This window comes from Bacillus sp. EU63 (assembly GCF_038592915.1).
GTDB lineage: Bacteria > Bacillota > Bacilli > Bacillales > Bacillaceae > Bacillus > Bacillus velezensis.
In genome coordinates, this window is the sequence record NZ_CP151944.1 from 2294231 (window position 1) to 2351901 (window position 57671).

The window sequence follows — 57671 nt, forward strand, 5'->3', positions numbered from 1 at the left end:
GCTGACAAGGTCCGGGTCCGCGATGTCTTCTATATACACAATCGCAAGATCGGTCTTAGAGCGCTCGCCGACTTTCGTAATTTTGACGCGGAGCCTTTCGTCCCTGATTCGTCTTCTGATCAATGCTGTATTAATGACGATATTTTCGATAAAACCGTCTCTTGCCCCGCGGACGACCTTTTCCGTATCCGGTTCTTCAGGTGTGCGTCCGGGGTAACTTCTGACGTCGACGACGAAAGCGAAGCCCGCGCCTTCAACGATAACGGCGACAAGTCCGGAAAGCACTTGATCCGTTGCTTCGTCGAGCGTTTTGACTTTTTGGACCTGCTGATTGACAAGCCTGTTTTCAACAACGTCAATCGCTTCATCCGCATTTTCGTCATAATTATTGACGTCGACGAGCTGTTCCATTAAATGAATGATAAACAAAGTATCGGTTAATCCGTTGACAAAGTAAATCTGGACTTCCCGGTCTAATACTCGAACTTTGCGGACGCCGACATCATAGCTCGTTCCCATACCGACGCGGTCTTTAAAAAATTGTTCATTTTTTCTAGGATCCCGGTACACCTTGATCATGTTTTCCGGTTTTTCCGGCATGGCTTTCGCTCCTTTCTAAAATGAATTCGACCGCCTTCATCGTGATCGGCGAGCCTTTGGATATGTCATCTTTTCTTCCCATCTTACCTATGTCGCCGATGCCCACAATGAGGGGAACGTCCAATTTATCCAGACAATACACCGTATCTCCGTTCATTCTGTGCTCGTCCATTTCTCTCATTCCGGTTTTATCGACGCCATACTCCGTCACTTCTCCATCACGGTCAATGGAGACATCGACTTTCGTCCATTCAGCCTGATGGGTCTTAGAAGCGACCGCAATCACCCCCAGCACTTCAATGTCCTGATGTGAGGCGACATATTTCAGCGCCGTTTCGCCCGGCCCTTCCCCTTGCAGGCCTGAATCGTCAAACATGACAAACACCGGGTCATTCGGCGCGGCTTTAATCAGCTGAACAAGTTCGGGGCCGCTTCTGGTTGACGGATTGCCCTTTGATTGGGAAATACACCGTCCGCCTGCTTTTTCCGCGGCATATTCAATTGTTTTGGCGGCGTATACGTCCCCGTCTGTCACAAGAATGACCTTCCGTTTCGTCATCAGGCATTATCCTTTCGGTTTAAAAATAATGGCTACAAGAAATGCGAATAAAATCGCTGAAGATATACCGGCGGAAGTAAGTTCAAAAATCCCCATGGCGATCCCGATAAATCCATGCTCGTGAGCTTGATGCATGGCGCCGTGCAATAAGCTGTGACCGAAGCTGACGATGGGAACCGTCGCGCCCGCACCTGCAAATTCGATAAATTTGTCATATATTCCGAACCCATCCAACAAGGCGCCGATGACGACAAAAGTTGTCATCACATGGGCGGGTGTCAGTTTAAAAATGTCAAGCAGCAGCTGACCGATAATGCATATGATTCCCCCGCAAACAAAAGCCAACAGATATTCCATTTATGATGCACCTCCCGCCCGCTCAAATACCACACCGTGCGCGATGGTCGGAATGGTTTCTTTCTGCTGGATCATTGTCGGACTTAAAAGCGCTCCTGTCGCGACAACGAGCACCCTGTTCAGAGCCCCTGATTTTAATTGATTAAAAATATGTGTGTACGTAACAAGCGCGGAGCAGGCGCAGCCGCTTCCGCCCGCAAACACCTGCTGGTCCGGCGTATAGATGAGAAGACCGCAGTCATCGTGTTTCGTTCCGACGGGATAGCCTTCTTCTTTGAGCAAATCTTTCACGATCGGCGAGCCGACGCCTGAAAGGTCTCCCGTTAAAATCAGATCATAATCATCCGCCGTGCGGTTTAAGTCCTGCAGGTGCTGTTTGATTGTGTCGGCGGCAGCTGGCGCCATGGCGGATCCCATATCGAACGGATCTGTTATTCCGAGGTCGCTTACTTTTCCCACTGTTGCGCTTGTAATCTTGATATCAGAAGGGTTTTGGCTGATGATGACCGCCCCGCCCCCCGTGACCGTCGAAGTGGCGGTATCCGGTTTTTGCCCGCCATATTCCGTCGGATTGCGAAATTGCCGTTCTGCGGTCGCGTTATGGCTGCTCGTGGCTGCGATCGCCCGGTTCGCAAAACCGCCGTCAATGAGCGCGGATGCGACGGCAATCGTTTCCATTGATGTCGAACAGGCGCCGAACAGACAGAGGAACGGGATTTTCAGATGTCTGGCGACGTAGTTGGCGGTCACATTTTGATTTAAAAGATCCCCCGCGAGTAACAAATCAATATCGCTCTTTTTCAAATTCTGTTTTTGCAAAGCTGAGTTGATGGCATCTTCCATTAACTGACGTTCCGCCATTTCCCAGTTTTTCTGATTGCAATGCATTTCATCGTATGTCTTATCAAACAGCGAACCGAGCGGGCCGTCTTTTTCTTTCGGTCCGGCTGCCGTCCCCGCCGCATTTACAAATAACGGGTTTTCAAACACCCAGGTTTGCTTTCCGGTTAATTTCATTTTTTCTCCTCCTACGAAAACAGTTTTTCACAAGCAAACCGTATCAGGCCTACGATATAGGCTGCCACGACGCCGAATACAATGACGTTTCCCGCCAATTTAAACATGTTTGTCGCTACTCCGAGCACGAGTCCTTCACTTCTGTGTTCCAGAGCCGCGCTTGTCATACTGTTTGCAAAACCCGTCACCGGCACGGCTGAACCCGCTCCGGCAAACTGCCCGAGTCTGTCATAAATGCCGAATCCGGTCAAAAGAGCGGAAATTAAAATAAGAGTGGCGGCCGTCGGGTTGCCCGCTGTTTTTTCATTAAAATTAAAAAAGTGGATGTAAAAGTCTTGAAGAGCCTGCCCGATCAGACAGATCAAACCGCCGATCAGAAAGGCTTTGACGCAATTCCAAACATATGGCGGTTTCGGCTGATAGTCTTTCACTTTTGTTTTGTAATTTTCTTTTAAGTTTGTCACGTCGGTTCCTCCTTATGAATGATGGATAAAATACAGCCAATGAAATAAAGAGCCGGCTATTTTGCCGAACACAATGGCCATCAGCAATATGATGATTTTGCTGCCGAAGCCGATCCGTTTGGCAAGAATGGGAAGCACATTCAGCACTTCTGTAAGCGCGGCGGCCAGCATGCCGACAAACATGCCGGCCAAAAGCCCGACCGGAACGGCCAGCCATTCAGATAAAAAAAAATGATTCATATTTAAGGTTTCCCAGCCGCCGAACACAGCTCCTGAAATAACAGCTCCTTCGTAGACCTGTACAAAGCGCATTGTTTTTGTCAGCTGCATAAGGCGGGGGATGATTCCCATAACGGTTAAAAAAGCCACAAAGCCCGCTCCCACGGTCAGCCCTCCGCCAAGCCCGACAAACATAACGAAAAGAATGCTAACGATCATGCAGATCTTTCATCGTCTCTTCATTTTCGTGCATTGCGACATAATGATCGAGATCAAGCTGATAATTAAACATCTCGACTTCCAGCGGGCTTGGCTCTTCATTCAGGCGTTTTTTGAAGATGTGATTAAAAAAGACGATCATACCGAGACCGAGGCCGATGCTGTATGGAATCTGAAGCAGATACGGATATTCATTCCGTTCGCCCGTTATGATTTCATATAAGGCGATATGAACTTCTCTCATACTGACATCTTCATGAAAATTCATAATGGCAAGACATGAACCGATAAAAAGCAGGAGCCAGACACCGACGAATAAAACGGCTGACAGCTGCTTTTTCTGGTAATGGATTTCCACTATCGTTTCAGCGCCGCCGACGGTCTGTACATCAAGAGCGGGAAAAGCGGTATGAATGGTTTTCAGCACTTTTATGATGTCCAGCACGACGATATTTTTGTCTTTTTTCGTGACCTTATACAGCGGCAGTGCCGACAGTTTTTTTTTCAGCTTTTGCTGTCCCGCGATCTGCGCGGCGTCGCCGATTGTGATGATATCTCCGGTATGAGCCTTCACGCGGTGGCGAAGTCTGAGAAATATTCGTCTTTCCATCTTGCATCACCATCTTTCGGGTGGTTATATATGTAGTATGCGGTTCACTTTTGTTCTCATTCATCAGCGGCAAAAGACCATAAATTACCACCGATGCACAAATAAAAAAAGCCGGCCCGTAAAAGGTCAGCTTTCCGTATGATCCATCTGCACTTTAATCTGCTTTAATATTTTTTTCTCCAGCCTCGATACCTGGACTTGGGAAATCCCGAGCCGTTCGGCTACTTCCGACTGTGTCTGATCTTTATAATATCTCAGATAGACAATGAGTTTTTCCCGTTCTTCCAAATCACTGATCGCTTCCTTGAGGGCGATTTTGTCAAACCACTTCTCTTCTGAATGATCGGCGATCTGATCAAGCAGGGTGATCGGGTCTCCGTCATTTTCATACACGGTCTCATGAATGGATGAAGGCGCCCGCACCGCTTCCTGCGCAAGCACCACATCCTCCGCATCAATTTCTAAATGGTCCGCGATTTCCTGGACGGTCGGCACTCTTCCGTATGTTTTTGACAGTTCATCTTTCGCCCGGCGTATTTTATTGCCGAGCTCTTTTAAAGATCTTGAAACTTTGACGGTTCCGTCATCGCGGATGAAGCGCTGGATTTCTCCGATAATCATCGGCACGGCATAAGTTGAAAAACGGACATCATAGGACAAATCGAATTTATCAACGGATTTTAACAATCCGATACAGCCGATCTGAAACAGATCGTCCGGCTCATAGCCTCTGTTTAAGAACCTTTGAACGACGGACCACACAAGACGCATGTTTTTTTCTATGAGGAGGTCTCTTGCCTGCTGGTCGCCCTCTTGGCTCTTTTTGATTAATTCTTTGACTTCATGGTCCTTGAGCTGCGCGTTTTTGCTGTTTTTCTTAACCTCCACATCCATAACAAATCTCCTTAATTACAAAGCGCTTTGCTTTTTGATAGGTGTTTTGTTAAGCGTATCGTCGTTCCCATCTCCGGCGAGGAATCAATCGTGACATCATCCATGAAGTTTTCCATAATGGTAAAGCCCATTCCGGAGCGTTCAAGCTCGGGTTTTGTCGTAAATAGCGGCTGGCGCGCTTCCTCAAGATCCGTGATCCCGAGGCCTTCGTCACGTATGGTCAGATAGACGACATGATCCTCCAGCGTAACGGAGATGTACACCTTTCCGTCGCAGTTTTCTTCATAGCCGTGGATGATCGCGTTTGTTACCGCTTCTGATACGACGGTCTTGATTTCCGTCAGCTCATCCATCGTCGGGTCGAGCTGTGCGATAAAAGAAGCAACCGTTACGCGCGCAAACGATTCGTTCTGACTGAGGGCTGAAAATTCAAGATGCATCTCGTTTTTCATGATGCCACCCCCAACGTTAAAAGCGCTTTTTGTTCCGATTGTTCGAACCTGATGATTTTAAACAGGCCGGACATGTCAAACAGACGTCTCACCGCGGGCGAAATCGCGCACACGACCATTTCTCCGCCGAGCTGTTTAATTTGTTTATAACGCCCTAAAATCACGCCGAGGCCGGAGCTGTCCATGAAGGTAAGATCTTCAAGGTTCAGCACAATGTGACGGATGCCGTCAGCCTCCAGCGATTCAGTAACCCTTTGTTTTAATGATTCTGCCGTATGATGGTCGAGTTCACCTGTTAATCGAATACAAAGCACGGATTCTTTGACATGAAAGTCAATTCCAAGGCTCATGCTCATTCCTCCTTGATATGATCGGATAATGAGTGTTTCGATTTTTGGGAAAGCAATTCCTTCACTATGACAAAACTAGTGCCCGTTCGCCACGATTATTTAAATTTTGTCCAATCTCCCATCGTCCGCTTCAGAAAAGTGAGAAAACCCGCTTTTTCCATGTCGTCTTTTGCCGTGACCGGGCTTTCAACGAGCACCTTTCCGTCTTTTTTCAGAACGAGGCTGCCGAGCACCTCTCCTTTTTTAACCGGAGCCGTTACATTGCCGTTGATTTTCACTTCTTTTTTTACTTTGTCCATGTTCTCTCCCTTTTTGGCCAGAAGAGAGATCGGCTCAGATGTGGTCAGCTTGATCAGTTTCTGTTTTCCTTTTTTCACTTTTACCGTTCCGACGATTTGATTCCGTTTGTACAGCGGGTGTGTTTTGAACTGGCTGAAGGCGTAATCAAGCATTTTGGTCACTTGGGCATTTCTTTCTTTCGGGGTGCTGGCTCCGAAAACGACAGCGATGACCCTCATATTTCCTTTTTTAGCGGTAGCGGTTAAACAATACTTCGCTTCGCCTGTAAAGCCCGTCTTCACGCCGTCTACACCCGGGTAAAATTTGATCAGCCGGTTTGTATTGACGAGCCAGAACTTTTTGTCTGTATTTTCTCTTAAATAATCCTCATACGTTCCCGTAAATTGAGTGATTTTATCGTACTTTAATAATTCCTTCGCCATTTTCGCCATGTCATAAGCAGAGCTGTAATGGTCTTTTTCAGGCAGTCCCGTCGGGTTTTTGAAGGAGGTATCTTTCAATCCCAATTCTTTTGCTTTTTTGTTCATCCGGCTGACGAAATCCTCTTCTGAACCGGCGATATACTCCGCCATTGCGACAGATGCGTCATTTCCGGAAGCTATCGCAATTCCTTTGAGCATTTCTTTTACCGTCATTTCTTCTCCGGGTTCAAGGAAAATCTGTGATCCGCCCATAGACGCGGCGTGTTCACTCGTCCTGACTTTATCGCTCATCTTTATTTTCCCTTTGTCAAGCGCTTCCATGATTAAAAGCATGGTCATGATTTTTGTCATGCTTGCCGGCGCCAGACGCTCCCGGCTGTTCTTGTTATAAAGAATGCTTCCCGTATCGCGTTCAATCAGCACGGCGCTTTTGGCTTCATGGGCGAGCTCCGATGTATGTTTTCCGTCCGGCTTTGCAAAAGCGGACGGTGCTGATGCCGTTAATAAAATGCCAATCAACAAAGTGGATATAAGACGTTTCATCTCCAAAGCCCTCCATTTCATAATCCTTTTTATTTTTTCCAAATCCGGTGGTTTTATACGCCTCATCTGGAAAATGTTTCGTGTTGAGGGCACAAAAAAACAGCTGCTTCCGAAGAAACAGCTGACTTATGCTGACTTATTTTTGAGATCGTGCGACTACGGCTTTTACAAGCTTCAAAAAGCCGCCTTTTACTTTTTCCGTCATTTCCATTACTTCTTCATGGGATAACGGCTGGTCAAGAATACCTGCCGCCGCGTTGGAAATGCATGAGATGCCGAGCACGCGCATCCCCGCGTGGTTGGCGACGATGACTTCCGGCACGGTCGACATGCCGACAGCGTCAGACCCCATCGTTCTTAAAAACCGAACCTCAGCAGGCGTTTCGTAAGACGGCCCCGTAACAGCTGTATACACACCTTTTTGAACTGGAATGCCCAGCTCATCGGCCGTTTTTTCAGCCAAGCTTGACAGCTCTTTGTCATAGGCTTCTGACATGTCCGGGAATCTCGCTCCGAATTCAGCTTCGTTCGGCCCGATTAACGGGTTGGTGCCTGTAAAGTTGATATGGTCTGTAATAATCATCAGATCGCCGGCGCGGAATTCAGTGTTGATACCGCCGGCTGCGTTCGTCACGACGAGAGATTCAACGCCGAGCGCTTTCATCACGCGGACGGGAAATGTGACCTGATCCATTGAGTAGCCTTCATAGTAATGAAAGCGGCCCTGCATCGCGATGACCTGCACGCCTTCAAGCGTTCCCATCACAAGCTGGCCGGCATGGCCTTCTACCGTTGAGACCGGAAAATCAGGGATCGTTTCATATGTAAGCTTGACAGCTCCTTCAATTTCATCGGCCAATACGCCGAGCCCTGACCCTAAAATCAGACCGATCTTTGGTGTTTCTTTCACGTGTTCTTTAATAAATGCAGCAGCACGTTCGATCTTTTGTTTCAAAAAAAGTCCCCCTACTGTAATCTTGATAAAAAGCTTTTTCCGTATTCCGGCTTTTCCGTTTTGAAATTATCCGCAATGGTTGCGCCGATATCGGCAAATGTATCCGCAAGCGGCAGCTGTTCAGTGTGTTTGTGCTTTTTGCTGTAAACAAGAAGCGGCACATACTCCCGCGTGTGATCCGTGCCGTGATGGACAGGATCATTGCCGTGATCCGCAGTGATGATAAGCAGATCGTCTTCTTTCATTTTTTCAAACACTTCCGGAAGCCTCGCGTCGAATTCCTCGAGCGCTTTTCCGTACCCTTCCGGATCGCGGCGGTGTCCGTACAGCGCGTCAAAATCAACGAGGTTGGCAAAGCTCAGGCCCGTAAACTCTTCACCGAGCGTTTCAATCACTTTGTCCATGCCGTCCATATTAGATACCGTGCGGCGGGAAGATGTAATGCCTTCTCCGTCATAAATATCAGAAATTTTGCCGATGGAAATGACGTCTAATCCGCTGTCTTTCATTCCGTTCATTACCGTGCGGCCGAACGGTTTGAGCGCATAATCATGACGGTTCGGCGTGCGTTTGAAGCTGCCCGGTTCTCCGACGAACGGTCTTGCGATAATCCGGCCGACCATGTACTTCGGATCAAGCGTCAGTTCTCTTGCCGTTTCACAGATGCTGTACAGCTCGTCAAGCGGAACGACATCTTCGTGAGCCGCAATCTGCAGCACGGAATCTGCTGATGTATAAACGATCAGCGCACCCGTTTCCATATGTTCTTTTCCGAGCTCGTCCAGAATCGCCGTGCCTGAAGCCGGCTTATTTCCGATGATTTTCCGTCCTGAACGCCGCTCAAGTTCCTGAAGAAGTTCATCCGGAAATCCTTCCGGGAACACTTTAAACGGTTTTTCAATGTAGAGGCCCATAATCTCCCAGTGCCCCGTCATCGTATCTTTCCCGTTTGACGCCTCCTGCATTTTTCCGTAGTACGCAAGAGGGTGCTCCGTTTTTTCCACGCCCTTAATGTCTCCGATCAGTCCGAGACCGAGCTGCGCCATATGGGGCATATGTAAGCCGTTCATGTGCTCTGCGATGTGTCCGAGCGTATTTGCGCCTATATCATTAAAATCGGCGGCGTCCGGCGCTTCACCGATTCCGACAGAATCCATTACGATCAAAAATACCCGGTTATATTTGTATTCAGACATCATAAAAGCCTCCTTTTCTTCCATTTGTCCATTGTAGCTTACAGAGGTCAGACAACTCAAGTATAAACCGTTTACATTCTCGTTGACAATGCCGATTCAAATAATTAGAACCTTCTCTGTATTCCGCCAATCCGGCAAAAAAAAGCCGCGGCCCCTCTGGCAGCGGCTCCTAAGCGCGCGGATGATACTGTTTGTACACGTCCTTCAGCCTTGTTTTCGTCACATGCGTATAAATTTGCGTCGTGGAAATATCGGCATGTCCGAGCATCTCCTGCACGGCGCGCAGATCCGCCCCGTTTTCGAGCAGGTGCGTTGCAAAGGAGTGCCGGAGCGTGTGCGGTGTCAGCTCTTTTTTAATCCCCGCTTCAAGGGCGATTTTTTTCAGGTTTTTCCAGAATCCCTGACGGCTGATCTGCCTGCCGTGATGATTCAGAAAAAGCGCTTCGGTTACGTTTTTCTTTAATAATTTCCCTCTGGCTTTTTCAATGTACGCTTCTATCGCATGAGAAGCGGCTTCACCAATCGGCACAATCCGCTCTTTCCGCCCTTTTCCGAAGCAGCGGACAAATCCCATCGTCAAATGGACGTCGGATAATTTCAGCTCGATCATCTCGCTGACCCTGATGCCGGTCGCGTACAGCAGTTCAAGCATGGCTTTATCCCTGAGACCGAACGGGCTGTCAAGCTTAGGCGTGTCCAATAACCGCTCAACTTCGTGAAGCGCCAATACTTTCGGAAGCGTCCGCTCTGTTTTTTGTGTTTCAATATGTACCGAAGGATCTTTATCCGCGGCTTTTTCCCTTAACAGAAATTGATGAAAAGACCGGATTGACGCCAAATGCCTGGCAGACGTCTTGCCGGATTTCCCGGAGTCCTTTATATGCTTTAAATATTGAATAATATGAAGACGGGTCACATCATTCCATGAAGTGATCTGAAGGCTTTCAGTTAAGAAGAGAGAATAACTTTTCAGATCACGCTCATAGGACATCATCGTATTTTGGGACAGCCCTCTTTCAACCCTCACGTAATGGATGAAATCCTTAATTTGATCCTTCACTCTCGATCTACTCCCCGTTTTGGTAAAAAAAGATCAATCGGCCGAACCAGCCGTCTTTCTCCTCATGTTCCGTTTTGGCCACTTTGACGGCGGAGCCTTCCGGTTTATCGTACCGATGATAGTTTTCATACTCTGAATTCACCCATATCATAGCATAATAGAACAGCGCGGTAAAACCTGTGAACAGTATAAACACTTTGATCGTATCCGCGGCTGTTTTTAAGAATCTGCCCATCTTTCTATCGACCCTTTCTTTGGCGGCTGTTAGTACACCTTATGCCAATTTCAAAGGCTTTTATACATAAAAACAGCAAAAAACCCTTTCCTGGCAGAAAAGGTTCGTAGGCTTTTACTCTGTTTCATCCCCGCGGCAGCGGTGGCAGATTCCGTGAAAAGTCAATCTATGATCTTTAATTTTAAATTTCCAATCACGTTCAATCACTTCTTCAACGTCTTCAAGCAGATCTTCTTCAATTTCATCGACGGCTCCGCACTCCATGCACACCAAATGGTGATGAAAGTGAGCCGCGCCTTCTTTGCGAAGGTCGTAGCGGGATACGCCGTCCCCGAAGTTAATTTTATCAACGACTTTTAATTCTGTTAATAATTCTAATGTACGGTATACTGTAGCGAGACCAATTTCAGGAGATTTCTCTTTTACGAGGAGGTATACATCTTCTGCGCTTAAATGGTCTTCTTCGTTTTCAAGCAGCACTCTTACCGTTGCTTCCCGCTGTGGCGTAAGCTTGTAGCTTGACGAGTGCAGCTGCTTTTTAATTCGATCAATACGGTTTTCCATGTCTTTCCCTCCTACGCCGCATTCCATGACTCATTATAACAAAATACGCGCAGAGTTCCAACTATAATTATTATAAACTGATAAATAAAAGTATTATTTTGTGATAATCATTCTAAAATATGCGTGATGACAGCTTTTCCATAAACAGCGGAGACACGTACGCCTCGAGCAGCGAGGCGATGGCCGAGAAGAAAACGATGAGAATCAGCACGAAGGCATAGCGTCCGAACCATTGGATCGGCGCGTCATGAAGGCTGCGTTTGACAAACAGCTGCCGGATCAATTTCAGGGAAAAAGCGATGGAGCATGTCCCCATGATAAGGTATGCCGGAATGAGAACGATGTTTTGCGGCAGAACCGAAATAAATGACAGGAAAAACCCGTTCATCCCCATTTGATTCACTAAAAAACCGACCGTGAAGCCGACGACGATTCCTTTTAAGAACACCATAATGAAAATAACCGGAAGACCGATCACGGAAATACCGAGAATCCACATCAGCCCCAAATATTTTACATCATGAAAGACGGCCTGCCAAAACATTTCTGAAGCGCCGGCATGTTTTCCGTCAGACAGCTGTCCGAAAAACTTGCTTAAATAGTAATACAGATCTTCTTTCTGCGTGATGGTCATGCTGTTGACGATGATCGCCCCGAAAATGACCCCCATCAAAAACAAGACAAACACAAATATATAAAGTGACAGATGATCCTTTACATGGCGAAAAAACAGTTCTTTGTACGATTGTTTTCTCATACCGCTTTCCTCCCGCTAATCTATTGACTTGATTTAGTAGATTGTATGAAAGAAAAGAGAAAACATGACAGAGAAATCATAGAAAGGCGCGAGATTCGGGCATAAAAAAAGAACCCCCGTCATCACTCCGGTGATCATAGGGGTTCCTTTTTTTATGCTTTATTCTTTCAAGCCTGTCTTTTTTGGTTTTCGTCACTCTTTCATGGGTGCTGAAAGACGGCGCCGTCCCCCTTGACAGGACTGCGTCACGCATCCCGTTTCTTTTGAGATGCTCCCGCATTTTTTTCGTTTTGCTCTTCGCCATGTGCCAATCGCTCCTTTTTCCCTTTTCTTTATCATAACAAAAAAATCCCGATGTGTTCATGAATACGGCTCATGTTTCGACCGGTAAGCGCGCAGAGACGTTTTGGCAGATGAATAGCTCCCCATTGCGGCGTATCCGTAAAAAAAACCCATAAAAATCCCCGCATACACGTGTTCATGATGACCGAAAACGATAGACACAACATTTCCGGCAGCAAGGGCAATCGTGGGAACGAATATGCCCGGAACCCGGCAGAACACTTTGATCAGCTGTGTAACGCATAAGACGACCGGCACGCCGATCACAGCATCCCAAATATTTGTATGGATCAGCGGAAAATAATCCACATTGCCACCTCTTTTTTCCGTCTTTTGCTATCTGTTAGCCTGCCTAAGAATTCCGCTTCCTATTCATGAAAAAAACAGCACCGGCACATGTCCGGTACTGTAAGAGTTGTTTATTTTCCTGCCGCGGCCCGTTCTACGGCTGCTGATACGGCCTGATGCACGTCCGCATCCAAAGGCTGAGGCACGAGATCGCCGTGTTTTGTGCAAGAGGCGATGGCTTCTGCGGCCGCCACAAGCATTTCATGGTCGATTTTCTTGCTTTTGGCGTTCAGCGCGCCGCGGAAAATCCCCGGGAAGCCGAGAACATTATTGACTGAACGGCCGTCAGCTGCATAAGCGGCTCCGGCTTGTAATGCCTCTTCCGGTTCAATCTCCGGCTTCGGATTAGATAAAGCCAGAATGACGTGTCCTTTTCTGACATCCTCTTTTTTAATGAGACCCGGAACTCCTGTGGTGCTGATCACAATGTCACACGTGTCCATTAATTCTTTGATGCTTCCAAGCGGCTGACCTCCGTACTGAGCGAGGCGGTTCATTGCGTCTTCTGACTTGTCCGTTCCGCAGACCGCTTTGACTCCGTATGCCATAAACATGCGGCAGATGGCGACGCCTGCCGCGCCGAGACCGATCTGACCGACCTTCGCTTCTTTTAAATCAAGACCGGCGCTTTTACAAGCGGAAATGGCGGCGGCGAGCGTGACGACCGCCGTGCCGTGCTGGTCATCGTGCATAACCGGAATGTCCAGTTCTTCTTTCAGGCGGTCTTCAATGTCAAAGCAGTGGGGCGAACCGATATCTTCAAGCAGAATTCCGCTGAACCCCGGAGAAATATGTTTTACCGTGCGAATGATTTCTTCCGGATCAGAGGTATCGAGCAAAATCGGAATTCCGCTGATACCCGCCAGCTGGTCAAAAAGCGCGGCTTTCCCTTCCATTACGGGCATTCCGGCGACAGAGCCGATATTGCCGAGGCCGAGAATCGCCGTGCCGTCGGTGACAATGGCGACAGAATTGCTGATTGTCGTATAGATGGACGCTTTTTCAGGCTCGTTTTCAATCAGTCTGCACACATCGGCGACACCCGGCGTATAAACACGGCCAAGCTCAGCCAATGTCCGGATCGGTATTTTGCTTTTCATCTGAATTTTGCCGCCTTCATGAGCAGAGAGCACTTCATCTGAGACTGTATGAAGACGGATGCCTTCACCGAGAGCTTCAATGGCTTGAATGATTTCCTGCAGCTGCTCTTCATTTTCAGCCTGCACCGTAATGTTGCGCATTGTGTAGTTCGGGCCGACTTTAACGGTTTCAACTTCCCCGATATCTCCGCCCATCACTCCGATGGCGGTTGCCACTTTTCCGAGATTTCCGGGAACAGTCGGCGTTTCAATCATTAACGTCCGAATCATATGCTTTGTAATCATGAAATGAACCTCCTAACCCAATTTTTGAGATTGTAAGGATTTTTCTTTCGTGTACCAAATGAATTTCCCCGTGTATCCGTACAATATTGCCAGTCCGATAGATACAAAACTGAGCCACATGAACGGCAGATAAGAAAATGTGGATACGCCGAGAATGCCGGCCATATAGATGCCGTTATCAGACCACGGCACCATCCCTGAAGTAAGCGTGCCGCCCACCTCTGCGTTCCGGGATAAAACTCTTCTGTCAAGTTTCAGTTTATCATAACTGTTCTCCATGATTTTCGGCGTCAGAATCAATGACACGTACATCGCACAGCCGAAAATGTTTCCTAAAAGGGCGACGATCAATGTCGAAAGCGTTACATTTCCCGGTGTGGTCAGCTTTTTCTCAAAAGTTGAGACAATCACTTTTAATACGCCGAGCTTCTCAAGAATTCCTCCAAAACCAAGACCGAACAGGATAACGACTAACGTATCCAGCATACCGGTAATGCCTCCGCGGTTTAACAGGCCGTTTAAAAATTCGACGTCCGTTTTAATAGAAAAACCATTATAAGCAGTCGCGATGGCACTGGCAAAATTCATTCCCTGAAAGACGGAAGCCCAGATTGCGCCAAGCAAAGCACCGATGATAATAACGGGCATAGACGGCTTTTTCAAAATCAGAAGGACAACGACGACAACAGCCGGAATGAGCATCCATATATGAATGTCAAACGTTTTCTGCAATGAAGATTTTAAAAATTCCACTTTGTCGAGATCAATATTTTTTCCGCCGTATATAAATCCCGTTACGGTAAATAGAATGGCCGTAATAATATAGGACGGAATTGACAGATACATCATCGCTCTGACGTGTGACAGCACATCCACCTTAGAAAGCGTGGAGGCAAGCACTGTACTGTCAGACAGCGGTGAAAGCTTGTCTCCGAAGTAAGCGCCGGACAAAACGGCTCCCGCTACGATCGGAAGCGGTATACCCATTCCCTCTCCGATAGCAATCATGGCGATCCCCGCGGTTCCCACGGTTCCCCACGACGTTCCGGTCGCAACGGACATAACGGAACAAATAACCAGTGTAGCCAGAAGGAAAACATGAGGATTAATAAACTCTAAACCATAATAAATTAACGTCGGCACAACGCCGCCGGCAATCCATGTCCCGATGAGTGCACCGACCGAAACGAGAATCAATACCGCTTCAAGACCGTTTGATATCCCGGTGACAATCGAATCCTGCAAGTCTTTATATGAATATCCCAGCCTGACTCCGAGAATAATAGCGAAAAACCAGGATATTAATAGAGCTAGCTGGATCGGCAGGTCTAAAAACACTGTGAACGATAAGACAAGTGCTAAAAACCCGAATAATAAGATAATTATTTCCAATAAATTTGGCAATCTGGCCTCTTTCACAAGAAAATCCCCCTAGAAGAAAAAAGCTAAAACGCTTTCATCAAATGATATAACAAATTATACTATACTGCCTCATCCCTTTGTATGGCAACCGCCTATTCACTAAAAAACGTGAAAAGGCGGCTGTTGTTGCTTTAAAATTTATTTTTCTAATAGATCTTTTCCGGCAATTCCCGGTTTTGTCATTTCATACGGATTCAAAATGATATCCAATTCTTCTTCTGTCAGTACATCATTTTGAAGGCAAAGATCTCTTACAGATTGCCCCGTCATGATTGCTTCACGGGCAATTCGCGCAGCCGCTTCATACCCGAGGTGCGGATTGACCGCTGTAATGACGCCGACGCTTTTTTCCACGTATTGCTTCAGACGTTTTTCGTTGGCTTCAATTCCCGCCAGACAATGATCGGTGAATGAACGGAACCCGTTATTCATGATGCTGATGGATTGAAGCAGGTTAAATACGAGTACCGGCTCCATTACGTTAAGCTCCAGCTGGCCCGCTTCTGAAGCGAGGCAGATCGTATTGTCATTCCCGATGACCTGAAAGGCGATTTGGTTGATCAGCTCTGCCATTACAGGGTTGACTTTCCCAGGCATAATGGATGATCCCGGCTGACGGGCGGGCAGTGAAATTTCCGCAAGTCCCGCGCGCGGACCTGAAGCCATTAAGCGCAGATCGTTGGCGATTTTAGACATGTTCATCATGCATACTTTCAATGCGGCTGAAACTTCCGTATACGCATCAGTGTTTTGTGTGGCGTCAACCAAATGGCCGGCGCCGACAAGCGGCAGTCCGCTGATGTCAGCCAGGTGCTTTACAACCTGTTCTATGTAGCGCGGATCGGCGTTAAGTCCCGTACCTACGGCCGTTGCCCCCATGTTGACTTCATACAGATGCTGGCGGGATTGTTTAATTCGCTTTATGTCACGCTCGAGCACGCGGCTGTATGCTTCAAATTCCTGTCCGAGACGGATCGGCACAGCGTCCTGAAGGTGTGTGCGCCCCATTTTAATGACAGAATCAAATTGTTTCGCTTTATCCTTAAAGACACTCAGCATATGCGCCATCGTATCAAGGAGCTTATCCAAAAGTTTTAAGGTGGAAATATGGATTGCCGTCGGGAACACGTCGTTCGTCGATTGTGACATGTTGACGTGTGTGTTCGGGCTGAGGTGAATGTATTCACCTTTTTTATGCCCCATGATTTCAAGCGCTCTGTTGCCGATTACTTCGTTGGCATTCATGTTCATGGACGTTCCGGCTCCCCCTTGGATCGGATCGACGATGAATTGGTCATGCCATTTCCCCTCGAGAATTTCATCTGCGGCCTGGACAATCGCATTTCCGATTCCTTCATACAGCCGTTTTACATCCATATTGGCAAGCGCCGCCGCTTTTTTGACGATGGCGAGCGCATTAATCATTTCTTCGTGGATGCGGTATCCGGTAATCGGAAAGTTTTCTTTCGCGCGCAGCGTTTGTATTCCGTAATACACATCAGCTTCAATTTGTTTTTCTCCGAGGAAATCTTTTTCCTGACGATATTCTTTTTGCGCGTTTGTCATGCTAAAACCCTACTTTCTCTTTGTGGTAGTCATGTTTTTACAGTACAACGTCGTCTGCGATCGGTGTCTCCATAATGTTTTTGACTTCAGCCAAGTTGTGAGACTGGCCGAGCGCCCACATTAATTTCGGCACGATGGCTTCCGTGTTCATATTTCTGGAGCGGATAATGAGATCTTGATTGACTCTTCGGCCGACTTCATAGACGCTCATGTCCTCTCCTTCTTCAAGACATTGTGTCGTAATGACGACGACAATGCCGCTTTCAATCATTTCATTGACTTTGGCGAGAATGTCTCTTCCTTCAAACGGCACGCCGCCGCTGCCGTAGCTTTCAATGACGATCCCTTTGTACATGCCCTTTAATGCGTCAAACATTTCCGGTTTCAGCCCCGGGTGGAGCTTGAGCAGGCACACGTCCGTGCAAAGTGAGGTATTGACCGTAAAGGCATCGTCTTTTGGCATGTGCACTTGTTTGTTGTATTCAATTCCGTTTTCGGTAATAAACGCGATATACGGATAGTTAATGCTCTCAAATGCATCATAGCTTTTCGTTCTTAATTTAATGGCGCGTGTGCCTTGAATGACTCTGCCGTCAAATACGACGTATACGCCGCCCACCCCTTCACATGCGAAGCGGATCGCGTCCGTGATATTTTTTTTGGCATCGGTTTTTTGAAATGTAATCGGGATTTGCGAACCCGTAATGACGATCGGTTTATCAGCATGCTGAAGCATATAAGACAGTGCCGCTGATGTATAAGCCATTGTGTCTGTACCGTGCGTAATGACGAACCCGTCATATGCGTCATATTTTTCTTTGACAGCATTTGCGATTTCGGCCCAGTATTCAGGCTGCATATTTGTGCTGTCGATGTTCATTAACGAATGGGTTTCCATCGTGTAATCGTTATCAAGTTTTGATACGTAGGTTAACAATTCGTCTGCTTTCACCCCGGGTGCAAGCCCGTTTTCTCCTTCGACTGAGGCGATTGTTCCTCCGGTTGTTAACAGCAATAATTTTTTCATACCCTGCACCTCTTCATCCATTTCTCAAGATGTGTTAAGCATTCGCTTTTCGCATACTTTTAATCAAATTATAGACAGACGATTGAAATTAATCAAGTGATTATTATTCAATTCGCGTACACTTTTGCATATCGATATGATATAATTTGCTCAAGTGAAAAGGAGCGGTTTTGAATATGAATTTAGATCGTTTAACTGAACTGAGAAAAAAGAAAAATTGGTCTCTTCAATATACGGCTGACCGTCTCGGCATCGCCAAAAGCACGTACGCCGGGTATGAATCAGGATACCGGCGTCCGTCATTCGAGGCGCTGGGCACGCTTGCCGATCTGTTTGACACGACGTGCGACGATTTACTGGGGCGCACTGAAAAAAAGGCGGAGCCGTTTACCCAGACCATCGAATTAACAAACGCCGCACAAGGCCGCGGCACACTGACCGTTGACGGACAGCCGCTGAATCAGGATGAAATCATCGAATTGATTGCGTTTGTCCGCACGAAAAAGAAGGTGCAGGAGGAGCTCCGCTAAAATCCGGCTTTTACGGCTTGATTCTGCCGTACGTCCCTCCGCCCCCGGCCTCAAGGACGAGCTGCCCGGTGCGCGCTTTATGAATGACAGCCGCTATTTTAGGCTGGACGACACGCGCCAATTCCTCTTCTTGCGCCTGATGAAGAATCGCCATCTCCGTCCCGAAAGCCCGCTTCAGTTTGTCTAACGTTTTCGGCCCGACCCCCGGAATGAACTGCAGCGGGATTTGATGAATATACGGCGGCCGCGGCACGCGGCTTTTTTTCGGTCCGCTCAGTTCCTCCAGCCGTTCACTGACCCCTTTTGTCATTGTTTTCCCCCCGCACTCCGGACAGGCGGAAGCTCCTTTTTCCACTGGGCCGCCGCAGCGGTCGCAAGCCGTCCGGTAATACTTCCCGAGCTTCGGGTTCAGCCCGTAATTCGCCGTGATTTTTCTTCCGTCCTTCCCTTTTAAAGCCAGCGAAAATTCCGTGAAATTCGCTTCTTTAAGAAGCATTTCATTATATTCTCTGCCGATTTTTCCTAAGGAATGCGCATCAGAATTTGTTAAAAATGTATACGGATCAAGTTCCGTTACCCGCGAAGCCATGTCGGTGTCACAGCTTAACCCGAGTTCCGCCGCGTCAATGAGCGCCGGGTCGAAAACTTCTGTCAAAGAAGATATGACCCCTTTTCCGTACAGGCTTTTATGCGGGGTGAACATATGGGCGGGAATAAACAGCCCGCCCAATTCCTTTGTTTTCCTTTGAAGATTCAAACCGGTTTCATAAATACGCTGGGAACTGAGATGGATATTTTTAAGCCTTTTTGCGAGCCACTCAGAAAACATCTTCATTTCGGCAAGAGACGGCATAAAGACGAGAACGTGAATCGGCCCGCGGCATGTGTGATCATAGATTTCAAGCTCACTGCCCAATAGAAGCGTCGTATTCCGATACCGGATGCCGCCTTCTTTCAGCTCACGGTATCTGCCTTCATCAATTCCGCGCTCGATTTCTTCTATGACTTCCGGGGAATGGCAGTCGATGATGCCCAATAGTTCAATTCCCTTCCCCTCACTGGCCTCTTCTAAAATCCGATGCAGCGTCAACGTTTTGGCCCCGGTGATTTTGACCGGTTTTCCCGTATAGGTGCGGCCGATATGAATATGCAGATCGGCATAGATGGTTTTCATCATTTTTCCTTCAGCGCTTCTTTCAGCTGGAGATACTGAATCGCGTACGCCGTTTTTGCGTCATACACCCTGCGGGATTCAATCAGCTTCACGGCCTCTTCAAGCGTGACCTGCATGACTTCGACAAATTCATCCTCATCCAGTTCGCGCTTTTCTTCCAGCGGCGAAAGCCCTTCCGCAAGAAAGAGATGCACGATTTCATCAGCAAACCCGGGTGATGTATAAAAAGCGGTGATTTTCGTCAAGGTTTCCGCCGTATATCCCGTTTCTTCCTCGAGCTCTCTTAACGCCGTATGTTCCGGCTCTTCTCCCTTTTCAAGCTTCCCGGCCGGAATTTCAACGATTGTCCGTTCCAGCGGCTTTCTGAACTGGTTCACCAAAATGATTTTTCCTTCCTCGGTCACCGCAAGTACGGCCACCGCTCCCGGATGTTTGACGATTTCCCGCTTGCTTGTTTTTCCGTTCGGGAGCTCTACATCCTCTAAGTAAAGATCTATGACTTTCCCGTCATACAGCTTTTTTTTCGCAAGTGTTTTTTCTTCTAAATGTTTCATCATGTCATCTCCCGTTCTGTCTCTCTATTATGCCTCATATATTTTATCATACATGCATGAGAGGGAGGTGCTTTTCGATTGAAGGTGTACCGGAAGGATAAGAGTATCGTATTGGTCGGAAAGGCGTGGGAAGTGCGGGCTAAACTGAAAGAATACGGACGGACATTCCGCTATGTCGGAGATTGGATCACCGGGCCTTAACAGTTGAAAACTTCGCGCCTTTATATTACGGTCAATAAAAGACTATAAAAAGGAGCGAAACGATGAGAAAACGCACACTGGGACATTCTGATTTAGAAATAAGCGAAATCGGGCTCGGCTGTATGTCGCTGGGTACGGATAAAGCTAAAGCGCTGTCTATTTTGGATGAAGCGATCGAGCTTGGAATCAATTATTTAGATACCGCTGATCTTTATGATTTCGGCAGAAATGAGGAAATTGTCGGGGAGGCCGTCAAAAACCGCAGGCACGACATCATTTTAGCCACGAAAGCCGGAAACCGCTGGAATGATGATAAAGACGGCTGGCATTGGGACGCTTCCAAAGGATACATAAAAGAAGCGGTCAAAAACAGCCTGCGCCGGCTGAAAACGGACTATATCGACCTTTATCAGCTGCATGGCGGCACGATGGAAGACCATATTGACGAAACGATCGAAGCATTTGAGGACTTAAAACAGGAAGGTGTCATCCGGTATTACGGCATTTCCTCGATTCGTCCGAATGTTATTAAAGAATATGTAAAAAAATCAACTATCACCAGCGTTATGATGCAATACAGCCTGCTGGACCGGCGCCCCGAGGAGTGGCTTCCCCTTTTAGAGGAGAACGGAATCAGCGTAGTCGCAAGAGGGCCTGTCGCTAAAGGGCTTCTTACGGAAAAACCGCTTGATCAAGCGGCTGCAAGCGTAAAAGAGAACGGCTATTTAACATATTCTTTTGCAGAACTGGCGGAAACCAAAAAAGCGATCAGCGCTGCCGCACCTGACTTAAGCATGACGGAGCTTTCTCTTCAATACTTGCTGTCACAGCCGGCCGTCGCTTCTGTCATCACCGGAGCCAGCTCACTTGAGCAGCTGAGAGAAAACTGTTCGGCTGCAGAGGCCCGGCGTTTAAGCAGCCAGGAAATCAAAGCCCTGCAATATCATACAAAACGGGACGTATACGAAGCCCATCGTTCTTAAACAATAAAACCGGCACCTTTTCAGATGCCGGTTTATTTATATTTGTGCCAATCGAGACTGCTTTCATTCAGCAGCTCTTCAAAGCTTTTATGTTTTTCTTTTTCTTTTCGTTTTCTGATTTGTTCCGCCTTTTGCTGCGCCTGCTTTTTCTCGTCTTCTTCCTTCAGCTCACTTTTCATTTGCAAAAGCCTGGCCTTCAGATCTTCCTCCAGATCGTCTTTTAAGCTGTGTTTTTCTTTAGGCAGCTGCTTTTTCATCATTACGCCCCCCGTATCTGAATATGGTGAAGCAAGTGTACCACGGAGCGCCGGAGGCCCGCAACGTTCACGGTCCCAAAAAGCCGGAGGAAGGATTTTTCATATTAAAGGAGGGTGCCTGTGTGAAAAAATGGCTGGCGGTGTTCGGTTCGGCTTGCGCAGTCTTTTTGGCTGCCGGATTCGCTTTTACGAATCTGATTATGTTTATGAAGAAAAAGACGGATGAAGATATCATGAAAAAAGAAACGGCGGACGGGTATGATAGATTTGATTCCTTTCAGGCCATGGAAAAAGAAGAGGCCGTCATCCTGTCACGCCACGGGTATGAGATCAAAGGCTTTTACGTCGCCCCGCATCATACGGCAAACACCATGATTATTTGTCACGGCGTTACCGTAAATTCGTTCAATTCATTGAAATACATGGATTTATTTTTAGATTTAGGCTGGAATGTGCTCGTATATGACCACCGCGGGCACGGAAAAAGCGGCGGCAGAACGACGAGCTACGGCTATTTTGAAAAAGATGATTTGGAAGAAGCCGTGAATTGGGTGAGACACAAAACCGGAGACGGCGGTCAAATCGGCATCCACGGGGAATCGATGGGAGCGGTGACGGCCTTATTATACGCGGGCGGGCATCAGGATGAAAACGGCGCTGATTTTTATATTGCGGACTGTCCGTTCGCAAGCTTTCGCGATCAGCTCGCCTACAGGCTGAAGCGGGAGTTCCGGCTGCCTCCGTGGCCGCTTCTGCCTTTGGCTGATTTCTTTTTGCGGATGAGAGAAGGATACCGTATCCGTGATGTATCTCCTCTATCGGTTATCAGCCGCATCCGGCAGCCCGTGCTGTTTATTCACAGTAAGGAAGATGATTATATACCTCCCGCTTCTTCCGAATTGCTGCACCGCAGAAAACGCGGCCCTAAGATGCTCTATCTGGCCGAATCGGGCGGGCATGCCATGTCGTACACCAAAAATCCGGAGAGCTACCGCAAAGCCGTTCAAACCTTTTTAGATACCATGACGCAAACGTAAAAAAGCGAAAGAACGTATGCTGGTTCTTTCGCTTTCCCGTCATAAAACGTCGGTAATCCCGTCCATATTTTCTCCGATCCAGTCAATGGCGAGGTCGATTGTCGTAAACTCCTGCGCTTTGAAGGTCATCTCATCCTGAAGCAGCCAGACATCCTTCTGAACGGATTCAGCGCCTCCGATGGACCAGTGCAGCAGACTGTACGGGTGGTTGTTGTTCAGAAAGGATACCCACGTTTTATGCTGTGCCGTCTGTTTAATGGCTTTCAGCTTTTGATTCACTTTCCGTTTCTCCCTGCTTTACTAATATGCTCATTCTCGGGCTCAGCATCTCTGCCGGGCTTTTTAAGACGAGCGTTTTTGCCTTTTCATTGTAATCGATTGTCATTTCCTCGTCAAAAAACACTTTTTGTGAGGTCTGGATGTAAAGCGGAAGTCCGTTGGTTTCAATGGCTTCGCATTGTCCCGTTAATTCGTCCGCCAGCCAGATGGCCGGCACGCCGCTCACCGCGCACCCGCAGCCTTCTGCGTCATAGCGGAGCTGCGCTTTTTTCCCCGGGTTGGCGTCCATCGCCTGCTGAAGTGTGTGTTTCGCCGCATCCGTCACATGTATTTGCATAGATGATCCTCCGTTTTTCATTTTCGCCATTGTAGCATACCGAGCCGCTGTATGCATTGTTTCTGCTTTCTTTACAGCAGCCCGCTCTCCCAGTCCTTTGCCTCTTGTTCAGCCGCCTTGATCCAGTCATTTTTCCCTTCACTATACTTTGCCATATCGTATGGGTATGTCTCAGCGAGGTGCCGTTTCAGTTCCATGTATTGAGCCGCTTTTTCAGGCTTTGCAGTGAGGTAATCCCGGAACAGCAGATGACGCTTCACGTCCGGATGGCCTGTTTCGTATATGTGAACGTGGTGCGTGCGCTTGCTGCCGCCTTTTTGAAAGAAACGCCGGCCCTCTATCCCGTTTTCCCCTTTCGCCTCATAGCCGAGTGCTTCCAGCTGCGGACTGAATCGGTCGGCATCCAAAATATCTTTGACCTCCGCCAGTATATCGATGACGGGTTTGGCGGCCATCTGCGGGATGGAGGTGCTGCCGATGTGGCTGACAGAATGAAGTGCTGGGCCGAAGATTCGGATCAAGTCCGCCTTCTCTCTTTCAAACATTTCTTTCCATTCCGGCTTGTACGGAACAACTTCCGCTTTCCTCTTCGGATAAAGATGAAAAAACGAGAGGGTCAGCCCTTCCGGCGTCTCAATCTGTCCGGCTTCCGTGAACCCGGTTTTTAAATAGAGAGAGACTGCCGGAACGTTTTGGCTGGCGGTAGCCGCCTCTATTTTTTGAGCGTCCCGGTTCTCGTCTATCACAAATTGAAGAAGCGCCCGTCCGATTCCTTTCCGAAAGGCGGACGGGTGCACCGTCAGCCTGCATATGACAAGGTCATATCCCTTTTTTTCATACGAAATGACGCCTGCAAGCTGATCTTTTTCCTTGAAACCGGCAAACGTCTCCCGTGACCGCTGTATATCATCGGGTGTTTCATGCAGGGCGGGAATGCCGAAAAAGCCGATCAGCTCGGCTTCTTTTTGATAAGAGCAGCGCTGAACCGCCGCAATTTCCCGCGCGGTCTGTTCTTGTGTATGCTGTAAAAATGTAATCAATCTTCCGCCCCTTTTGACGCAAACATCCGCTGTGACTCCGTCTTCGTAATGCGGACCGCGTACGCTTCATACCAGGCGCTTTTTCCTTTTTGTTTTGCCGCCTGATGGTCCGTATGGTCTTTCCACCTTTTAATCGCTTCCAGGCTGTCCCAGTAGGAAACCGTGATGCCGCAGCCGTTTTCCTCCCGAACGCTTTCCGCGCCTAAAAAGCCCGGCTGTCCGCCTGCCAAATTCATCATGCGCTCTGCCGTATGTTCATATTCCTCATCATATTTTCCCTTTATTGATGAAAAAATGACCGCATAATAGGGCGGTTTGGGCGTGTCAGCTAAAAAACCCATATTCATCCCCCTCTACATATATTTCACAAACAGAATCCGGTCTTCTCCCGGACCGTCATAATTCGCAAAAACAGGGATTCCGTTTACGGTTTTGGTTCCTTTTTCAACTTCAAAGCCTAATTTTGTATGATAAGCGATTGATACTTTATTGACAGGCGCCGTCACGCAATTGACTTTTGTGCAGCCCCTTTTCTTCACCGTCTCCATAAATCGGTCGTAGAGCTGTTTTCCAATTTGCATTTTTCTGAAATCCGGATGCACACCGGAAAAATGAATGTAGGCTGTCTCAGGGTCTGTTTGTGACTGAAAACCGATTAAAAAACCGGTCATTCCCTCCGGCCCGTACGTGATAAAGCTTGTGTCCTGAAAATGTTCAAAAAACAAGCGCGGCAGTTTGTCTTTCATCTGCCTGCCGCCCCACCATTCATTCAAAACAGACGTAACCATTTCATAGTCTTCAGAGGTAATTGTTCGAATATCCATTATCGATTGACTCTCCTTTTCGTCCGGCAAAATGAATGTCAGCTCTTCTCATTGGAATATAAAAAATTATATGTGGGTTGTTTGCAATTGTAAATGATTTCTTTTCAAGCAAACGAATCAGCATGCCTTCCAGCCGGGGAATGATTTACCAGTATAAACGTGATCATTGTTCGGGTACAATGAAAAACAGAACAAACGTTCCCGGAGGTTTTTTTATGGCTGATATTCTTCTTGTTGATATGCAATCGTTTTATGCGTCTGTGGAAAAAGCGGAAGCGCCTCATCTCAAAAGCCGGCCCGTGATTGTCTCGGGAGATCCCGAAAGACGCAGCGGCGTCGTGCTTGCGGCTTGTCCGCTCGCCAAACGATACGGCGTAAAAAATGCCGAACGGCTGTGGGAAGCGCAGGCCAAATGTCCCGACGCCGTTATTGTCCGTCCGCGGATGCAGCGGTATATTGATGTATCCGTCATGATTACCGAACTGTTTGAACGGTATACCGATCTTGTAGAACCCTACTCCATCGATGAGCAGTTTCTCGACGTGACCGGAAGCAGGCGGCTGTTCGGTGATCCTTTTACAATTGCCAAAAGCATTCAGCAAGCGATTATGCGTGAATTCGGAATTTATGCCCGTGTCGGCATCGGGCCGAATAAGGCGCTCGCGAAAATGGCTTGCGACCATTTTGCCAAAAAAAACGCATCCGGCATCCACAGATTGGATATGTCAAATATCAGGCAGGATCTGTGGCCGCTGCCGGTCGGAAAATTATTCGGCATCGGAAAACGGATGGAGCATCATTTAAGACGGATGGGCATCAGCACAATCGGCGGGCTTGCCGGGCACCCAGCCGAACTGCTGAAAAAACGCTGGGGCATTAACGGCGAATTGCTTCAGCGGACAGCCCGCGGCATCGATCCCTCTCCGGTCACCGTCAACACGCACAGCCGGCAAAAAGCGATCGGCCATAACATGACCCTCCCGAGAGACTACAGCCGCTTTGAGGATATCAAAGTCGTGCTGCTGGAGTTAAGCGAAGAAGTGGCCCGCCGCGCCCGTTTCAAACAATACATCGGCCATACGGTTTCGGTCAGCATCAGAGGCGCTGATTTTGAATTTCCTTCAGGTTTTCACAGACAGAGAAAGCTGGTGTCTCCGACTAATTTCGGAATGGATATTTTCAAATCGGCGGTCAAGCTCTTCAAAGAGCATTGGAACGGTGAGCCCGTCCGCAGCGCCGGCGTCTCCCTTTCCCAGCTGGAGCCTTGTGATTATGTTCAGCTGAGCCTGTTCGATGCCCAGGAAAAAAAGATCAGTCTCGGCAAAGTATTGGATGATATTCATGAGCGGTACGGCCCTGCGTCGCTCCTCCATGCCGCTTCACTGACAGAGGCCGGCCAAGCCTTTCACCGGGCTGAAAAAATCGGCGGGCATTACAAATAATTTGAGGTGATATACATGAATCCGAACAAATTAACACCCGGGTATAATGTCATGTGGGAATCAAGCCGGATGATGCTGCCCGAACATCGGGAGCAGCTGCTTGCGAAAAAACGAAAAGAACGGGAATTCCGGCCTCCGGAACTGAGCGAAGAGCAACTGAACGACATGAACCGCATCATTGCGGCGTCAATTAAAGAAGACAGGGCCATTTCGGTCACCTACGCTTCCGCACACGGCCCCCGCCGCTTTTGGGGCTGGGTAAAACAAGTGATGCATGACGAAAAACGTTTAAAAATCATAAACGATGAAGATGCGTTAACGCTGCCGTTTCATCGTATTCTCTCAGCTGAATTGGAATAAAAATCCTACCCCGGCCTGACAGAAAATATGATAGAAGAGTGGGAGGATCACATGATATTTAGTAGAATAAAGATGAATGACAAGAATAGGAGAATATATGATGGATCAATTTATAGAAAAAATGCTGGGACAAGCCCTCCGCCAGTATGGACGGAATGTGTCGACAGATCCGCTGAGCCCCTATGAAAAACAGAGTTTAAAAAAAGCTTTAGAAGAAAGAAGGAATGAAGAACCCGATGAGGATCTCCATGCCCATGTAGAAGATATTATCTACGATTACGTCACCAATCAGGGGCAGTTTTCCTGACACGGACGTTTATGCACCGGGCGATAAGGGAAACGTCCGAGAGTAAACCCTTAAAGATTGCGTGGTGCAGGATATGCCTGTCGGGCCTTATTTCAGGATCGGCTATGCCGTTCTTCTGTTATTTCTCATCATTTATCTCGGAACATTAATAGACTTTTTGTTCCAGCCTGTTGTGATTACGGTTAAAACCTTGTTTCCGCCTATTGTATTATCGGGCGTCCTTTACTATTTGTGCCGCCCGCTCGTCAGAGTGCTGCATGCGAAATTAAAGCTGCCCGAAGGAATCGCGATTTTAGCGATTTATGCGGGAACAGCCGGCCTTTTTGTCCTCTTCCTTTATACGGCGGGCCCTGCCGTTCAAAAACAGTTTACAGCCTTCACAGATCATATTCCGGAGCTTTCCGCAAAAGCTGAAAATTGGATCGGGCATCTTCAGGACAGCAAATGGTTCTCCCGGCTTCAGCATGGGGATTCCTTTAAAAAATTAGCAGACAAAGCCGCAAATTATTCCGGTTCAATCGCTGATTCTCTCAGCAGCCTGGCCGGTACGGCTGCCAATGCCGCCATCACCGCCGCCATTATTCCGTTTGCGCTGTATTACATGTTAAAAGAAGGACACAAAGCCCCCCGGCGACTGCTGCGGCTTCTTCCGGAAAAACATCAAAAAGAAGGAAAACAAATCCTTCGGGACATGGATGAAGCTCTCAGTTCATACATACAAGGACAGCTGCTCGTCAGTTTTTGTGTCGGCGTACTCGTCACAATCGGCTATTTTATAATCGGGCTCGATTATCCGCTCGTTCTGGGCGCGTTCGCCATGGTGACAAACCTGATTCCGTTTATCGGGCCTTGGATCGGCACATTTCCCGGAGTCATTGTCGGATTGTTCGATTCACCGACCGAGGCGGTGCTGGTGATTACGGTCGTCGTCATTGTCCAGCAGCTTGAAAGCCAGCTGATTTCCCCGCAAATTATGGGACGGAAGCTGGACATTCACCCGCTGACCATTATTTTTCTTCTGCTTGCCGCCGGCAAATTCTCAGGAATTGCCGGGATGCTGCTGGCCATTCCGGGATATGCGGCCGCAAAAGTGGTCATAAGCCACATGCAGAAACTAATCATTCTCAGAAAAACACAAAGCTAGGAGAGAAATGATTCATCCCCCATGTCTTCACATCGGTCAAAATGAAAAAACGGCGGGCTGAAGAAGCCCGCCGCACACGGAGGTAAAAAAGATGAACATCGGTGATGTCATTTTTCAATTGATTTCATTTATTGCAGCCGCGGTTTTCCTGTTTGCCGTGATATACGTATTCAGAAGCTTGAACAAGCGCCGCATACAATTGGACAGAATCGAAAAGAAACTCGACGCGCTGCGCGAAGAAAAAAACGAAAAGTTATAGTTCATTCAGAAGCAGGAGCAACGAGCTCCACTTTTATCCGATCCGGGTCCTCCGTGTATACGGCGTAATGCGCGCTTCCGCCTGCATATGGATGGCGGTCCCTGTAAAGCACGGGGCATCCTCTGGCAATCAGCTTTTCTGTCATCTCGTCAACCTGCTCTCTTGATGCAGCATGAAAAGCCAGATGGTTCAGCCCGACCCGGCATCTGTGGTACTCCGGTGTTAAAAAACGCTCCTCTGTCTGTACAAGCACAACATAAAATCCTGCGTTTTTCCAGCTGATGCCGGAGTCCCAATTTTGAAATTCCCTATAACCGAGCTCACCTAAAAACCATCCCCAAAACCGGGCGGAGGCTTTCAAGTCAGATACATACAACTCAATATGATGTATCATAATATTCGCTTCCTCCTCACATCACACCCGCCTTACCAGCACCTCTTCAACTTTATGGCCGTCACCTTTTCTCAAAATCAAATCCGATCTGAATTTTGTCGGCAGGATATTTTCATACAGATTCGGACGGTTGACGCTCTCCCAAATGGAGGCGGCCATGGTATCCGCTTCTGCATCAGACAAATCCTTAAATTTATGAAAATAAGAAGCCGGATCCTGAAAAGCGGTTTCTCTTAAGAGGCGGAAACGCTCCAAATACCACGTGAAAATCCGGCTTTCTTCGGCATCCACATAGATCGAAAAATCAAAGAAATCCGATACAAAAATCCGCGGATCTTCCCTGTCGTCCTCTAATGTCGGCGACTGCAGGACATTGATTCCTTCGATAATAACGATATCCGCACCTTCGACAACCTCGACGGCGCCCTCTTCCCTGTCATACGTAAGATGGGAGTATACGGGCGCCTCCACTCTCTCTTTCCCTGACTTTATATCGTTCAGAAATTCAAGCAGCGCTTTCACGTCGTAGCTTTCCGGGAATCCCTTTCTGGACAGAAGGTTTTTTCTTTTTAATTCCGCCGTCGGATACAAGAAACCGTCGGTTGTCACCAGGCTCACCTTCGGCCTGTCCGGCAGACGGGAAAGAAGCTTTTGCAAAATTCTCGCCGTCGTGCTTTTGCCGACGGCGACGCTGCCCGCGATTCCGATGATAAACGGGATTTTCGCTGAATGCGGATGCTTCAGAAACACATTGACATGCTGATTCCGTCTTGCGGCAGACGTGACATGAAGATGGAGCAGGCGCACAAGCGGAATGTAAATCGTTTCTACTTCTTCCACCGACAGGTAGTCATTCAGCCCCTCTACGGCCTTGGCTTCTTCCTCTGAAACGGCAATGGAAAGATGGCCGCCGAATCCGGCCCACGACTCGCGGCTGTGCTGCGTATACAATGTATGTAAGTTCAATTCTTTACTTTTCACAATTCACACCAATCTCTCTGTATGGCTTTCCGATAAAAAAACAAACGCTTACAAAGATTGTAACGGAAAACCGCTTCACTGTCTGCCCATTTTTTTCACAAATGAGGAACCGACCCGGCTGTACTCTTCCATTTCCTCCTCCGGAACCATGCTTCCGCCGGTGCTCCACACAAGGTGCACGGCATTTTCCATCTCAAGCCCCCGTTCTTTTATATAACGGTTTCCGGCTTCGGCCTGAACAAACTTGACGGCTCCGGCCATACCGGCGAGTGCAGAGGGTTCAAGGCTCTTATTCTCGGCCGCCCTTAATTGATAAAGCAGCGAAAAAAGCGTGCCGTCATCGGCGGTATAACAGCCGCTGAGTATAGGCTCCATCAGAGGGCCGGCCAGTCCGGACGGCCTTCCCACCGCAAGTCCGTCGGCGGCCGTTTGATTATCAAGACCGATATCCTGCACGCTGATTCCGTCATGCAAGCCGGAAAACAGTCCTAACAGCATACACGGTGAATGCGTCGGCTCACCGAAAAAAATATGGACATGCTCGCCATAGATCAGCTTTAGCGCAAGCGCGACGCCGCCCGGGCCTCCTCCGACCCCGCACGGCAAATAAACGAAAAGCGGTTCATCTGCATCAGGCTTTATGTTCATTTGATCGAGCTGCTTTTTCACACGGCTTCCCGCAACGGCATACCCCAAAAACAGATCCCGGGAATGCTCATCATCAATAAAATAACAATAAGGGTCCTGCTTCGCCTGCATGCGCCCCTCTTTGACAGCCAGACTGTAGTCTGCTTCATATTCGATGACGCGAACCCCCTTTTCCCGGAGCAGCTCCTTTTTCCACTGCTTTGCGTCACTGGACATATGAACGGTCACACAAAAGCCGAGCTTCGCGCCGATTATGCCGATACTCAGACCTAAATTGCCCGTAGAGCCGACGGCTATAGAGTATTTTGAGAAAAAAGCGGTAAACCGTTCTTCAGTCAATATGCTGTAATCGTCGTCTGCTGAGAGCATTCCCGCTTTTACCGCGAGATCTTCGGCATGCTTCAGCACTTCGTAAATCCCGCCGCGCGCTTTAATGGAACCGGAAATCGGAAGTTCGTCGTCGCATTTCAAAAGCAGACGCCCGGGGAAAGCCTGAGCGGCGCTGTGTTCCAGATGCTTCTTCATTTCATTGACCAAGACAAGCGGAGATTCAATGAGGCCTCCCTCCGCTTCCGTCTCCGGAAAAGCCGACGCGATATAAGGCGCAAACCGGCGCAGCCTTTCTTCCGCTTCGGCAATCTCCTGTTTCCATTCAGCACCATGTTTTACTGGATCATCGGTTTTATGCGGGTTGATCCAAAATACTTCACGCGCCTCCGCCATTTGCCTGACGAAAGGCTCTGCCATCAATGCCTTGTGTATATCCCGGTCGGACATTCCTTTTTCCCCCTTGTTACTTTTTCTTTAATGCGCGGCCGGCCAGTTTTTCTGTAAACGATGGGAAAAGCTGATACAGCTTCGTCCCGAGGCTCATCCATCGCGGAAGATTCATTTCCCGTTTATCCGTCAGAATCACGGATGTAATGCGCTCTGCCACATGGTCGGCATCAAGCATCCATCTGCCGACGCTTTTCACATAACCGCCCTCTTTATCTGCAATTGTAAAGAAGTCTGTTTTGATCGGACCGGGATTAACCGTTGTCACAGCTACACCCGTACCGGCCAGCTCAAGCCGCAGCGCATTGGAATACCCTAAAACGGCGTGTTTCGTAGCGGAATAAAGGCTTGATTTCGGCGTCGCCAATTTGCCGGCCTGTGAGGCGATATTGATAATATGGCCGCTTTTCGCATGAAGCATCACAGGAAGACAGGCCTTCGTACAGGCGATTAATCCGAAGACGTTGACTTCAAACATTGCCTTCATATCATCCAAAGATGAATCAGCGGCCGTTTCAAAAATGCCGAAGCCGGCGTTGTTGATTAATACGTCAACATGACCGATCAAACGCCTTACGTTTTCAGCCTCTTCTGCATGCCGGACGTCAAACGGAATGACATCACACTGCCCGCCGCGCGCGGTAATCGTCTTTTTCACTTCCTGCAAGCGGTCCTCCCGCCTCGCGGATAAAAAAACATGAGCTCCTTCTGCCGCGCAGGAATATGCAAGCCGTTCTCCGAGTCCGCCGGATGCTCCGGTGATCCAAATCCGCTTATCCGTTAATCTGCCCATTTCCTTCACCCCTTCACAGCTTTAAACATCAGAGTGTTCCCCGACTGAAAGGATACAGCCTTCCCTTCGGCGGCCAGCACGTCAAGATGGCCGATCGTTTCTGACATCGTTAAAAACATTTCATTTTCATACACAGCCGGAAACAGCCGCCGGCATACCTGGAAAGCCGTCAGCGTATCCTCTGACAACAGGCGCAGCACATATTCCGACCGGTTTCTCTGTTTTTCAAGCCGCCTGTCAAAAGCAGGCTTTACGTCTGTCAACAGATCGCCGTGTCCCGGATATAATAAGGACGGGTTTAAGTCATACAGCCGCTTCATTGAGTTCAAGTAGTCGAGCATCGGGGCCGCGCGCACGCCCCCCTTTTCCGGAGCTTCCAGAATCGGATTGGTGGAGCTGTTGGACAAAAGCAGATCGCCGCTGAACATTTCACCGCTTTTTTCATGGTAGAGCGCAATGTGAGAAGCGGCATGGCCCGGGATTTCGAGCACCGTCCAGCCGTTAAGCCCGTCAATTTTTCCGCCTTCTCCCACTGTTTTCGTTAACGGACGGTTTGCAGAAAATAAGTATGACAGCTTAACTGTTTTATGTATGTCTTCAGGCGTCAGGGGAACGTCCATTTCAGTCATAAGCGACAGGAAAAAGTCCTCCTGCCGGGCGATATACGACTGATCCTGAGTAATGTACCTGTCATTCAGCGGATGCCCTATTACTTCCGTATCCTCGGAAAAAAGGTGCAGCAGACCTGAATGATCTGCGTGATGATGAGTGAGCACCACCTGTTCTATATCCGCCGCAGAAACCCTGTGTTCCTTAAGCTGCAATGAGAGCGATTCAGCCGCTTCCTTTGTATTCGGGCCGCAATCAATAAGGGTTAAGGCTTCATCTTTTACTAAATAAACGATAACGTCGCCGACTGCAAACGGAGTCGGCACACGTATCGGAATGATCTTTCTCGCTGCCATGTTTACGCTCCTTCGTTCTTTTCATTCCTGAATAATCATATTTTAGCGTTTTCTTTTCACTGTGTCATTATTGCCGCATATCGGAAAAAAAGATTGACATCCCGCTCTTGCGCATAGCATAATGAACAACAAACTAGAAAACACGGAACGCGATGACGAGGAACTAGTATATAAACAACGGCAGCAGAGAGCAATGTCCCCGGCTGAAAGACATTGCGGCCCTCTTGTTTACAGAACCTGCCCTCAGAGCGGTTAGGAAAACCTAAACGTACCCCCTCGTTACGGGATTTGAGCTGAGCACGGCTGATTCGTGCTAATGTAAGGTGGTACCGCGAAACCTTTTCGTCCTTTTTGACGGGAAGGTTTTTTTGTGTTTTGAGAAGAAGGAGGATTTATATGAAGAAAATCGGTTTTATCGGGGCCGGATCAATGGCGGAAGCAATGGTGAACGGACTGCTGCTAAGCGGAATGACAGCCCCCGGACATATATATATGACAAACCGCTCAAATGACAGCCGGCTTGAAGAGCTCCAAAAAACGTACGGAGTGAAACCGTGCCGGGATAAAGAAGAGTTTTTCAGCAATACCGACATTATCGTTCTCGCCTTTAAACCGAAAGATGCGGCAGAAAGCATTGAGAACATTCGCGAATACGTGAAAGATCAGCTTGTGATTTCTGTCATCGCAGGGCTGACGATTCACACGATTCAGCAATATTTCGGCAGAAAGCTCACCATCATCCGGGCGATGCCGAATACATCCGCGGCCATTCAGCAATCGGCGACCGGTTTTTCCGCAAGCTCCGAGGCGAGTGAAGCTGAAATCCGGACGGCAAAAGAGCTTCTGGAAACAATCGGAGAAGCGACGCGCTTTGAAGAAAAACACCTTGATGCCGTCACAGCCATTGCCGGAAGCGGTCCCGCCTATGTGTATCGGTATGTCGAAGCAATGGAAAAAGCCGCCTTTCAAGCCGGCCTGCCGGAAGAAACGGCAAAAGAGCTGATTTTACAAACCATGGCCGGGGCGACGGAAATGCTCAGAACAAGCAGCAAACGGCCTGAACGCCTGCGCAAGGAAATCACAAGCCCGGGCGGCACGACTGAAGCAGGCCTTCGCGCATTAGACGAGCGCCGCTTTGAAGAAGCCATCATGCACTGCATCGCAGAAACCGCAGCCCGGAGCGCCGAAATTAAAGAACAATTCGCAGGCTCCGTTCTGCAAAAGACGGACCAGTGATAAAGCATGGGGCTTCCCATGCTTTTTTCATTCTGTTTAACTGCCGTATAAGCGGCTGATTCTCTCTTTTACTTCAGGAAGATGGAATGTGGCTTCGTGCATGTTCACCTCTTCCTCAACCGCTTTTGTCAGCTCTCTTTTGATCCGTGCGGTCACATTGGTTTTCAGCGCAACCAGTGAGGCTCTCGGTTTATCCGCCAGCAGCCGGGCCAATTCGCGGCCTCTTTGAAGGACGTCTTTTTTCGGCAGCACTTCAAACGGAACTCCCCGTTTTTCCAGAGCGGCGCCGCTGAAATTCGCGGCCGTAAACAGCATTTCTTCCCCGAGGACAATTCCCAGTTTTTCAGGCACAATATACGTCGCGCCCATTCCCGGTGTAAATCCGTACTTCATATAATTACAAGAATAAAAACTCTCCCTGCTTAAAATCACGAAATCCGAGCTCAGACCGATCGTAAAGCCGGCTCCGATCGCATGCCCCTGCATGACGGAAATCACGGGAATCCTGCAATCCAATAAAAGACTGTGAAGCTTTAAATCTGTAAATTGGAGCTTTCCGCTCTGAATGGTCAAAAGCCCCTCCTGCGTTCCTCCCGTGCAGAAATAATTTCCGTAACCCGTCAGAAGGACGGTTTTATAGGACGAATGGGCATTGATGTCTTGGAATACCCGGTGCAGCTCTCTGACAAACTCTTCTGACAGCCCGTTTTTCCCGGCCGTATCCTGCATTGTGACCTGCACAATGCCCGGTTCTGTTTCCTGTACATCAATCATTGGATTCATGTTTATTCTCCGTTTCTTTAAAAATACTCAAGCCTTTCCGACTCTGAGTGTTTCTGATACTAGGTCGTCCATTCATACTTTCTGTGAAACTCTTTTATTTCAGTCAGCACCAATCGCGTTTTTCCTTGATGCGCATTCGGGATGTCTGCAGCGGGCGCGGCATTTCTTGTGCCGAATTTTACGATGCCGCTGTCTTGCAGCAGCCGGTCATAATCAGCCATCGATAAACGGACGCGTTCATCCAAATGCCGGCTGATCTGAAATTGATTCTGCCGCGTCCGGCTTTGCGGCATAACGACACCGCTGTAAAATTCAGAGCAGCAGCCCGAACCGTATGAAAAACAGCCCACGCGTTTCGGCGTTTCAAAAGAGCCGTTATCAATCGTGCTGGCAAGAGATAAAAATACGGTGGCCCCCATGATGTTGCCGACGCGCTGACAGTATTGAATCCCAGGCAGCACGCGTTGCTGAAAATCCGCTTCAATGTCTTGCGGCTTAGCCTTTTCCAATTTTCTCATCATCGTCCGATGCGCTCCTTTTACCATTCCGCCAAACGGAGTATGAAAAGAAAGGTATTGAAATGTATTCTTATAATCCGCCCCGCTCACACGCTTTCGGTATTCCTGAAATGATTTTTCACAGCAGTCCAAATAAGACATGAGCGACAGATCAGCATCCCCCGCTTCACTATCCGGAATCGGGCGGCAGGTATCCATGACTTCATACCCGTAATACCCGCTTGCGCCTTGATCAAGCAAAAAGACATGAGGGGTGCTGCTGACTAAAAGCGCCACAGCTCCCGCCCCCGCACTCGGTTCGGCATAGGACCATTCCTCCGTCAACGCGTCACCGCCTTCAGCCACTAAAAAGCGGGAAATATCCGTTCCGATGATGAGCGCTTTCGCTCCCGGCGATGTTTGCGATAAGATGAAATTCACGCCCATTTGAAACCCGGCCGTTAAAGAATAGCAAGCCTGTTTCACCTCAAATAACCGGCAATTCCGCTTCAGCTGCAAATAATCATGGACGTATGTACTGATGGATTTGCCAAAATCAATCCCGGATTCCGTACAGGTAATGACCATTTCAATCTGATTCCGTTCCTCTTCTGACAGAGAGTCGATAATCGGTTTTGCGGCATTTACGGCGAACGTAATCGGATCTTCAAACGGAAGCGCCACCACTTTTTCTTTCATCAGCAGGTTCTCAAACCTTTTTTTATCCAGGTTCCGATGTTCCGCAAGCTCCATGACGTCTACATACGCGGTTCCGCCAAACACGTTCATTGCTTCGATTCCTACATTCATTTCTCCAAGCCCCCAGAGTAAAGAGGCTTCCTGTGGAAGCCTCTTTTATTTTTTCGTTCAAAACTCAACAAGCAGCCTGTCAACGCCGTGAAATACAGGGCTCGGAACCAGATTCGGCTCTTGATCCTCAGTAAAACGCCATGCGGGCATCTGTTCAAAAAAGTGGGAAAGCGCGATTTTCGCTTCAAGCCGGGCCAGCGGCGCTCCTAAACAATAATGGCTGCCCTGACCGAATGACAGATGCTGATTCGGCTTTCGTCCCAAGTCAATCTGATCGGCATTTTCAAACTTCTTTTCATCTCTGTTCGCCGATCCAATCCACGCATACACTTTTTCTCCGGCCGGAATCGTTTTTCCGCCAATCTCGCTCTCAACCGCGGTGTAGCGGGTTACCCGCTGAATGGAAGGTCTGAGGCGGATGACTTCCTCAATAAAGTCAGGAAGGAGCGCCTTATTTTCAAGCAGCCGGGGCAGAATGTCCGGGAACTCCTTGAGACTGAGAAATGAATTTCCGATCACATTTTCCGTCGTTACGTGCCCCGCGACGATCAACAAGCCGCAAAAACCGATTAATTGCTTGTCTGACAGCGGCTCTCCGTCTAAATCAGCTGCAATTAAATGGCTGATTAAATCATTTTGCGGCTGTTTTCCCCGCTGTAAAATAAACTGCATGAAGTATCCGATCATCTGCTTTTGCACTTCATTCATTTTCTTTTCATCTTTTACATTCTGGCTTTGGTCGACCCAGCTTTTAAAGATATCCCTGTCTTTCGGAGGGAATCCTAAAAGCTCTGCGATCACGATAATCGGAAGCGGAAATGCGTAATCTTCAATAATGTCCATCCTGCCTTTTGAACGGACGGCCTGAAGCAGGTCATCAGCGATAGCGGCTATACGCGGTGCAAGAGACTCAACCGATTTCGGCATGAACGGCTGATTGACCAATTTTCTGAAGACGGTGTGTTCAGGCGGGTCCATTTTCAAAAGGCTGTCTTTGTTAATATGCCGGATCATTTTTTCCTGTTTGTCCGCACTTAAGTATTTATGATCGGAAGAAAAATGACTGTAGTCAGAAATCACCCGCTTCACTTCATCATAGGTGAAGATTTCCCAGCAATCTTCCTTTTCATTGTAATGAACGGGAGAGGTTTCTCTCATCGTTTGGTACCACTTGTACGGCTGCTGCTGTCTGATTTTTGTTAAACTGGTCATTTTCATTCCTCCAAGATGTGATCAAGATTTGAAATGACCCGCCGAAGCTTACGAGTAAACCCGGCGGGCGGATATGTGAATTTACGGTCTTGTTTTGGCGGGCTGCTTCAGCATCTCACCATGCACGTTCATGATCTTTTCCTGCAGCTGCAGAAAGCTGTGTTCTGTCATTCCGTCTGCCGAATATAAAACGCCGCAAAATTCAGAAATCGTTTCCGCTGCGCTGTCTTCAGCCAATAACGTCATATGGTTGGATACCGCCACATCCATGATGGCGATGTTTGTCATATGCTCTTCCCACTGGCTCCAATAGTTGACGAAATCAGCGGATAAAATATCAGCCCTGATCGTAAAATACGGATCAAGCTCACCCAAGAAAATTCCGTTTTTATTTCGGAAATAATAGCATGTCACCCCGTTCGGGTCCGGAAGCGGCAGGAGTTCGTAATCAGTGATTTCGTAAGCGTCCTGAACATTTATATTCTGCCTGATCAGATTTTTCACCAACGCGTCCGTCTTCGTTAACCCCCGCTGTTTGGCTTTTGCGATTAATTGCTCTAAAAATATGTCTTCATGAAGATCGGCATTCAGTTCATCACGATGAATCAAGGTTTCAGAAATGCGTTCCGGATGTTGATAGATTGGTGCAAATAAAGCCATGTTCACCGTCTGCAGCATCATATTTTTATCAAATAATTCATCAGGAATGTTTATTTCCCGCGCACCCGCCGAGTCAAAGGAGTCAAGCATGACGATTGACTCAACGATTTCTCCAGCCAGCTGCAATTGCCGGGTGACTTCATAAGCGAGCATGCCCCCTAATGAATAGCCGCCTACATCGTAAGGACCCCGGGGCTGCACGGTACGTATGAGCCTAACGTAATATTCCGCCATGTTTTTAATGCCGCGGATCGGTTCCCGGTCTGTCATCCATCCTCTTGCCTGAATTCCGTAAAAAGGACGCCCGGTCCGTTCGGCAACAGGCTGGTACAGCTCCACTGCCCCCAGCGCGGAATGAAACCAGAAAATCGGTCTTCCCTTTCCCCCCGGGTTAAGACAGATCAGTTCGGGCGGTTCTTGATCATCTGTCTCTTCTGATATATCGTTTTGTTTCGTATGTTCCTCATGTACTTCCTCGGTGTCTTTTTGGACAGAACCGGTCAGATACCCGGCTAATGTTGCGATTGTCGGATATTCATAGACCAGATTTGCCGTAATAGACGCTTGATAGGTTTTATTAATGGACTGAACCCATTCCACACCGATAATAGAATCCAGCCCCATCTCAATGAATGCTTCATGCTCATCAATATCTTCCGGCTTCAGAAACAGGATGTCCGCAAGGCTTTCTTTGAGCTCTTTGCGCAAAGTGCCGTCAGAGATGCCGGCAAGGGGCGTTTCTGCTTCCGGGATTTGCGGACGTACCGCTGTTTCCTCCGCTTCAGCATACTCGGGCTTCTTTATTTGCCCCGCTATATATTCCGCAAGCTCCTTAAGCGTCGGGTGTTCATACACCTTATTGGCAGTAATCTCAGTGTGGTGCGTTTTATTTACTGTTTGTATCCATTCAACCCCGATAATGGAGTCAAGTCCCATGTCGATGAAAGGCTCATCAGCGTCAATATCTTCCGGTGACAAAAATAAAATATCTGCCAGGCTTATCCTCAATTCTTCAAGCAATGTTCTATTGTCTTCGAAAACGGCTTTTTCTGGATGCCGGACAGAAACAGTACCATCCAAAGGCTGTAACACGATCGGTTTTTGCAATGTCTCCGGTTCAAACGCTGTCATTTCGATCTCAGTTAAAGGACTCAGAGAAATCAGCCCTTCATGTTCAGGCTGCGGCGAAGACGGGAGAACGGTTTGCGTTTCAGACTTTTTCATGGCCTGGCCTGGTAAAGAACTGTTTACATCAGCCGCCCAATACCTTTCTTTTAAAAACGGGTAGGCAGGCAGCGGCGTTTTATAATATTGCCCTCCGTCAAAAAGCCGTGTAAAAGGAAGATCATACCCTCTGCAAAAAAGGTCAGCGATATGTGCCAGGCTTTCTCTGTACTGTGCTGGCGAAGACGCCGAGCGGCACTGTTCAATGCATTCCATTCCGAATGTTTTCATTCCGGCTTCTTCTGCCGGCTTCTGATCCTTCAAATTGGACACAAACACACCCGGAAGCTCTCTTTTTACAAGCCACTCCGATAATACCCGCTTCAGTTCGTCCGCACTGCTTACGATACAGGCAAACCGGTGATGTAAATGCTTTCTGCCGAGCAGGAGCGTATAACTTATATTTCCCAGATCGCTGTCTTTGTTCTTGCTGAGTGAATCCAGCAGGCGTTCTGCCTGAATTTCCAGCTGACGCTCCGTCCGCGCAGATAAAGGAATGAGGCAGGCCGGTTTTGCCGGTGACCGGCGCACGGTTTGCGGCGCCTCTTCAATCACAAGATGGGCATTTGTTCCGCTGAATCCGAATGAACTGATGGCGGCTCTGCGCGGTGCATCCGGGTTCCGTTCCCACGGTATCAGCTTGTCATTCACAAAAAACGGGCTGTCCGCAAATTGAATATGCTGATTGGCTTGGTGAAAATGCAGGGAAGCCGGAATCTGCCGATGCTTCAGCGACAGCAGGATTTTAAACAGTCCGGCCATCCCCGCGGCCGCAGCGGCATGCCCGAGATTGGTTTTCACAGAGCCGATGGCGCAATATCCTTTTTTATCCGTATAGCGGCGGAAAGCGCGCGTTAAGGCGCCGAATTCGATCGGGTCGCCCAGTGCAGTGCCCGTTCCGTGAGCTTCCACCATTTGAATGGTTTCCGGATCAATGTGAAAAGTGTCATAGACATGCCGTTCCAATCGTTCTTGAGATAGCGCGCTTGGAGCGGTGATTCCGTTTGTAGCGCCGTCCTGATTCATTGCAGAGCCTTTTATGACGCCGTACACATGATCTCCGTCACTAACGGCATCGCTAAGACGTTTCAGCACCACCGCTCCCACGCCTTCACCAGGCACGAACCCGTCCGCGCTTTGATCAAACGTATGGCAGCGTCCGGTCGGTGACAGCATATTCGCCTTATTTGACGACTGATAAAAAGCGGGAGTGGATTGAATGAAAACCCCGCCCGCCACCGCCATTTCCGTTTCTTTCGTCCAAAGCCCCTGACATGCCAAATGAATGGCTGTCAGCGAACTGGAACATGCTGTATCAACAGTGATCGCCGGACCTTGTAAATTAAGGTGATAGGCGATCCTTGCCGGAGTGACGGAATTATGATTGCCCCAAAACGCCTGCGCGGGCCCCTGCTGTTTAAAAATGGCCTGGTAATCTCCGCCGCAGGAGCCGGCATACACGCCGCATTCCCGGCCTCTTACCGAGTCTCCCGCATATCCCGCATCTTCAAGCGCTTTCCATGATTCTTCCAAAAACAGCCGCTGCTGAGGGTCCATATAGGTCGCTTCACGTCCCGATATATGAAAGAAAACGGGGTCAAAACATTCAATGTCCTCTATAAAACTGCCATACTGGCATTGGCTGTCAGAGACATCCCATCTGTCTGCTTTTTTAATCAGATCCCGTCCGGCGGCTAAGTGTTCCCAAAACTCATGGACATTCTCCGATTCAGCAAACCGCCCGCTCATCCCGATAATCGCGATCGGTTCTTTTTCAGGTAACACAGCTGCTGATTTTACTGTATCGGCCGGATCCTTTTGTTCGGGGCGGTACGTCATTTGATACGGCTCAGAAACGCTGATGACGATTTTCCCGATATTTCCGCGGTCATCCAGACAGTGATACGCTTCTTTTATGTCTTCAAAGGAAAAGATTTTTGAGATGACAGGCTGAATGACTCCCTCTTCCGCCAGCCGCTGCAGTTCCAATTGATAGTCCTTGACCCGATCCGGATTTTGAAGGGACAGCTTCCGCAAATCCACGCTGTGAAACGATTGATTGTTATGAAGGACGGACAAGTCGACTGATTTAGCGGATTTCAGCGCAGTCATGGCAATTTCGATATATCTTCCGCCCGGCGCCAGGCAATTCATTCCTTTTTGCATGGCATCACCGGCCAGGGTATTAATGACAACATCCACTCCACGGCCGCCGGTCATTCGCATGATTTCCGTTTCAAAATCTTCTTCTAAATAGCAAATGGTATTGTGGATCCCGAGCGAATGCAGATACTCAATTTTTTTCTGTGATCCGGCCGTTGCATATATTTCCGCGCCGATATGCCGGGCCATTTGCACCGCGATCAGCCCCGTTCCTCCCGTCGCGGTCTGAATTAATATTTTTTCGCCTTTTTTAAGTCCGGCTTTCCGGAAGGCGTCTATCATTGTCACCGCCACGGTAGGAAGAGCGCATGCTTCTTCAAAGGTCAGCCGGGCCGGTTTATGATAGACTTGATGTTCTTTACATGTGATGAGATTCGCCTGAGAGCCAAATTCCTCTCCCATGCCGACAATCACTTCATCACCCGGAATGACGGATGTTACATGCCTCCCTGTCTTGATCACGACGCCGCTTGCTTCGAATCCCGGAGTGAACGGATAAGGCGGCATCGTCGGATACAGCCCTCTGACACAAAGCAAGTCTCCGAAGTTTAAAGAAAAGGCGCGGACGGCTATTTGAACTTCGTCATCTTTTATCTCGGGCACTTCACTGCGGGCAATCGTCAGATCTTCAATGCCGCCCGGACGGTCAATCACAACCCGGAATATTCCCGAGTCATCGGACTTTGCGAAAGAAGGCGGCATACGTTCTTGTTTCGGTTTCTGATAACCGTTTTCCTTTCTTTCCGTCTGCAAAGGTTTTTCATTAGGCCATTCTTCCTGAAGCGCCGGGCGGATTTTCGCTCTTTCGGTCTCCAGAGACGAGGCTATGATGGTTTCGTATTCTGCCGAGATATAACCGGTCAGCAGTTTCACATGATAGTAATCAAATAAAATCGTTGTCTGCAGTGTAAGATTCAAACGCTTATTAATCTCGTTAATCACATTGACGGCCAAAATGGAATCAATGCCGTATTCAGAGAAATTCAGTTCTTCCTGAATATCCTCTTCTTTCATTTTTAATACATCGGCAATACTTGTTTTGATGACAGAGCGGACATGGGAAGCGACCGATTCCCCATCAGCCTTAACAGCTTGATGCTCCTCTGGCGCGCGGCTGCGGGAAACAGGCTGTGCGGGCTTTCGGAAAACTTCGGCCGGGGCGGCGTATGGCTTTCTGCCGTCTCTGATCCCTTGCATCCGGACGAGTCCGTCACTCTCAGCTGCGATAATCTGCTGACCTAAATCATGAGCCGTTTCAGCAGGGAAACAAACCGCTCTGTATCCTTCCGAATGCAGCACACACTCCCACGATTTTGGATATAAGCCGGGACTTCCCGGAATCCGAAGCTCAGCATCCTCATAGGACCACCAGCCGTCAAGCAGCCCGAAGGTTAAATGGGTAAAAACAGAACGATCGCTGATTTCGTTTATCAAAATCATCCCGTTGTATTTCAGGAGCGCTTTCAGACGGCGCAGTGTCAAACCGATATTTTTTGTGGCGTGAAGCACATTGGCGGCGATGACAATATCGTAAACACCCGTTTTGATATTTTGTGATTCGCAAGGCTCCTCCGCATTAAACAAGGCTGTTGTCAAATACGGCACATCAGGTCCGTATTCCTGTTCGGCATGCATTAAAAAAGCTTTAGAAACGTCCGTATAACAATATTCCGCAATCTGTTTTGCGAATGGTTTCAGTTTTGTAAACAGCATGGCGCTCGTTCCGCCCGTCCCGGCCCCTACTTCTATCAGCCTGATGCGGGCATCGGGGTGTTCTGTAAGATAAGCTTTCAGGTAAGCGGCCGCGGAATCTGCCAACACTTCATTAAAATAATCCGCAACGGGATTATGCTTATAAACACCTTCAACGAGCCGCATTGATGAATCGGGAAATACGATATCCGTAGCCGGACGTTCCCCTTTTAAAATGGAAGGCATCGCTTTTATCGTCGCCTCGGCCAATTCAGCTTGCGCAAGCTCCCCATTGGGAAGCAGGCGTTTATGGGCATTCCACTCATTCCAGACTGTGCGGCCGTCCGGGCGCTGATCCGTGAGGAGAGTGACCGTGTATCCGTCATACGTGATATACCCGTTTTCTTTTAATAGATTCAGGCTTTCTTCCAGCCATCTGCCGTATGTGCCGATCACGCCGGCGCTCCGCATGGATGCTGAAGCTGTGGTGACAGGCTCGCTGAAAAACCCGATTGACTGTAATTGGTAAAAGAGCAGTTTGCAAAGAAGGCTGTTCATATGCGCAACTCCATTTCTCGTTTTAAAGTCTCAAGCCGTTCATTCCGATCCGGATTTTGCCGCTTGACGCTTTCCATAAATGAAGGCTTCGGGCCGGATACAACCGATATTGCATCTTGATCCGTCAGCGCGGCTAAGCCGTGCGGAGCAGCTTTAATGAATGCCGCTTGGCTGAACGGTTCTGATAGTAAGACTTCCAGCGCCTCCATTGCTTCATCGGGTTCAATAGAACCGATCCCTGACGCCTCCATCCGTTTTCTGTAAGACGGGTCTGATACAACGCCCAGACTGCCCCAATATCCCCAATTCATGACTTTCACTTCACAATCAAGCAAAGAAGCGATATGGCGGGCAAAGGCGTCTTGAAATGTACACCCTGCCGCATAGTTGCTTTGCCCGGCATTTTTTGTGAAAGAATTAACGGATGAGAAAAACAGCACAAAATCAAGCGGTTCTCCCTTAAAAGCTTCGATCATTCGGACGCTCGTATTCACCTTAGCTGAAAAAGCGTTTCTGAAAGAAGCTTCATCCATATTCGCCATACTTTTGTCGGCAAGCGTTATCGCGGAATGGATGACTCCCGTTATATTGCCGTATTGCTCTCTTACGGAACGGACGGCAGCCTTAAGCGCTGCGGCATCTTGAGCATCAGCCTGTATATATTGCGGCGCGGGGCCTGATAGCGCCAGCCTGTCTATTTTGCTCTGAATCTCCTGATCCTTCGGCCGCCTGCCGATCCATATCATCCGTGCCTTGTAACGGGTGATCATGTATTTGCTCCATGCTTCTCCGATGCCGCCCGCTCCGCCGATGACAGCATAAACGCCGCCTTCTCTGTACGACATACGCGGAGCGGAACTTGTCAGCACCCGGACTGTTTTTTGCTTGTGCCAAGCTCCGTTACGGTACGCGGCAGCATTTCCGTCCGGATCTGGAGGAAGGCGCCAGATGTTTTTCATTTCAGCCGAATCACTGCCTTCTTCTGCATCAATCAGCCTGATGTCCCAGTTCGGATATTCTTTTGCCAATGAACCGATCAACCCGTGTACGCCCGCATGCTCAGGCTGCGGCAGATCACCCGGATACACGGACTGTGTCTGCCGGGTGACCGCCGTAAAGCTGATGTTTCGGTTTCCATACCCGAGTGACAGCAGCGCTTTGATGAAACGGAAACATTGAATCACCCCATTCTCCTGCTCATCAAGCATTTCCTGACTGACGGATGCGGGTGCGAAACGATCCGGCGCAATCCATAAGAAATGGCGGATATCCTGATACCCGGCTGTCAATTCACGTAATGTTTGCTCGCTTGAATGATCCGGCGTCTCCGCCAGATGGGCGCGGGGCCACATTTTTGCCGCGGCTTTTATGGTATTTCCCGGCTTTCCGATGATCAGCAATTGTTCCTGATCAACCGCTTGATTTTCTTCTATGGAAAAGAAAGTTTTGTCCCAAACAGGGGCAAGCATCGCTGTCTGAACTTCCTGCCGCTTGCTTTCGGTTTGGTTTGTCTGCCGGACAGCCCGGCAGGAGAAGCCTGTCAATCTCATACAAACAGCGCCGTTTTCATCACATAAATCAATATCCAGCGTCAGCGCTCCGTTATCTGACCGATCGCTCTGTTTGCGGACAAGCGCCCACATCGTTTTCTGAGTCGGCTGAAATATTTCTGCCTGCCTCAGGGAAAACGGCAGCATCGGAGTGTCTCCGGCAGTATCTGAACCGGCACCCAGTGACGCCTGAAACGCGGCATCTAGAAGACTCGGGTGGATGACAAACTGATCGGCGGTACTGTCTGCCGTTTCTGGCAGCGACAGCCGGGCTGCAGCGCCCCTCTCTCCGATCATCAGCTGATCAATTCCTTGATGGCTCGGCCCGTATATCATACCCGCATGCCGGAAAGCCTGATAAACCTCATCAGACGTCATAACCGATTGGCTGCACCCGGACAGCCAGCCCTCTAAGTGAACTGACGGAACCGCTGCTATCTCTCCTGATACCGCGGTGCCTTTACTGTATATAATCCGTTCTCCCCCGGGTTCTTCCGATAGGCTGTAAATCGTAAATTCAATGTCTTCATTTTCCTTAAGGATAAGGCTGATATGGACTTCTACATCCGTCCCCTTATGAACAACAGTCCTCATCCATATGAGATCTTTCAAATACAGTCCTTTACGTCCGTCCGGCACAGCGTATGCGGCACGCTCAACGGCCGCCCTGGCCATTTCGATCACGGCGGCTCCCGGGAGCACCTTCTCCCCATTGACTGTGTGGTCAGTGAAAAAGAATTCCCGTCCGGTAAAAACAGAAGTGAATTTCAGCTCCCACAGATCGGATGTGTTTTCATGAAGCAGCGGATGGATCACCGTTTTGCCGTCATCCCGTTTTGAAACCGCCTCGGCTTCATCTTGAATCCAGCATCTGACCTTTGCAAACGGATAGGCGGGAAGGCTGATTCTCCGGGGTTTTTGTCCCGAATATAACAAGTTCCAGTCCACATCGACTCCCTGCACCCACATGTTCAGCAAATGACCGTACTTTCTCTTTTTCAGCCATTTGCCCATGGCTTCCTGCAAATCTTCATCAGATTCAAACACAGCCACTGTCTCATGATTTCGCTTCGCCCGCCCCCTGTAAAGATGCGGTGCGTTTTCATTTTCCAAGTACGATCTGAGCTTGTCCTCCAGCTCCTTAAGGGAGTCCGCAATGAAAGCCAGCCGCTCATCCATCGCTTCCCGCCCCGCTTGTAAAGTGTATGCGACATCAAATAAGTCCGGCTTATCCGTATGCTTCTTTTGAAGAAAAGCAAGAAGGCGCTCCGCATATTCTGTCAGACGCTCCCCATTTTTCGCAGACAGCAGAATGACAGCCGGCTCTTGGCTGCTGATTGCTTGTTTTACAGGAGCCTCATATTCTTCAATAATGATATGCGCGTTAGAACCGCCCGCACCAAAGCTGCTGATCCCCGCCCTGAGCGGCTGTTCTGCTCCGTCTGCTGCAATCCGTTTCCAATCTGTTAATTCCCGGCAGACGGAAAACGGCCCTTCGTCAAATTGGATATTCGGATTTAAAACATCCGCATGCAAAGATGGGGCGATTTGTTTGTGCTTCATCTGCAGCAGCACTTTTGTGACAGCGGCGATGCCTGCTGCCGATTCCCCATGTCCGATATTTGATTTGACAGACCCGATGAGACATGTTTCAGGAACATCACCGAATGCATCGGTTAAAGCCCGGATTTCAATCGGATCGCCTAATTTCGTCCCTGTCCCGTGCGCTTCCACATAGCTGATCTGGCCCGGGGATACCCCCGCCTCCTGTAAAGCTTGAGAAATGACTTCGCTTTGCGCCTTGGGGTTCGGTACGGTGTAACCGCTCGCTCTCCCGCCGTGATTAATGGCAGCTCCTTTAATGACGCCGTAAATCCGATCTCCGTCTTGTACGGCGTCTTCTAAACGTTTAAGAAGCAGCACCCCGACACCTTCTGCCGGAATATAGCCGTCACCCCCGGCGCCGAAACTCCCGCAGTGTCCTTTAGATGAGATGAACTGCCCCTGGCTCAGCATGAAGTACTTGTTAGGATGAACGGTGAGATTCACTCCGCCGGCAAGCGCCGCGCGAACCCGATGATCCCGCAGATCCCGGCACGCCATGTACAATGAAGTCAGCGAACCCGAACACATCGTATCGACCGAAATGCTCGGCCCTTGAAAATCGCAAAAATAGGAGACACGGTTAGCAATGGATGAAATCCCGCCGGGGAGCCCGATATGCCGTCCTTTCACTCCCGCTTCAGCCGCGAATAACGGATATTCCTGATACATGACTCCGGCATACACACCTACCTGACGGCCCAGTTCAGGTGATGTCCTCGTATATCCCGCATCCTCCATGGCCATCCACGCATGCATCAAAAACAGCCGTTCCTGAGGATCAAGGTGTTCCGCTTCACGGGGGGAAATCTTAAAGAACTCAGGATCAAAATCGGCGATCCCGTCAATGAATCCGCCCCATTTGCTGTAGATCGCTCCCGGCGCCGTCCGGTCCTCGGAAAAGTAATGTTCCCATTTCCAGCGGTTTTTCGGAATTTCGGTAATACAATCCTTTCCTTGTTTGAGATTATCCCAAAACGCATCGATATCATCGGCCTGCGGATACTTGCCGGAAACCCCGACAATGGCAATATCCAGCGGGTTTCCTTTCGTTTTCTGACGGCTTTGATTCCCGGACGGGGCAAAAGACGCATTTTCAAGCCGATTTGGCTGAAGCACTTCTTTCACAGACGCGTTTTTCAATTCCGCCAGCTGTTCCCCGGTATGACTGAGGACTGCGGCATCAAATGAGAGAAACCCGTCTTTTTTATGTTTGATTGTATTCACCACATAGACGGTATCAGACATGACAGGTCCGTAAAGCGTCAGCCTCTCAATCATGAGCGGAACGTGAATCCGCTTTTTCAGCTGCAACTCTTCTTCACCGAGCGACATATAACAAGAATTCAATATAAGCGGGTCAAATGCAAAGTGATGCAGATCGCCTTTTTCTTTTTTTCCTGATAGGTCCAGCTGCAATAAAAAGGAGCTCTCACTCATTTTGTATCCCGCCGTTACCGTTTTCAGCATCGGGCCTATCGTGAAGTCGGCAACCGAATCGTACAGACGGGAAATAACATCCGGCGCCACCTTTTGTGCATGTGCCTTCATTTGTTCAACGTCATATGATTTTTTTACGGGTGCCTCTATACCTCTGCTTATTTCTCCTTCGGCACATGTCTTCCGGCTTTCTTTACCGGAAACAGTGCAGCTTGCGGTAAAGCGTTCGGCACTCTTTTCTGCCGAAAATGAAATGTCAATCTGTGCGGCCTCTCCCGGCTCCAGCGTGACGGGCCCGCCCGTAAAGCGGATATCTTTCAGCCCGGCGGGATACGTGCCGGGATGAGACGCTCCGGATGCTTCAAGCACAAGACACGGATACGTTACACCCATCAGTGCCGGTTTGCCGAAAACCAGATGATCCTGAAGGAATGCTTCATGTTCATAGAAAGTAAATGTCTGACTGCCTGATTGCGTTTCAGAGACCGGTGCTGCATCCGCGACAAGGCCGGGAGATTCATCTGTTCCTTTTGTTTTTATGTCTTCAAGCAGTTCGGATATGCTGCTGCATTCAAATAAAAGAGTCGGATTCATCCGCAGATCAAACGCACCTTCGATGTCTTTAATAATGGCCAGAAGCTGTGACGATTCAAGACCTAATTCAAAAAACACGGTGTGCGCATCATTTCTTGTGACAGGACGGCCTACGTATGTTGAGAAAATGCGGTATAAGGTTTCCTCCATCTGCTGAACGCCTGGTATCAGCTGCCGGTCTGTCCGCACCTTTTTGGCTGTCAGGCCGAGCAGTGAAGCAATATGCGCACCGCTGAGGTTGTAAAAGTCAATATCCATTTTCACCATTTCAGAAGGCGTGCCGGACTTTTTCGAAATCACCGCGTAACAGCGCTCCGTAACGGTTTCAGCGGCAATAAACGAATCATAATAAATCGGTAAAAACAAACCGGTGCCTGCAGCTGTCTGCAATACGCCGGAGGCCATGGCGGCACCGTCCATCAGCGCGGGATGAAAGAGAGCGCCGGGGAGATTTTCCTGGCATGAATCAGACTGCCGAATATCAAGGAAACATTCCTCTTCATTTGCATAGATCTCTCCCTCCGGCTTCATCAGCCCGTCATGCGACAGTCCGCGGCTTCTCGCGTCTTCGTAAACCGTATGCAAGGAGACTGATGGAAGCGCAACTTGTTTTTTCTCTTCCGCGTCAAGGCGCTTATCTGATGAGAAGACTCCTTCATGCACCTCCGCTGATAAGAAAACCGTCCCGGAATCCGCCCCGCAAATCGAGGCTGTCCAGAACTCCTTTTCTTTACTGAATATGACACTCACATCAAGCCGCTCTGACCGTTTCACTGATAAAGGATGATAAATGGTCACCCGTTTCAGACAGATGGAACGGAATGAAAGATCAAGGCTTTGCTTTGCCAGCTGATACAGCATATCAATATAGGCCAGACCGGGCATGACAGATTCTCCGTGAACAAGATGGTTTTTCATAATGGGATGTTCTGCCGTCAGGCGCAGATTCACTGTTTTTTTCATGGTTAGTCCCCTTTTAAAAACGTCACGTTGTCACCTGCCAAAACGAGTCTGCAGGTGCAGTGCTTGTCTCTGCTTTTTTCTCATATTTCTTTAAAAGATCCGCAATGTCTGTTTTTTCATTATTTATTTTTTCCGTTTCACTCTCCGTGCTGTTCCAGCCGCCCAAAAGCGGGTAGTGTTTTTTTCTGAATTCCGGCGGCTGAGGCGCCCGGTGATGTTCCCGCTGCCTTTCACCTCTGTATTCTTCAACGAGGATATGAGCATTTGTCCCGCCGTCAGGAAATGAACTCTGAGCTGCGACGCGGGGTTTCTTCTCTGAATGCCAATCAACGGGTTCACGATTAAAATGAATACGCGACGCTTCAAAGTCATAATGTTCAAATGGCTCAAGCGCTGATAAGAAAGGCGGAATCAGCTTATGATAGACGCTCAGCACACATCGGATGAAGCCCGCAAGACCTGAAGACAGAAGCAAATGCCCTACATTCGGTTTCACCGATCCGATCCGGCAGGGCAGAAGCGTTTTCCGGTTCAGCTGATAGACATCTGAGAGCGCCTTGATTTCCACCGAATCAACGATTGGGGAACCGCCTCCGTTCACTTCTATATATCCAATGTCTTCGGGCGACTTTTCCGCCATGTCAAGCGCAGTTTGAATGGCGTCTCTCTGCGCTCTTATATTCGGTGAACCGGGACCGAGCGTCCGGCCGTCATTGTTTACCGAGACGGCTTTTATGACGCCGTAAATACGGTCTCCGTCCCGCACCGCATCGCTCAATCGTTTGATAAAAACCGCCCCCGCTCCTTCTCCGAGCACTTCTCCCGCTGATTCACGGTCGAATATATGAAACACGCCGTTCTCATTTAAAATATGGCGCGCTCCGAATAACCGGTGCGCGGACGGAGATAAGAGCAGACTCACCGAACCGACTAAGGCCGCGTCAATCCTTCCGGCCAAAAGGGCGTCTTTTGCAAAGGACAGCCCGATCAGCCCTGAGGAACATGCTGTATCCACGACAAGGCTCGGTCCTGTGACATTCAAAAATCGTGAAATGTTGGCCGCCAAATAGTTTTGTCCCGCCCCCAAAATCGGGTTAGGCGCCTGCAGGATATGTTCCATACCGGCTGAAGGCTGCGCCCTGCCGCCGATGTACACGCCGACTTTCCGGCCCGATAAATCCTTTTGGCCGTAACCGGCATCATAAACGGAATGAACCGCTTCTTCTAATATGATCCGCGCCTGCGGGTCCATAATTGCCGCGTCTTTTTCAGAGATGCCGAAAAAGCCCGCATCAAACATGTCGATATCATCAATCCACCCCGCATAATCCTTTGCATGCGCTGTTGCATGCCAGCGCGTTGCGGGGACAGGCCGGATGGCGGTGTTTCCTTTCATCAGCAGCTCCCAAAAAGCATCCGTTCCGCCCGCCCCCGGAAAACGGCAGGACATGCCGACGACGGCAATATCGTCTTCGGTATCCGCTTTCGGCTTCATGGATGTTCTCTCTTCAGCAGCGGCGGTTAAATCAAGCTGTACGTCCCTGTCTTGAACGAAACCATTTTCTTTTGTCACAAAATCGGCTTCATGATGCGCTGCGAAATAGTCAACCATTTCTGTAATCGTTTGATATTGAAGCATTAAGGACGGTGTTAACTTTATGCTGATCCGTTTTTGCAGTGATTGAACCAATTCCGCAAAGAGTATTGAGTCAATCCCGTATTCATCAAACGGCATATCATCTTTTATCTGCTCATCCGTCATTTTCAGTTCTTCGCTGAAAACGGTGCGCACCCATTGACGAATCATGTCCTTCACCTTTTGGTCACCGGCAGTGCTTTTTTTCACGGGAGCTTCAGATTTCTTCACCTTCAGAAGATCACCAAAATCAGGCTCACTGTCTTCGGGAACACAAGGAATTCCGCAGCTTTGTCCGTTTAATATGATGTAATCTAAAAACTTCAGTCCGTCTTCGGCAGACAGCCTGGAAAGTCCTGATTTTTGATAAGCAGGTGTTTCCGGCAGGCCTTCAGCCATGCCGGTTTCTTTCCAGACGGGCCATTGAACGGCTTTAACAAACACGTTCCCTTTACCTGCTTGATGATTTGCAAAAGAGTCCATAAACGAATTAGCCATCGCGTAGTCACTTTGCCCCGCAGCAAGCGAAGGGATCAGACCCGAAACGGATGAGAACAAAATAAAAAACGACAGCGGCTCATTCTGAACAGCTTCATAGAGACCGCGAAGCCCTGTTACTTTCGGTGTGCAAACGCTTTCGATTTCAGTTTCGGTTTTGTTATAAAAAGCGGGGTGTTCTCCCATTGCGCCCGCGCAATGAAAAATGCCGGTAATCGGCCCCATCGTGCCGCTGATGCTGTCCGTCATTTTCCGGAGCCCCTTTTGATCCGTAAGAGAAACGCTGTAATAACGGATCTCCGCGCCCCGCTCGGCTAACCTCTGCATCCGCTCGGCTTTTTCCGGGAGAATGCCGTCCTTTTTCATGTCTGCCCACTCTGAGGAATCGGGAAGCGGCTCCCGCCCCATGATGACCAGTTTCCTGCAGCCGCGTGAAACGGCATGCTCCGCCGCAATTGCGCCGATCCCGCGCGATCCGCCCGTTATTAACAGCACATCATCAGACGAATAGGAAAGCTCAGGCGCCGCCGAAACATTCATACCCTGCTTCAGAAACGGCACATAACGGCGATTCAGCCTGTAGCAGCATTCACTGCCGCTTTTGGCCCGCGGCTGTAAAAATTCAGTCTCAATCTGTCTGCTTAATTCTTCTGTATGCTCAATCTCACAATCGCTATCTATCGTAAAAGAATGAATGTTGGCATACTCAGCGCCCAGCATCCGGTACAGCCCCGCCGTTTTCGCCCCTTGCATCAGAGGTTTACTTTCCTTGAAAGGCTGGAGGCGGTGTGTCACTTGGCTGAACACAGCGCCGCTATGACGGAATGATTCCAGAGCCTGCTGTAAAAAGGCAAGCTTTCCGTGTTCTATCTCTTCCTGCCGTTCATATTCCGCGTCATATGCGGTTATGTCGACGACCCCGAGTATCTGTTTGTTTTGAAGAGACTCCCGCACTCTGCCGTAAAGGTTTCGCCCCGATGCGGCGGCGTAATAATCGGCGCCGTCTTTTGCCTGATGGATGAAGCAGATCGTTTCAATATGGCCGTTTCCTTTAAAAAGAGCATCGGCCAATCGGCTCGTCTTATCAGTTGCAAGTATCATTACTGTTCCTGATAATGCTTCAGACTCCGCCGGATCTTGCTGCTTCCAGTCTTTTTGAAGAATGATCTTTTGGTTTTCCGCCGGTTCGTCTGTCTGTTTCCGGATATCCGCAGGCACAGGCACCCAATACCGCTCCTTCGCGAACGGATATACAGGAAGGCTGACCCGTTTCGGCTTCTCTCCTTCGTATAACAGGCTCCAGTCAACGGCGGCTCCTTTTGCCCACTCAGTGAGCAATCTGGAATATTGCTTGTTTTTCAGCAGCTCGGCCATTCCACTTGATGAAATATCATCTTGAGCACGTCCGCGGAAACATCCTTCAATTTCTGTTTTCCGTTCAAGCACATCCTTCAGTTTCGCTTGCAGGCCGCAAACGGATGTAACGATAAATGCCAGCCGTTCAGGCATCGCTTCTCTGCCAGCTTGAAGCGTGTAGGCCAGGTCTTTAAGGTTGACTTCTTTTTCCCGTAAAAAGCGGTCATACCGTTTGACATATTCTAATAGGCGTTCTTCATTTTTTGCCGAAAGCAGAAACAGAACCGGCTCGTCTTCCCGTATATTTACCGATTTCTTTTCAGCCTGCGGCGGCAGATATTCTTCTATGACAAAATGGGCATTGCTCCCGCTGGCACCAAAAGAACTTAAACCCGCTCTTCTCGGCTGGTCAGGATGTGACGGCCGTTCCCATTCTTCCAGCCGGTCCGCCACATAAAACGGCGTGTCCGGAAACGGAATATGGGGATTCAGCGTGTCCGCGTGCAATGACGGAAAGATTTCTCCATGCTTCAGCTGCAAAAGCACCTTTGTTAATCCGGCGATCCCGGCTGCTCCTTCTAAATGGCCGATATTTGATTTGGCAGAGCCGATGGCGCAAAACCGCTTCTTGTTTGTCCATTTGCGGAAAGCGCGGCTCAGCCCTTCAATTTCAATCGGATCACCCAGAGACGTGCCTGTTCCGTGGGCTTCAATATAACTCAATGTCTCCGGATCAATGCCGGCACTCTGAAAGGAATCTGTAATGACTTCCGCCTGTGATGCCGGATCAGGCACGGTCAAACCGGATGTTTTTCCGACATGGTTTAAAGCGGAGCCTTTTATGACGCCATATATCGGACAGCCCATTCTTTCCGCTTCTTGAACGGTTGTCAGTAACACCGCGCCGACGCCTTCTCCCGGCACATAACCGTCACCGCCGTCGGCGAAGCTTTTGCAGACGCCTTCTGAAGACAGAAATCCGGCATTCGCCAAAAACGCATATTTATGCGGGTGTGTGACCGCATTCACACCGCCGGCAATGGCGAATTCGCACTCCCCTCTTTTAATGCTTTCACATGCCAAATGTATGGATGTGAGCGAAGAAGAGCACATCGTATCAACAGCCATTGACGGCCCTGTAAAGTTCAGGCAGTGAGACACGATATTCGGAACAGAGGCAGGCGTCACGCCCATAGACAGCGGTGTGCCCCGCTGTGTGATTTCAGCGCCGAACAGCTCATAATGGCTCCAAAACACACCTGCGAATACCCCGACGCGTTTTCTCTTTTGTGAAGATGGCCCGCGCGCCGTTCTGTCCTGATAAAAACCGGCATCTTCACAAGCTTCCCAAGCCGTCTCTAAAAACAGCCGCGCCTGCGGGTCCATCATTTCAGCCTGGCGCGGAGTCAGATTGAAAAACAGCGGGTCAAAGCTGTCTATGCGATCTAAAAATCCTCCGTAACGGTAGAACTGATCTGCTTCATATGAGAAAGAATAACCTTTCCATCTGTCTTTCGGCATTGTTGTGATGCAGTCTTTCCCTGAGCGCAGATTTTGGTAAAATTCATCAATGCTTCCCGCCTGCGGGTATCTTCCCGCCAATCCGATTACCGCAATATCATGCTCTTCTGTATGTCTCTCTTGTTTTCGGCTTCTTCTCTTGACAGCTGCGTTGGATAATGAAGATCCGTTCTTGTCTCCCTTTGGACCCAATCGGCCCATGCTTTCAGTTACAGCCGGCTCTTTCCCGTATAAAATAACGGATTGCAGCTTGCCGAGTCGCAGCATATATTCAAGTGAAGCCATCCCTTCCCCGGCCGGTAGCGGGCTGGTGCCTGTTGCATCATTCATGATCTCTTTCATCAAGCTGTCAACCTGCATGCCGCCATCTTCCCAAAGCGGCCAGTTGATCGTCATAGAAGCCCCGTTCCGTTCGCCTTTTTCCGCTTTGCAATCGCGATATTTCATATATTCATCCATAAAAGCGTTCGCCGCGGCATAATCTGTCTGGCCCGCATTTCCGGCCAACGCCGAGAATGAGGAAAAAACGGCGAAAAATTCAAGCGGTTCATGCCGTGAAGCTTCGTCCGCATGAATCAGGCCGCTGATTTTCGGCAGGAACACCTGCTTCAAGTCAGAACTGTCTTTTTGGATGATAAATTGATCTTTTAAAACACCGGCGCAATGAAAAATGCCCGTCAGCCGGCCGAAAGTCTCTGTAATCTGAGCAAATGCCCGCTCTGTTTCGGCTTTATTGCCGATGTCCGCTTGAACGTAAAGAACTTCTGCTCCCAATGCTTTCAGTCTGCTGATCTTCTCAGACTGTTCCGGCGAACGGCCGATGAGTGCGAGCTTCACCTTTTCTTTTTCTGCAAGATGACGGGCAAGCAGAAATCCAAGACCGCCGAGGCCTCCTGTAATGATATATACGCCGTTTTGTTTCCAAGGAGACTGTGTCTGCCCGTCCAGTTTCTCAATACGTTCGAACAATCTGATCTGCCGCATATTGTCTTTATACCGAATGTCTGTGCAGCCTGCATAAGAGCAGTCTGCTTCTGTTCTAATGATTGCGGCCGTCTCACTTGGCAATCTCTCATTCTTGTCACAGAAGGTGATCACCTGAGTGCGAAGAACCGGATTTTCCAGATGTGCCGTTTTCAGCATAGCCCCGAGAGCGGAAGACAATGCCGCTCCATTCTCAACGGCGCATACAAGCTGAATCAATGTATGTTCTTTCGGATGGTCTGTCAGTTCCCGTTTGAGCATACGAAATATGCGCTCGGCATCTGCTCCAAACTGCTCATCTGCAGCCTCATGCTCCCTTTTCAGTTCTATCACTTCCGCTTCCGGGCAATATGTGCCGAGTTCACCGGTGAGACGGGGTCCTGCATCGGCAGCGATAATGAGATGACGGGTGTGTTTTTGCCCGTTCTGCACCGCCGTTTCCAGCGGCTGATCTTTCCAGGCGGGTTCAAAAAACAGAACCTCATCAGCAATGTCAGCATCTGATGTATGCCGTTCTTCGGCCGAATCTTTCAGCACACAGCCCGCTTCATTGATAAGGTAATCCGCAAGGCGGCGGACAGATGAATATTCAAAAAGCAGTGTCGGATAAAACTGCTGCTGAAAAGTCTGCTCTAATATCTTTACAAGCTTCAGCAAATGCGCCGAGTCAAGCCCCATATCATAAAAGCCTTTCCGCACATCAATATCCTGTGCCGGACGATTGATCAGCCTGGCGATTTCCGACTTTATGTAAGTCACCATGTTTTGTTCCGGCGTTTGCTGTTCAGACACGTCTTCTGCGGCCACAGGACTTTCGGGCTCTCCACGGCCGCTTCTGTTCTGCTTAGGCGGCTTCTCTTTGTCTATCAGATGGGTAATCATATTCGCTTGTCTGACCCTTTTTACTGTCAGTTTCTCACATTCGGCCAATACGTTCCCTGCCCTGTCGTAAATCGTGAAGTCGGCCGAATAAACATCAGGTTCGCTGGCTGATACGCCGCTTTCAGTGCGGCTGTTTTTCGCAGAATAAGTGTAAATCGTTTTCGGAAACGGCTGATACATGCAAAAACGATTGATCATAAAAGGAATATAAGGTGTGTCATTTTGCTTTTGGGCCGACAATGCAAAGGAAGAGCCGGCAAGGGTGGACGCATCTAAAAAAGCCGGATGCGCCTTAAATTTCTCCCGGAATCCTTCAGCCAAATCACTCAGAGTGAGCTCCATTAATTCTTCTTTATCCTGAAGCTGATAAACGGCCCCTTCATTTTTCATAAACTCGCCATGCTCAATATGGCTGCTTCTTGCAATTCCGTAAATGTCATGCATGTCCCATTTTCGGCTTGCGTTTTTCATGAACGCTTCAATATTCAGTTCTTTTGCCCAGGGCGTGTCTTCTTGCAAATAAAGCTGGCATTCCATATTCTCATCCCGGTTTCCGCCAAGCGGTGTGCCGTTTTTTGCTTTTTCGCTTGTGATCTCAACTTTCCAGCTGTCATGCGCCGGCGTAAAGGTGACATACAGGTGTTTATCAAACTCTTCAGAT

52 protein-coding genes (2 of these 52 running past the window's edge) are annotated in these 57671 nt (G+C 48.9%); 10 read left to right on the top strand and 42 right to left on the bottom strand.

Features of this window, described 5'->3' with window-relative positions; translation table 11 throughout:
- The 23 genes from NYE38_RS11370 to NYE38_RS11480 form a co-directional block, all read right to left on the bottom strand.
- Window positions 1-600 carry the 5' end (the start) of a spore germination protein gene (locus NYE38_RS11370; RefSeq protein WP_017418066.1) on the bottom strand. The gene continues 882 nt to the left of window position 1, outside the view, so the window shows 600 of its 1482 coding nt (coding positions 1-600); the start codon lies at window positions 598-600; the stop codon falls past the left edge of the window.
- Window positions 554-1162 carry a stage V sporulation protein AE gene (locus NYE38_RS11375; protein ID WP_123117309.1) on the bottom strand — a complete coding sequence of 203 codons (609 nt, stop codon included), beginning with the start codon at window positions 1160-1162 and terminating at the stop codon, window positions 554-556. Before NYE38_RS11375 ends, NYE38_RS11370 begins: the two co-directional genes overlap by 47 nt.
- Before the next feature lie 3 nt (window positions 1163-1165).
- Window positions 1166-1516 carry a stage V sporulation protein AE gene (spoVAE, locus tag NYE38_RS11380; protein WP_003153356.1) on the bottom strand — a complete coding sequence of 117 codons (351 nt, stop codon included), beginning with the start codon at window positions 1514-1516 and terminating at the stop codon, window positions 1166-1168.
- The gene (gene spoVAD, locus NYE38_RS11385; RefSeq protein ID WP_025649812.1) at window positions 1517-2533 is read right to left on the bottom strand and encodes a stage V sporulation protein AD; all 1017 of its coding nucleotides are present in this window, start codon (window positions 2531-2533) and stop codon (window positions 1517-1519) included. It lies immediately after the preceding gene.
- Window positions 2534-2544: 11 nt separating this feature from the next.
- On the bottom strand, window positions 2545-2997 hold the full coding sequence (spoVAC, locus tag NYE38_RS11390; protein ID WP_003153353.1) for a stage V sporulation protein AC: 453 nt from the start codon (window positions 2995-2997) through the stop codon (window positions 2545-2547).
- Between the two features lie 12 nt (window positions 2998-3009).
- A complete protein-coding gene (locus NYE38_RS11395) occupies window positions 3010-3435 on the bottom strand; it encodes a stage V sporulation protein AB (RefSeq protein ID WP_340802521.1) in 426 nt (141 codons plus the stop codon).
- Window positions 3425-4045: a stage V sporulation protein AA gene (locus NYE38_RS11400; protein ID WP_007409412.1), complete on the bottom strand. Its 621-nt coding sequence runs from the start codon at window positions 4043-4045 to the stop codon at window positions 3425-3427. Before NYE38_RS11400 ends, NYE38_RS11395 begins: the two co-directional genes overlap by 11 nt.
- Window positions 4046-4171: 126 nt before the next feature.
- Window positions 4172-4939 (bottom strand): RNA polymerase sporulation sigma factor SigF, encoded by a 768-nt coding sequence (gene sigF / locus NYE38_RS11405; protein WP_003153348.1) that lies wholly within the window; start codon window positions 4937-4939, stop codon window positions 4172-4174.
- An 11-nt stretch (window positions 4940-4950) separates the two neighbouring features.
- Entirely contained in the window at window positions 4951-5391 is a 441-nt protein-coding gene (spoIIAB, locus tag NYE38_RS11410) for an anti-sigma F factor (RefSeq protein WP_003153347.1), read from the bottom strand.
- Window positions 5388-5741 carry an anti-sigma F factor antagonist gene (gene spoIIAA / locus NYE38_RS11415; protein ID WP_065180567.1) on the bottom strand — a complete coding sequence of 118 codons (354 nt, stop codon included), beginning with the start codon at window positions 5739-5741 and terminating at the stop codon, window positions 5388-5390. The genes spoIIAB and spoIIAA overlap by 4 nt, the downstream gene beginning before the upstream one ends.
- Before the next feature lie 95 nt (window positions 5742-5836).
- Window positions 5837-7006 carry a D-alanyl-D-alanine carboxypeptidase family protein gene (locus NYE38_RS11420; protein ID WP_003153342.1) on the bottom strand — a complete coding sequence of 390 codons (1170 nt, stop codon included), beginning with the start codon at window positions 7004-7006 and terminating at the stop codon, window positions 5837-5839.
- A 136-nt stretch (window positions 7007-7142) separates the two neighbouring features.
- The gene (locus NYE38_RS11425; RefSeq protein ID WP_003153340.1) at window positions 7143-7961 is read right to left on the bottom strand and encodes a purine-nucleoside phosphorylase; all 819 of its coding nucleotides are present in this window, start codon (window positions 7959-7961) and stop codon (window positions 7143-7145) included.
- Window positions 7962-7972: 11 nt separating this feature from the next.
- A complete protein-coding gene (gene deoB, locus NYE38_RS11430; RefSeq protein WP_015417748.1) occupies window positions 7973-9157 on the bottom strand; it encodes a phosphopentomutase in 1185 nt (394 codons plus the stop codon).
- Between the two features lie 169 nt (window positions 9158-9326).
- Window positions 9327-10217: a site-specific tyrosine recombinase XerD gene (gene xerD, locus NYE38_RS11435; protein ID WP_007612347.1), complete on the bottom strand. Its 891-nt coding sequence runs from the start codon at window positions 10215-10217 to the stop codon at window positions 9327-9329.
- Between the two features lie 7 nt (window positions 10218-10224).
- A complete protein-coding gene (locus tag NYE38_RS11440) occupies window positions 10225-10452 on the bottom strand; it encodes a YqzK family protein (protein ID WP_003153331.1) in 228 nt (75 codons plus the stop codon).
- Window positions 10453-10566: 114 nt separating this feature from the next.
- Window positions 10567-11016, bottom strand: coding sequence for a ferric iron uptake transcriptional regulator (gene fur, locus NYE38_RS11445; RefSeq protein ID WP_003153330.1), 450 nt, complete (start codon window positions 11014-11016; stop codon window positions 10567-10569).
- 112 nt (window positions 11017-11128) lie between these two features.
- Entirely contained in the window at window positions 11129-11773 is a 645-nt protein-coding gene (gene spoIIM / locus NYE38_RS11450; protein ID WP_065180568.1) for a stage II sporulation protein M, read from the bottom strand.
- 76 nt (window positions 11774-11849) lie between these two features.
- Entirely contained in the window at window positions 11850-12077 is a 228-nt protein-coding gene (locus tag NYE38_RS11455; RefSeq protein ID WP_012117898.1) for a hypothetical protein, read from the bottom strand.
- Window positions 12078-12133: 56 nt separating this feature from the next.
- Complete coding sequence (locus NYE38_RS11460; protein WP_003153325.1) at window positions 12134-12424, bottom strand: hypothetical protein; 291 nt, start codon at window positions 12422-12424, stop codon at window positions 12134-12136.
- A 110-nt stretch (window positions 12425-12534) separates the two neighbouring features.
- Window positions 12535-13848 carry an NAD-dependent malic enzyme gene (locus NYE38_RS11465; protein ID WP_065180569.1) on the bottom strand — a complete coding sequence of 438 codons (1314 nt, stop codon included), beginning with the start codon at window positions 13846-13848 and terminating at the stop codon, window positions 12535-12537.
- A gap of 12 nt (window positions 13849-13860) precedes the next feature.
- Window positions 13861-15267 (bottom strand): Na+/H+ antiporter NhaC, encoded by a 1407-nt coding sequence (gene nhaC, locus NYE38_RS11470; RefSeq protein WP_021494261.1) that lies wholly within the window; start codon window positions 15265-15267, stop codon window positions 13861-13863.
- Window positions 15268-15408: 141 nt separating this feature from the next.
- Window positions 15409-16836 (bottom strand): aspartate ammonia-lyase, encoded by a 1428-nt coding sequence (gene aspA / locus NYE38_RS11475; protein WP_003153322.1) that lies wholly within the window; start codon window positions 16834-16836, stop codon window positions 15409-15411.
- A gap of 37 nt (window positions 16837-16873) precedes the next feature.
- Window positions 16874-17863, bottom strand: coding sequence for a type I asparaginase (locus NYE38_RS11480; protein ID WP_003153321.1), 990 nt, complete (start codon window positions 17861-17863; stop codon window positions 16874-16876).
- A gap of 176 nt (window positions 17864-18039) precedes the next feature.
- On the opposite strand from NYE38_RS11480, the gene NYE38_RS11485 reads away from it, so the two are divergent.
- Window positions 18040-18393 carry a helix-turn-helix transcriptional regulator gene (locus tag NYE38_RS11485; RefSeq protein WP_003153320.1) on the top strand — a complete coding sequence of 118 codons (354 nt, stop codon included), beginning with the start codon at window positions 18040-18042 and terminating at the stop codon, window positions 18391-18393.
- 10 nt (window positions 18394-18403) lie between these two features.
- Here NYE38_RS11485 and NYE38_RS11490 read toward each other — a convergent pair whose 3' ends face one another.
- Window positions 18404-19567: a TIGR00375 family protein gene (locus NYE38_RS11490; RefSeq protein ID WP_017418076.1), complete on the bottom strand. Its 1164-nt coding sequence runs from the start codon at window positions 19565-19567 to the stop codon at window positions 18404-18406.
- Window positions 19567-20121, bottom strand: a complete 555-nt coding sequence (locus tag NYE38_RS11495) for an NUDIX hydrolase (protein WP_003153317.1) — start codon at window positions 20119-20121, stop codon at window positions 19567-19569. Before NYE38_RS11495 ends, NYE38_RS11490 begins: the two co-directional genes overlap by 1 nt.
- 78 nt (window positions 20122-20199) lie before the next feature.
- Between NYE38_RS11495 and mciZ the strand changes: the two genes are divergently transcribed.
- Together mciZ and NYE38_RS11505 are read left to right on the top strand one after the other, a co-directional pair.
- On the top strand, window positions 20200-20322 hold the full coding sequence (mciZ, locus tag NYE38_RS11500) for a Z-ring formation inhibitor MciZ (RefSeq protein ID WP_003153315.1): 123 nt from the start codon (window positions 20200-20202) through the stop codon (window positions 20320-20322).
- A 62-nt stretch (window positions 20323-20384) separates the two neighbouring features.
- Window positions 20385-21305, top strand: a complete 921-nt coding sequence (locus NYE38_RS11505) for an aldo/keto reductase (RefSeq protein WP_025649814.1) — start codon at window positions 20385-20387, stop codon at window positions 21303-21305.
- Window positions 21306-21337: 32 nt separating this feature from the next.
- Here the strand turns inward: NYE38_RS11505 and NYE38_RS11510 are convergent, their stop codons facing one another.
- Complete coding sequence (locus tag NYE38_RS11510) at window positions 21338-21562, bottom strand: YqkE family protein (protein WP_007409396.1); 225 nt, start codon at window positions 21560-21562, stop codon at window positions 21338-21340.
- A 122-nt stretch (window positions 21563-21684) separates the two neighbouring features.
- On the opposite strand from NYE38_RS11510, the gene NYE38_RS11515 reads away from it, so the two are divergent.
- On the top strand, window positions 21685-22599 hold the full coding sequence (locus NYE38_RS11515) for an alpha/beta hydrolase (protein ID WP_017418077.1): 915 nt from the start codon (window positions 21685-21687) through the stop codon (window positions 22597-22599).
- Between the two features lie 39 nt (window positions 22600-22638).
- On the opposite strand, the gene NYE38_RS11520 is transcribed toward NYE38_RS11515, so the two are convergent.
- The 5 genes from NYE38_RS11520 to NYE38_RS11540 all read right to left on the bottom strand — a co-directional run bounded on the left by NYE38_RS11520 (window position 22639) and on the right by NYE38_RS11540 (window position 25079).
- Entirely contained in the window at window positions 22639-22878 is a 240-nt protein-coding gene (locus NYE38_RS11520) for a DUF2552 family protein (protein ID WP_003153307.1), read from the bottom strand.
- A complete protein-coding gene (locus NYE38_RS11525) occupies window positions 22853-23215 on the bottom strand; it encodes an iron-sulfur cluster biosynthesis family protein (protein WP_025649817.1) in 363 nt (120 codons plus the stop codon). Before NYE38_RS11525 ends, NYE38_RS11520 begins: the two co-directional genes overlap by 26 nt.
- Window positions 23216-23286: 71 nt before the next feature.
- Window positions 23287-24255: a GNAT family N-acetyltransferase gene (locus NYE38_RS11530; protein ID WP_025649818.1), complete on the bottom strand. Its 969-nt coding sequence runs from the start codon at window positions 24253-24255 to the stop codon at window positions 23287-23289.
- Window positions 24252-24596 carry an antibiotic biosynthesis monooxygenase gene (locus NYE38_RS11535; RefSeq protein WP_007409393.1) on the bottom strand — a complete coding sequence of 115 codons (345 nt, stop codon included), beginning with the start codon at window positions 24594-24596 and terminating at the stop codon, window positions 24252-24254. The genes NYE38_RS11530 and NYE38_RS11535 overlap by 4 nt, the downstream gene beginning before the upstream one ends.
- A 12-nt stretch (window positions 24597-24608) precedes the next feature.
- Window positions 24609-25079: a GNAT family N-acetyltransferase gene (locus NYE38_RS11540; RefSeq protein ID WP_014418298.1), complete on the bottom strand. Its 471-nt coding sequence runs from the start codon at window positions 25077-25079 to the stop codon at window positions 24609-24611.
- Between the two features lie 215 nt (window positions 25080-25294).
- Here NYE38_RS11540 and NYE38_RS11545 point away from each other — a divergent pair, with 215 nt between their 5' ends.
- The 5 genes from NYE38_RS11545 to NYE38_RS11565 all read left to right on the top strand — a co-directional run bounded on the left by NYE38_RS11545 (window position 25295) and on the right by NYE38_RS11565 (window position 28591).
- On the top strand, window positions 25295-26521 hold the full coding sequence (locus NYE38_RS11545; RefSeq protein WP_065180570.1) for a DNA polymerase IV: 1227 nt from the start codon (window positions 25295-25297) through the stop codon (window positions 26519-26521).
- A 15-nt stretch (window positions 26522-26536) separates the two neighbouring features.
- Complete coding sequence (locus tag NYE38_RS11550) at window positions 26537-26881, top strand: YolD-like family protein (RefSeq protein ID WP_014418300.1); 345 nt, start codon at window positions 26537-26539, stop codon at window positions 26879-26881.
- Between the two features lie 100 nt (window positions 26882-26981).
- Window positions 26982-27188: a YqzH family protein gene (locus tag NYE38_RS11555; protein ID WP_003153294.1), complete on the top strand. Its 207-nt coding sequence runs from the start codon at window positions 26982-26984 to the stop codon at window positions 27186-27188.
- 73 nt (window positions 27189-27261) lie between these two features.
- The gene (locus NYE38_RS11560) at window positions 27262-28332 is read left to right on the top strand and encodes an AI-2E family transporter (RefSeq protein ID WP_065180571.1); all 1071 of its coding nucleotides are present in this window, start codon (window positions 27262-27264) and stop codon (window positions 28330-28332) included.
- 91 nt (window positions 28333-28423) lie between these two features.
- Window positions 28424-28591 carry a DUF4083 family protein gene (locus NYE38_RS11565; RefSeq protein ID WP_123117311.1) on the top strand — a complete coding sequence of 56 codons (168 nt, stop codon included), beginning with the start codon at window positions 28424-28426 and terminating at the stop codon, window positions 28589-28591.
- A gap of 1 nt (window position 28592) precedes the next feature.
- Here NYE38_RS11565 and NYE38_RS11570 read toward each other — a convergent pair whose 3' ends face one another.
- The 5 genes from NYE38_RS11570 to NYE38_RS11590 all read right to left on the bottom strand — a co-directional run bounded on the left by NYE38_RS11570 (window position 28593) and on the right by NYE38_RS11590 (window position 33149).
- Entirely contained in the window at window positions 28593-28982 is a 390-nt protein-coding gene (locus NYE38_RS11570; RefSeq protein WP_117364007.1) for a VOC family protein, read from the bottom strand.
- Between the two features lie 24 nt (window positions 28983-29006).
- Window positions 29007-29966 (bottom strand): type I pantothenate kinase, encoded by a 960-nt coding sequence (gene coaA, locus NYE38_RS11575; RefSeq protein WP_003153290.1) that lies wholly within the window; start codon window positions 29964-29966, stop codon window positions 29007-29009.
- Window positions 29967-30041: 75 nt separating this feature from the next.
- Entirely contained in the window at window positions 30042-31391 is a 1350-nt protein-coding gene (gene dsdA, locus NYE38_RS11580) for a D-serine ammonia-lyase (RefSeq protein ID WP_065180573.1), read from the bottom strand.
- A gap of 16 nt (window positions 31392-31407) precedes the next feature.
- Window positions 31408-32184: an SDR family oxidoreductase gene (locus NYE38_RS11585; RefSeq protein WP_017418085.1), complete on the bottom strand. Its 777-nt coding sequence runs from the start codon at window positions 32182-32184 to the stop codon at window positions 31408-31410.
- A gap of 5 nt (window positions 32185-32189) precedes the next feature.
- Window positions 32190-33149, bottom strand: a complete 960-nt coding sequence (locus NYE38_RS11590; protein WP_017418086.1) for an MBL fold metallo-hydrolase — start codon at window positions 33147-33149, stop codon at window positions 32190-32192.
- A 396-nt stretch (window positions 33150-33545) separates the two neighbouring features.
- On the opposite strand from NYE38_RS11590, the gene proC reads away from it, so the two are divergent.
- Complete coding sequence (proC, locus tag NYE38_RS11595) at window positions 33546-34385, top strand: pyrroline-5-carboxylate reductase (RefSeq protein ID WP_017418087.1); 840 nt, start codon at window positions 33546-33548, stop codon at window positions 34383-34385.
- A gap of 36 nt (window positions 34386-34421) precedes the next feature.
- Here proC and NYE38_RS11600 read toward each other — a convergent pair whose 3' ends face one another.
- The 6 genes from NYE38_RS11600 to NYE38_RS11625 form a co-directional block, all read right to left on the bottom strand.
- The gene (locus NYE38_RS11600) at window positions 34422-35168 is read right to left on the bottom strand and encodes a polyketide synthase (protein WP_017418088.1); all 747 of its coding nucleotides are present in this window, start codon (window positions 35166-35168) and stop codon (window positions 34422-34424) included.
- Between the two features lie 59 nt (window positions 35169-35227).
- Window positions 35228-36475, bottom strand: a complete 1248-nt coding sequence (locus NYE38_RS11605) for a hydroxymethylglutaryl-CoA synthase family protein (RefSeq protein WP_017418089.1) — start codon at window positions 36473-36475, stop codon at window positions 35228-35230.
- 57 nt (window positions 36476-36532) lie between these two features.
- Window positions 36533-37687 (bottom strand): cytochrome P450, encoded by a 1155-nt coding sequence (locus tag NYE38_RS11610; protein WP_017418090.1) that lies wholly within the window; start codon window positions 37685-37687, stop codon window positions 36533-36535.
- A gap of 81 nt (window positions 37688-37768) precedes the next feature.
- On the bottom strand, window positions 37769-43984 hold the full coding sequence (locus tag NYE38_RS11615; protein WP_065180574.1) for a beta-ketoacyl synthase N-terminal-like domain-containing protein: 6216 nt from the start codon (window positions 43982-43984) through the stop codon (window positions 37769-37771).
- Window positions 43981-50133, bottom strand: a complete 6153-nt coding sequence (locus tag NYE38_RS11620; RefSeq protein WP_340802505.1) for a type I polyketide synthase — start codon at window positions 50131-50133, stop codon at window positions 43981-43983. The genes NYE38_RS11615 and NYE38_RS11620 overlap by 4 nt, the downstream gene beginning before the upstream one ends.
- A 22-nt stretch (window positions 50134-50155) precedes the next feature.
- Window positions 50156-57671: the 3' portion of a type I polyketide synthase gene (locus tag NYE38_RS11625; protein WP_340802503.1), read on the bottom strand. The gene runs 203 nt beyond the window's last position; the window shows 7516 of its 7719 coding nt (coding positions 204-7719); its start codon lies off the right edge, out of view — the gene reads right to left on this strand; the stop codon is at window positions 50156-50158.

Bases quoted from the DNA above. Each gene is read 5' to 3' on its own strand.
- spoVAE (WP_003153356.1), bottom strand. From the start codon at position 1,516: ATGGAATATCTGTTGGCTTTTGTTTGCGGGGGAATCATATGCATTATC.
- spoVAD (WP_025649812.1), bottom strand. From the start codon at position 2,533: ATGAAATTAACCGGAAAGCAAACCTGGGTGTTTGAAAACCCGTTATTT.
- NYE38_RS11395 (WP_340802521.1), bottom strand. From the start codon at position 3,435: ATGATCGTTAGCATTCTTTTCGTTATGTTTGTCGGGCTTGGCGGAGGG.
- NYE38_RS11400 (WP_007409412.1), bottom strand. From the start codon at position 4,045: ATGGAAAGACGAATATTTCTCAGACTTCGCCACCGCGTGAAGGCTCAT.
- sigF (WP_003153348.1), bottom strand. From the start codon at position 4,939: ATGGATGTGGAGGTTAAGAAAAACAGCAAAAACGCGCAGCTCAAGGAC.
- spoIIAB (WP_003153347.1), bottom strand. From the start codon at position 5,391: ATGAAAAACGAGATGCATCTTGAATTTTCAGCCCTCAGTCAGAACGAA.
- spoIIAA (WP_065180567.1), bottom strand. From the start codon at position 5,741: ATGAGCCTTGGAATTGACTTTCATGTCAAAGAATCCGTGCTTTGTATT.
- NYE38_RS11420 (WP_003153342.1), bottom strand. From the start codon at position 7,006: ATGAAACGTCTTATATCCACTTTGTTGATTGGCATTTTATTAACGGCA.
- deoB (WP_015417748.1), bottom strand. From the start codon at position 9,157: ATGTCTGAATACAAATATAACCGGGTATTTTTGATCGTAATGGATTCT.
- NYE38_RS11440 (WP_003153331.1), bottom strand. From the start codon at position 10,452: ATGGGCAGATTCTTAAAAACAGCCGCGGATACGATCAAAGTGTTTATA.
- fur (WP_003153330.1), bottom strand. From the start codon at position 11,016: ATGGAAAACCGTATTGATCGAATTAAAAAGCAGCTGCACTCGTCAAGC.
- spoIIM (WP_065180568.1), bottom strand. From the start codon at position 11,773: ATGAGAAAACAATCGTACAAAGAACTGTTTTTTCGCCATGTAAAGGAT.
- NYE38_RS11455 (WP_012117898.1), bottom strand. From the start codon at position 12,077: ATGGCGAAGAGCAAAACGAAAAAAATGCGGGAGCATCTCAAAAGAAAC.
- NYE38_RS11465 (WP_065180569.1), bottom strand. From the start codon at position 13,848: ATGATTACAAAGCATATGATTCGGACGTTAATGATTGAAACGCCGACT.
- aspA (WP_003153322.1), bottom strand. From the start codon at position 16,836: ATGACAAACGCGCAAAAAGAATATCGTCAGGAAAAAGATTTCCTCGGA.
- NYE38_RS11480 (WP_003153321.1), bottom strand. From the start codon at position 17,863: ATGAAAAAATTATTGCTGTTAACAACCGGAGGAACAATCGCCTCAGTC.
- NYE38_RS11485 (WP_003153320.1), top strand. From the start codon at position 18,040: ATGAATTTAGATCGTTTAACTGAACTGAGAAAAAAGAAAAATTGGTCT.
- NYE38_RS11490 (WP_017418076.1), bottom strand. From the start codon at position 19,567: ATGAAAACCATCTATGCCGATCTGCATATTCATATCGGCCGCACCTAT.
- NYE38_RS11495 (WP_003153317.1), bottom strand. From the start codon at position 20,121: ATGAAACATTTAGAAGAAAAAACACTTGCGAAAAAAAAGCTGTATGAC.
- NYE38_RS11505 (WP_025649814.1), top strand. From the start codon at position 20,385: ATGAGAAAACGCACACTGGGACATTCTGATTTAGAAATAAGCGAAATC.
- NYE38_RS11510 (WP_007409396.1), bottom strand. From the start codon at position 21,562: ATGAAAAAGCAGCTGCCTAAAGAAAAACACAGCTTAAAAGACGATCTG.
- NYE38_RS11525 (WP_025649817.1), bottom strand. From the start codon at position 23,215: ATGCAAATACATGTGACGGATGCGGCGAAACACACACTTCAGCAGGCG.
- NYE38_RS11535 (WP_007409393.1), bottom strand. From the start codon at position 24,596: ATGGGTTTTTTAGCTGACACGCCCAAACCGCCCTATTATGCGGTCATT.
- NYE38_RS11540 (WP_014418298.1), bottom strand. From the start codon at position 25,079: ATGGATATTCGAACAATTACCTCTGAAGACTATGAAATGGTTACGTCT.
- NYE38_RS11545 (WP_065180570.1), top strand. From the start codon at position 25,295: ATGGCTGATATTCTTCTTGTTGATATGCAATCGTTTTATGCGTCTGTG.
- NYE38_RS11550 (WP_014418300.1), top strand. From the start codon at position 26,537: ATGAATCCGAACAAATTAACACCCGGGTATAATGTCATGTGGGAATCA.
- NYE38_RS11555 (WP_003153294.1), top strand. From the start codon at position 26,982: ATGGATCAATTTATAGAAAAAATGCTGGGACAAGCCCTCCGCCAGTAT.
- NYE38_RS11560 (WP_065180571.1), top strand. From the start codon at position 27,262: ATGCCTGTCGGGCCTTATTTCAGGATCGGCTATGCCGTTCTTCTGTTA.
- NYE38_RS11565 (WP_123117311.1), top strand. From the start codon at position 28,424: ATGAACATCGGTGATGTCATTTTTCAATTGATTTCATTTATTGCAGCC.
- dsdA (WP_065180573.1), bottom strand. From the start codon at position 31,391: ATGTCCGACCGGGATATACACAAGGCATTGATGGCAGAGCCTTTCGTC.
- NYE38_RS11585 (WP_017418085.1), bottom strand. From the start codon at position 32,184: ATGGGCAGATTAACGGATAAGCGGATTTGGATCACCGGAGCATCCGGC.
- NYE38_RS11590 (WP_017418086.1), bottom strand. From the start codon at position 33,149: ATGGCAGCGAGAAAGATCATTCCGATACGTGTGCCGACTCCGTTTGCA.
- proC (WP_017418087.1), top strand. From the start codon at position 33,546: ATGAAGAAAATCGGTTTTATCGGGGCCGGATCAATGGCGGAAGCAATG.
- NYE38_RS11600 (WP_017418088.1), bottom strand. From the start codon at position 35,168: ATGAATCCAATGATTGATGTACAGGAAACAGAACCGGGCATTGTGCAG.
- NYE38_RS11605 (WP_017418089.1), bottom strand. From the start codon at position 36,475: ATGAATGTAGGAATCGAAGCAATGAACGTGTTTGGCGGAACCGCGTAT.
- NYE38_RS11610 (WP_017418090.1), bottom strand. From the start codon at position 37,687: ATGACCAGTTTAACAAAAATCAGACAGCAGCAGCCGTACAAGTGGTAC.
- NYE38_RS11615 (WP_065180574.1), bottom strand. From the start codon at position 43,984: ATGAACAGCCTTCTTTGCAAACTGCTCTTTTACCAATTACAGTCAATC.
- NYE38_RS11620 (WP_340802505.1), bottom strand. From the start codon at position 50,133: ATGAAAAAAACAGTGAATCTGCGCCTGACGGCAGAACATCCCATTATG.